Origin of the sequence: Lysinibacillus sp. IITD104, from assembly GCF_036698265.2 — a bacterium.
In the GTDB taxonomy this organism is placed as follows: Bacteria; Bacillota; Bacilli; order Bacillales_A; family Planococcaceae; genus Lysinibacillus; species Lysinibacillus boronitolerans.
Genome location: NZ_JBAHYH020000001.1, coordinates 2,310,296 through 2,367,966 on the forward strand (window position 1 = coordinate 2,310,296; position 57,671 = coordinate 2,367,966).

Here is a 57,671-nt window from a genome sequence, read left to right on the forward strand (position 1 = left end):
TCGATATGGAGGGGTGAAAATCATCTTTCACGAACAATATTAAATGGATTATTCTCTAAAACATGCTGTAGCTGCTCATCTTCAATATGTGTATAAATTTGCGTGGTTGCGACGCTAGAATGCCCTAAAATGTGCTGCAAACTACGGATATCTGCCCCTGCTTTATACATCATCGTTGCAGATGTATGGCGTAGCTTGTGTGGTGTAAGACGTTCTTTTTGAAGACCTGACTGCTGATTAATGCGTTTAACGATTTTGGCAACGGTTTGACGTGTAAAGCGTGTTCCCTTTTGTGACACAAAAAGGGGCTCCTCGCCTTCTCCTTTATAGGGTGTCTTCCCACTGTTTTCATAGTCAGCAAGTGCCTGCATACAGCTATCATTTAAATAGACTGTGCGCTCTTTGTTGCCCTTCCCAATTACGGTTAAATAACGTCCTTGAATGGATGTCTTGTTAAGCTGACATAGCTCGGTGACACGTATTCCTAAATTTAAGAAAAACATCATCATGCAATAATTTCTCGGGGATGCCTGATTGCTTTTTATCCCATCTATAAATTGTGTAGCTTCTTGTAGGTTCATATAAATAGGTCGTTTTCTGCCTATCTTTGGTGTTTCTAATTCATCTGCTGGATTTTCCTCGATAAGTCGACGTTTGCCTTTTAAATATTTAAAAAAGGATTTTAATGTTGCCACTTTTCGCGCTCTTGCAGCAGCTGAATTGCCTCGCTGTACTTCGCAATATTCCATGAATAAATAAAGATCCTCTAATTTCATTTCGCGTATTTCTTCTATTGTAATAGTGCCAATATCAATGGTGGATAAATTCTCTATATCCAAATCCTCCTGGACAGCTTTGTAGAAGCGAAAAAATAAGGTCAGGTCATATTCATATTCTTTTCTTGTGCGCTGAGACTTTCCTTTGATGGTTGTTAAATAGACAAGAAAATCCTTCATGAATTTTGGTTGTTTTGTTTTTTGCATGCTCATCACCTCTATTTGCTCTATTTTACCATGAAAAAACGTTCCCAAATATAAATTTGGGAACTTTATTGAAAAAAAATGCCCTTTTACGCACTACAGAACAAATGTTCTATTTGAGGGTAATAAAAAAACCCTTTTTAAAAAGAGGTTTTTTGTTACAACTATTTTGTGACAGTTATAGGATTTTAGGCATAAAGTTCACGATAAATGAATATTAAAATCTAGTAGACTTTATTTGCTGTGTGAGACGCGTTGAAAAAACAGTAGATGGGTAACTGTCCATGTCAATTCGTCTCACAACACACATGGAATTATTTTACAAAAACTGAATAAGTCCCATCTTCTTGTTTTGTTAGTGACCAGTTTGTCGATAACATTTGCTGAAGTCTTGTGACTGTCTCCTCATCACACGTTAAATGCTGGATACCTGTTTCTAATAGTTGGTAATCCTCCCCTTCTTCTAATTGAAAGCGTAGCTGCAATAAACGTTGGATGCCTGGTAATGTTACATACTTGATTCGATAATGGCCATTGTACGCATCTAAGAACTTTTGTTCCCCTTCCTGAAAAAGAGCCATTGTCTCACTAAATTCATAGTTTGGTACTTGTTCTTGCCAAGCTGATACATCCCCCGAACGCAAAGCTCGTAAAATCTCCTCGTCTGATAAATTTAATTTGGATAGTTTATCTAATTCATACGCTTGCATTAAATTAATGATGGTCATGGTTGTTAGCTCCTTTTATGTATTTATTCACAGTGTAACATGTTTTCACTACTACTTGAATTCGGAGGCGATCCATATGATGAATTTATATGATTCTAGTCTGTTTTTCGATGAAATGTTTGATGGCAATAAGCCAAAGCCTCATTATCGATCTTTTCATCATAAGCTATCCTTTTTTTCGCGGGAGCAACTTGAAGAAAAATACCGACAAGCGCAAGCGAGCTTTCTCAGACAAGGGATTACATTTACGGTATATGGTGCACAAGACGGAACAGAACGTACCATGCCTTTTGATTGTGTCCCAATTATTATTCCTCAAACCAAATGGTCCATGATTGAAGCAGGGGTCAAACAGCGCGTGGAAGCCCTCAATAAATTTTTACAGGATGTTTATGGACAGCAAAAGATCATTCAGGACGGTCTTATTCCGAGACAGCTTGTCGAAAATAACCCATATTTCAAACCAACCATGAGAGGACTTCAAGTACCAATTGCGAATCATATCTTTTTAGCAGGGATTGATTTAATTCGGGATGAAAAAGGTGATTATCATGTACTCGAAGATAATTTACGCAACCCTTCTGGCATTTCCTATGTCTTTGAAAATCGAGATGTGATGAAGGAAGTATACCCTGAATTTTTCTCCAAGCATACGATTCGTCCTCTTGATAAACAGATGGCTTATATGAAAAAAGCACTTCTTACACATCGCCCACCTTCCTTGCAAGCAGAAAGAGAGCCTAAAGCTGTCCTCCTAACAGCAGGCATGTACAATTCTGCGTATTATGACCATGTTTTTTTAGCCCAGCATTTAAACATCCAGCTCGTCGAGGGCCGTGATTTAGTTGTACAGGATTTGAAGGTCTATATGAAAACCATTTATGGCCTACAGCAAATCGATATTATTTATCGTCGAATTGATGATGACTTTTTAGATCCTACTGTCTTTCGTGAGGATTCTTTATTAGGTGTTCCACATTTAATGGCTGCTTATCAAGCAGGTCATGTATCCATCTTGAATGCCGTTGGGAATGGGGTGGCAGATGATAAGGCAATGTATGCCTATGTGCCTGAGATGATTCGCTATTATTTACAGGAAGAACCTATTCTACCAAATGTGAAAACCTATCATCTTGGAGATGACAGTCAGCGTGAATGGGTGCTAGAGCATATACACAAGCTCGTTATTAAAAATGTAGGAGCCTCTGGTGGCTATGACATGTTAATTGGTCCACATGCAAATAAAGAAGAGATTGCTTTGTTTAAGCAAAAAATTATTGATCAGCCCTATCAATATATTGCACAACCAACGATTAAATTGTCCAGAGCCCCTGCCTTCCAGAATGGGCGATTTTATCCTTGCCATGTTGATTTACGTGTTTATGTTATGAAGGGTGAGGATTGCTATGTGTTGCCTGGCGGTTTATCTAGAGTGGCACTACAAGAAGGGTCTCTTGTTGTGAATTCATCTCAAGGGGGCGGTGCAAAGGATACGTGGATTTTAAAGGAGGAATTGCAGCATGCTAAGTCGAGTAGCCGACGCGTTGTACTGGATGGCACGTTATAGTGAACGTACACAAACAAATGCACATATATTACAGGTACAGCTGTTGAATATGTTGGAGCAATCAGGGCAAGAACATGATTATATTGATCATTGGGAGGCTGTTTTAAATATTTGTGCCTCTAAGGAGGAGTATTTAGCACATTACACAACGATTCGTGTTAACCCATTGATTGATTATCTTCTGTTTTCTGAGAAAAACGGTAATGCCCTTCATGCCACATTACGTGCTATTCGGGAAAATGCACGAGTTACACGTGATAGTATGCCAACGGAACTTTGGGAAATTCAAAATTCCTTTTATTTAACAAAGCAACAGTCCATACTAAAAAGAGAGCGACCTATTCCACTCATTGCCCTTCAAGATTTTTTACAGGATGTTCGAAAGACTTTATGGATGGAGACAGGGCTAATTGAGGGTACAATGGATCGCGATCTTCCCTTCTATTTTATGCAGGTCGGCAAATGGCTTGAACGAGCAGAAAAAACCATTCGGATGATCGTTGTAATCGTAGAACAACAGAAGCTAACAGGCACATCACTGTTAGAGGATGATGGTACCTTTTTATTGGAGCTTTCCGCAGCTAGAGAATCCTACATGCGGAAGCATCGCCAGACCAATTTACTAACGGTCATTCGGTATTTAGTCCAAGATGTGCATTTCCCATGTTCTGTGATGTTCTGTGTAAAGAAAATAGAAGAAGCCATAACGGCTATTGAACACGATTCTTTATCCTCACGATTTTTAACGCTTCAGTCGGATATTAGTAGCCTCGTTCTTGCAATCGATCATATTGATTTTTGGCAAATGACTATTGAGGAAACCCTAAAACTGATGGAGGAAAGATTGTCTCAATGTATGGCTTTTAGTGAAGCCTTTTCGACAATCTATCATTTATATGAACCCAGCGTACAACCTTGAAAGGAATTCACCACAGCTCCCTTTCAACAGGCAAGTCAGTAAGCAGAAGGAAGCGGACACGATGAAATTTGAAATTCAGCATACAAATATTTTTCAATATGAGTCTGAAGTCGATCAAAGCTTGAATACGATTCGTTTAAAGCCGCGTAGCGATGAGCGTCAGCGATTATTATCTTATCGAATTGCCATCACGCCATCCTCTCTAACCCGTGAGCATACGGATATTTGGGGCAATACAGTTGGTTCTTTTTATATACCAGAGCAACATCAAATACTAGAAATTCATACATCTTCAATTGTTAGTATTCAGCGTGCACCATTTATTCATCGTATACAATATTCACCCGAAATGCAGACAATCTTTCATTCACAGCTATTCTATGAGCATTATTTACCGTATTTAAAAGCAACACATTTTACATTTATGACAGAGCAGCAATTAGAGGAAGTTTATCATGCGATCGGTCACGCTGAAAATCCTGTGCTCTTTTCGCTTAATTTAATGCAGTATTTATATGCTAGCTTTGAGTATGACCCGACCGCAACAGATGTCACGACAACAGCAAGTGAAGCTTTTGCACTAAAACGGGGCGTTTGTCAGGACTTCACCCATGTCATGCTTGCTGTTTTACGGGCGAAAGGAATACCGGCTCGCTATGTCAGTGGCTATCTATATGTCGATGAAAACTCTGCCCTCATCGGCGATATTGCAACACATGCCTGGGTAGAGGTCATGATTCCAGGCATTGGCTGGATCGGTCTTGATCCCACAAATAATGTGGAAGTATTAGAAAACCATATTATTTTATGTATTGGTCGCGATTATAGTGACATTAGCCCTGTGGAAGGTGTATATTCTGGAGGCAAGCATGATTTAACAGTGAAAGTGAATGTCAAAGCATTGAATCATTTATAAAAGGCGTGCAGTAATGGTGATAAATCGCGATTACTGCACGCTTTTATTCTAGGCGCTGCTGTCTTTCTGTTAGCACCCATTTTCGTACATAGCCCATTTCTTGTTGAATATGCTCCAGTGTTTTTTCCTGTTGAAACGCCCGTTGCATCACCGTATAACGCAAGTCAGTGGCTCTTATATTCTTCCCTATATCTTGGGATATCGTTTGAAAAATGCGTTCAACTGTTTTCGTAGTAATTGGCTTCGCTATACTTGCCTCGCTTACCCAAACCCATTCTCCCACCTCTTGCTCATGTAAATTGCTCGTCTCTTTTTTATACTGTGCGAGCATGTCCATGAGGATCGTTGAACACTTTATTTCTCGACGACCATTTCGGTTGGCTATAAAAAGAGTCGCTTTTTCTTCATTAAAGTGTGTCCATTTCATGCGAACGAGCTCGGCAGGCTTACAACCTGTTTCCATCAACACTTGAACGATACAGCCATTGCGTCTTGCCAGCCATGCATGCTCCTTTGTTTTAGCATATTGAAAATAGGTGGGCCATACGTTTGCAATTTGCATGATCTGCTTATTTGTCAGTGCTTGCAGTGTCTCTTTTTGTCTTTTTTTCGGCTGTAAAAGATGCTGATAATCAAAAGGCTCCACCCATTCTCGTAAAAAAATAAAGTCCACAAAGCCTCGCAATGTCGCTATTTTATGGTTAAACGTGTTGATATTACTATAGGTGTCCTTTAAATAGTCGCAGTAGAGCTGTAATAAATGTTTCAATTGATGATCTACATACAAGTAGTTTTGCTTATGGGCGAATGTTAAAAATTGCTGCCCATCCATATTGTATTGTTTTTTTGTGGCAGCACTTTTTTTCAATGATTGCAGCAGTAATACATAGCTATTCCATGCGTCCTTGAGTGTAACCATATCGCCCCTCCTTGTTTACTTTGCGTGAGTTATTTATATTTTACTATATTTTGGGTGCGTAGGTTTAATTTCATTTTATTATATTGTAATGTCGGATAATCTGTAGTTTCATAACATAAACCCGCTTCTACCATTTAAATGCCCCTTACATAATGAAGAAACATATGTTCCGAAAGTAGTTTCTCATAATTTTTGCTTTCTTACAATAGTAAATTCCGCTCCCCTGTTGTAGTACAATAAATGCTTACTATTCCCTACATTCTTGTATAACAACGCAATTTTATGTGAAAATTCGTATCATTTCGTGTTTATCGTTGATTGTGTTATATAATAAAGGTAGACACTAACATGTAGGAGGCTTTCCGATATGCAAGTAAAAACGACTCGACTGGAAGCAGAAGATGCGAAAATTATTTATCAAGAAACAGCTGGACTAGCGATAATTACGATTCATCGACCACAAGCAAAAAATGCATTAACCGCAAACATGTGGGATCAATTAGCCAAGATTGCCCTACAAGTATTAGATAATCCGAAAAATAAAGTACTAATTTTACGGGGCTCTGGCCAAAACTTTACAGCGGGTTCCGATATTAAAGAGTTCAATGCCATTTCTCTTGAACAAGCTGAAGAAGCCTTTGTACATATGGAAAAAACCATTTCTACCATTGAGCGTCTCCCAATTCCAACGATTGGCGTCATCAATGGGCCTGCGATGGGTGCTGGCTTGGAATTAGCCTTGGCCTGCGATATCCGCATTGGCTCGGACAAGGCCAAGCTCGGTATTCCTGTCGGTAAATTAGGAATCACCTTAAACAACAAATTTGCACAGCGTTTAGTCCAGCTCGTTGGCCCTGCCACAACCAAGGATTTAGTCTTTACAGGACGAATGTTTAAAGCAGAGGAAGCCTTCAAGCTTGGAATGCTTAACTACCTAGTAGCTGAAAAAGATTTAAATAAATACATGATTCGAATGGGTAAGCTTGTTGCAGGAATGTCGCCTGAATCCTTACTTGCCGTGAAGCAATCTGTTCAAGAATGTCTCGATAGTGCGCCGACCTTATGGCAAGGCTCTTCACCATTTGTAGGCAGTGATTTCGCGGAGGGTTGTCGTGCCTTTGTGGAAAAACGCCAGCCACGGTTCACCCGCCAACCAAAGTAAAAAACAGGTACTCTTAACGCCAACGTGCGAGCAGAGTACCTGTTTTTTTACGCTTTTTTCTTTTGCAAAGCCGTTTTCACATGTACATGAATAGCATCTAATTCATAGCCAAAATGTAGATAAAAGTCTTGCTGCACAGCTTGTTGTAATGCCAATAAACGTGCTGCTAGTGGATAATCGATCGGTAGCTTTACCTGAATAGTGAGGATAGCTTGAACCTGATCTCCTAGCACAAATTGTGCCTGCTCCACCTTTTGTACAATTGCTTGTTGGCTACAGCAGTATGTCAGTAGCTGTACATAAACATGCTTGCTGATTTCTATATATTCCCGCTGAAAATCAGGGCGTACAATTGTCGTTTCTCCGATTTTTTCACGTTTCGATGAAAAAATCTCCATGCCCTTTTGCACCAATCGTTTAAAGAAATTTTGCTCCACTTGTCTATATGGAATTGGCATAACATGCTTACCCTGTGTTTGACGGATAAAGCGTGCTTTTTGAATTTCTTTTAATGAACGGACATCTTCTACATTATAATAGTGTTCAATCGGACCTAGCTCTAGCTGCTTGGCAATACTATTCGTCATTTTAGTCGATGTACCTATCAGTAAAATAGACTGTACCTGATGATGAGCTAGCGCCTTTTGGACAGCCTCACGATGAACAGGATCTGTAAAAATGGCGCGTCGTACAGCGGTAATTGTATTTTTTTCAAATTTTGCAGAAACGCCTGCAACCCTGACACCATTCACAATGAGTAATCCATCATCAACAATGGCCTCCACCCCTAATTTATGGGCAAAGGCCAGCGCACTTGTACTTTTGCCTGTGCCACTTGGTCCACTTAATGAATAAACCTTCACTGCCCTCTTCCCCCTTACAATATCGTTTTGCATCTGGTGGTAATGTACGTACATGCTTCAAATAGGCTGACATATGAGCATCATCCTCGTGAGGGTACGCGAACTGAAAGTGATGGGCTACCTCCTTTGCGATACTTCGAAAGAGTGTGCATGCCTCAAACAGGGCATTCCACATGTTAGCATAATCAGCGTCGGCATAGGTTTTTACGTACAATGCCCAATAATTAGCTGGCACATAGTTTTTTAAATACTTCCCCATTTTGCCTGTAGATATCTGATAATGATAGTGCTGACCAATCCACCAATTAAGCATTTGATGCAAGGACTGCCTTGTCGTTTCCTCAAACATTTGCTTGGCATATGGGAGTTCGTCTCGCCAAATGCCCTTGGCTACATTTTGTAAACACCACCAAAAATCATTCGTACAGCTAGCAAATTGCCCCACAGTTGGTGGACTAATATGATAGTCACAATCTGAGGATGGAGAGATAGGTGGCAAAAGCTGATCTTTATCGAGTAAAGGGACGGTCAGCTTGTCTTGCCCATACTCATCTAGCATAGCTTGTATCGATAATAAGCGAAGGTCAATGCGATGCCCATCCTTCAGTAGCATTAAATATGTATAGCTATAAGTAAAGTCTTTGTCCAAGCCAAGCCCCTTATCCAATCGATCAGGCTCCTGCACCATCAGCCGCTCACCAAATACGTGAATCCATTTATCATCTTGTAAGAAAGAGGCTATGTCTGTTACGACATACACAACATCAAAATCTTGAAACATATCCCTTGGAACATTCGGATTTGCTCTTGAGCCATTTAGGTAAACAGCACGAATTCTAGTGTCCTGTTGTGCAGTGGCCAGAATTAAATCATACATTTCTTGCTCTGTTCTCATAAGGCTCCCCCCACCTGAAAAGCTTTATACTCAGTATAATACACTTTCCTCTTTGAAGGAATTTATAGTAGCTTCTCCCAATAGTAGAAAATCTTTTTTCGCTAGTCTATGCACACATCCTCTTCATTATATAAATATTTTCTTTTTTCAGAATATCTGTCCCTTTCTGCGCTTCAGTATGATAAAATGTGAACTACTATTCTGTTATACAACTACAAGGAGTGTACTAGTTTTGAAAATCGTACCATCTAAAAAAATGTCATTATTTACACCAGCAATTTTCGGAGATTTGAAAAATTTTGCTCGAGAACAGCAAGCAAAGGGCATGACCTTAATTGACTTAAGCTTAGGCAGCCCTGATCTTCCTCCACATGCCAAAATACGTGAGCATCTTTCCTATCGTGCAGGTTTAGCTGAATCTTACGGCTATACACTGACTGGCACACAGCGTTTTTATGACGCAGTAAGTCGCTACTATAAGCGTCGTAGTAATGTTGATTTAGATCCCGCAACAGAAATTATTCAAACCATTGGATCACAAGAAGGCTTAGTCCATTTGCCCATCGCCTTTTGTGATCCAGGAGACATCGTCTTATCCACAAACCCAGCTTATGTAGCATATGACGCAGGGATTCACTTAGCTGGCGCAACACCTTATTACATGCCTCAAACAGCCGACAACGATTATTTACCTGATTTAGACGCTGTACCAGAAGAAATTGCACAGAAAGCAAAGCTATTGATTTTAAACTTACCAGGAAATCCTGTACCAGCGATGCCGTCATTAGCATACTTTGAAAAAGTCATCGCCTTTGCTAAAAAGTATAATATCATCGTCCTCCATGATGCAGCCTATTCAGAGTTCTATTTTACAGGAGATGGCCCTATTAGCTTCCTAGCTGCACCAGGAGCAAAAGAGGTCGGTATGGAGATTAACTCCCTCTCTAAAAGCTTTAGTCTTGCTGGTACACGTATTGCCTATATCGCAGGAAATGCAGAAATGATCGCTGTTATTAAGCAATTAAAATCAAATTTAGATTTCGGTATTTTCGAGCCTATTCAGGATGCGGCTGTCGTCGCACTGGATAACGCTGAGGAAATTACGGAAAGCTTACGTGCCACTTTCTCTGAGCGCCATAAAACGCTAATGAATGGCTTACAAGCTTTAGGCTGGGAAGCAGCACCCTCTGATGGTGGAATGTTCGTATGGGCTAAATATCCCTATGCTATCGATTGCACAGAATTAGCCTTTCAATTGATTGAACAAGTAGGCGTTGTCACAGTTCCAGGAACCGTATTTGGTACAGCTGGACAAGGCTATTTACGTTTAGCATTAGTCCAACCAAAGGAACTTCTGCAAGAAGCCGTGGATCGCTTAGCAAAAGTACAGTTATTAGCAAAGCAATAATTAGTCAATGTAAAAACCCTTCTAACATTTAGTTGGAAGGGTTTTTCTATGATAGTTAAATCCACACATCATTTTCAGCGGTAAGTGCTGATTGCTCCTCACCTGTATTCACGACACCCATTGGCTCTACAAGCAGAATTTTACACTCCGAAGCAGCAAAGGGTTTATGTTCCACATTGCGAGGAACCACAAACATCTCTCCTGCGTGCAAGCTTACCTGGCCATCTCGGAATTCGATGATTAAATGCCCCTCAAGGACAATAAACACCTCATCCGTATCCTCATGCTTATGCCAAACAAAATCCCCCTGAACTTTAACGAGTTTGAATTGATAATCGTTCATTTCAGCAATGACCTTTGGAGACCAATGCTCTTGAAATTTAGCCAATTTCTCTTGAAAATTGATCGGTATGTATGCCATTTCCTTTCTCCCTTGTTTTAGCTCTACTAATAGAATAGCATAATGCGATTTTCCACAGCAAAAAACAGCTACTGCGTTGCTAGCAGTAGCTGTTTTGTTAGATATCATATTTTTGATGAACGTCATCTTCGTAGCGGTTATAGCGCTGCTTAAAGAGCTTGAATAAATGCGTGACAAGTACCTTAAAGATCGCATAGCCAGGAATCCCTAAAATAACACCTGGGACACCAAATAACGAGCCTGCCGTTAATAGCACAAAGATAATCGTAATTGGATGAATACTGAGTGATTTCCCCATAATTTGCGGAGAAATGAACTTTCCTTCGATTAACTGAACGATTGTCCATACAATCGCTAGCTTAATCAGCATCAATGGGGATGTAACAAGAGCGATAATGACTGCTGGTGTGATCGCAATAACGGGTCCTAAATAGGGCACCACACTTGTAATCATCGCAAGGAAGCCGAGCAATAAAGCATACTTCATGCCAATAATTAAGAAGCCAATCGTCACCATTGCTCCAATACACATGGATACTAAAATCTGTCCCTGTATGTACGAACTAATTTGCTTGTCCATGTCATGGAAAATCTCAGTTACCTCTTTACGCATACGTGGCGGGCACACTTTCAGCATAAATTTCGGTAATTTTTCGCCCTCTTTTAGTAAATAAAACAGGATGAATGGCACCGTTACAAGTGATAGCACAATACCTGTTAACGTTGATAGGAAGCCCGTAATACCAGATGCCACACCCTGCGCTACATTGGTAGCCATATCCTTCACTGTTTTTACCATATCTGTTGTGAAGTTATTCAAAACTTCATCAAAATTAAAACTAATTTTATCTAAGTACTCATTAAAACGTGAATGATTCAGGAATTCTACAATGTTTTGCGTAAATGCCATGAAGTACTCTGGGAATTCCTGTGCTAAATTAGTGAACTGATCGCGTAAAAATGGATAGACTAGCACCACAAGTAATGTAATGACACCAATGACCGCAATATAGAGGATTAAAATACCCCATATCCTTGGGATACGCCATCGTACTAGAATCGCCAGCAATGGGCGTAATAAATAGTAACCAATGACGGCTAGTACCCCAGGTAAAATGACTACTTCAAATAAAACTTGTAGCGGGGTAAAGATAAAGGAAACTTGATTAAACATAAAAATAACACATGCCACCAGTAATAAAATCACCAGTGTAAATAATAGGTTTCTACCACCTAAAAAACGAATAAACTTGGTTGCTAACAGGCTTGAACGCTCTTTTGGTCTCTCTTTTTCCATATATCCACCCCAATCCAAATGCTCTACCTTTATATTACAGGATAATGCTGGTTTTTGCGAAACATCACTCTAGTGAAATACCTAAAAAATCACTTAAAAAGGCTTTGTTTTGCTCTACATCGATGACAATGGAATCGCCCGCATGGCTAAAGTTTTGGAATCGATAGCTCCCCTCGATAGGGATGGTTGCTTTCTCAATGTTTACCTTGCCCTTTGATAGCAATTTTAGCACTTGCTGCATTTCCTCAGTAGATGAATAATCTGTTGTGATATAGCCCTGTGCCGCACCAACAAATTTTGGTAAATGCAGCATATTCGAAGGTGTTAATAACTCTGTTTTTAATGCTTCAATTACTTTTTGCTGACGTGCAACACGCCCAAAATCGCCTTCTGCATCATGACGGAAACGCGCATAGCCTAGTAGCTCCTGACCATTTAAACGATGAACACCTTGCTTTAACTCTACCCCAATATTTTCAGACATATCCTTTTCAACATCCATTTCCACACCATTTGGTGCTAAAATATCCACTAATGATTCAAAGTTTTTAAAATCAATCAGTGCATAATGATGGATCGGTAGGCCAAACATATTTGTCAATGTATCCTTTAATAGCTGAACACCGTCTAGGTAGTAGGCTGTATTAAGCTTATAGGATTGATAGCCTGGTATATCCGCGTAAATATCACGCATAAAGGATACGAGTTTAATATCGTTATTTGCTTTATTCCAGGATAATACCATCATTGTATCGGTACGTGATTTTTCCTCTCCACGTGTATCGACCCCTAAAATCAAATAGTTTTCGATATCCCCTTTGATGCTATCACCAGTAAAATCCTCCTGTGCTACTTTCGTGTCATTGGCTAGCTCTAGTCCACTGCGATATTGCATGACCGAATAGCCGACAATCACAATGATACACAATAGTAATAGTGTAAAAAATGCTCTCCCTTTACGTAATCGACGCTTTTTAGGACGTTGGGAGCGTCTTGTATAATCTTGCTCTTCCATAACAACTAACTCCTCTATTTTGATATAGTTAATGTAACGATTGATTAGCTAGAAAGTTTCATTTTAAAAAGGATCTATTCCATGTTTTTCTATCTAAACGTTATTTTACACCCATTTGCACAGTTTGGCGTAAAACAATGCTATAATATTTTCACAAAAGAAAGGATGATTCAAATGATAGAAAAAGCGACATTTGCTGGTGGCTGTTTTTGGTGTATGGTCAAGCCATTCGTCGAGTGGGACGGTATACATAAAGTCACTTCAGGCTATATGGGTGGCCACCTAGAAAACCCAACCTATGAAGATGTCAAAAAAGGAACGTCAGGTCATTTAGAAGTAGTGGAAATCGAATTCGACCCTGCTATTTTTAGTTATGAGCAGCTCCTTGATATTTATTGGATGCAAATTGACCCGACGGATGCGTATGGACAATTCCATGACCGTGGCGAATCCTATACAACCGCAATCTTTACCTATACAGATGAGCAAAAGCAAATCGCAGAGGCCTCGAAAGAAAAGCTTGCCAATAGCGGACGCTTTGATAAACCTATTGTAACCAAAATTCGCAATGCTGAACGCTTCTATCCAGCAGAGGACTATCATCAGGATTATTATAAAAAAGAGGCAGCACACTATCAGCAAGACCGTGCCGTTTCTGGGCGAGATACATTCATTGCGAAGCATTGGGAAAAATAATAAAGAAAGAGGGGTCTCACAAGTTGGAGACACCTCTTTTCTATGCGATGGCAACAAATTTATTAAACGGAGGCCTCTAAAAACGATTGTAGTGCGTCAAAGAAGCGTTGACCATACTTCTCAAATTTTACTTCGCCTATACCACTCACCTGTCGTAAATCCTCCAATACGGTTGGTCTTTTATCACATAGATCACGCAATGTTTTATCGGAAAATACAACAAATGGCGGTACTTTTTCCTCATCAGCAATCTCTTTGCGTAATACCCGTAAGTGTTCGAATAATGGATCATTATCCACCAGCTTCTTCACTGTGACAGCTTCCTTCCGCATGACCTGTCGATTGCCAAGTAGCACTTCCTTGCCTTCAGCTGATACATAAATTGTTGGGAATGTACCGTGCTTCACGGCCAGCAAGCCCTCTGCAATTAAAAATTCGATAAAGTTGGAGACATCCTTTGAGGCATATTGTCCTTTTAAAATGCCATAGGTCGATAAACGGGCAAAGCCAAATTCAGCTATTTTTTGATTTTTAGAGCCAATTAACACTTGTGCCACCATGGTCTTACCGAATTTTTGTCCCATACGCACAACACAGGCCAGCACCTTTTGCGCATCCTCTGTCACATCTGTCACTGCTCGCCCGTCAATACAGTTACTACAACGCCCACATGGCTCCTCCTCTACTTCTCCAAAATACGCTAAAATCGCATTCTGTAAGCAGCCCTCTGTATGGCAATAATCGACCATTGTTTGTAGTTTAGCTAGCTCCTGTGTAATACGTGCCTCATCCTGTGACTGTTCGATAAGAAAACGCTGTGTTTGAACGTCCCCTGAAGCATACAGTAAAATGCAGGCACTTGGCAGACCATCTCGGCCAGCACGTCCCGCTTCCTGGTAATAGCTCTCCATATTACGAGGCATTTGATAATGCAACACAAAGCGCACATTACTTTTATCAATCCCCATACCAAAAGCATTCGTTGCCACCATGATACGTGCCTCATCTTTTAAAAACCGCTCCTGCTCAGCCATCCGCAAGCTCTCTGATAGACCTGCATGATATTTCGCAACGGCTTCACCAGAGCGGCTCAGCACATCATAAATGGCGTCCACCGCTTTTCGTGTAGCTGCATAAATGATGCCCACTTCCTGTTTATTTTGTTGTACATAATTTTTTACATACCGTTCTTTATTTTCACCAATTAACACCGAAAGTGCCAAATTCTCACGTGAAAAGCCTGTCATGACCGTTGCCTGCTCATCAATCGCTAACAATTGACGAATATCATCACAAACCGTTGGCGTTGCCGTGGCTGTCAGCGCTAAAACAGTGGGCTTTTGTGGCCATAGCGTAAAAAGCTTGTGGATCGAACGATAGCTTGGTCTAAAATCATGCCCCCATTGCGATATACAATGGGCCTCATCCACCGCAAGTAATGGGACAGATAAATACGACAATGCTTGAAGAAACGTCGTACTTTCCAGTCGTTCAGGTGCAATATAGAGGAGCTTTAAATAACCTGCACGAGCAAGCTGCATGGTTTCATCCACTTCCTGTGCTGTCAGCGTACTATTGATATAGGCTGCTGGAATATTCGCTGTACGTAAAGCCTCCACCTGATCTTGCATCAGTGAAATCAGAGGCGAAATCACGATGGTTAACCCCTCAAGCATTAACGCTGGAATTTGATAGCAAATGGATTTCCCTCCACCTGTTGGCATGACACAAAGACTTGACTGCCCTCGTAATGTTTGTTCAATAATTTGGGCTTGTCCTTGGCGAAAGGTATCATAGCCAAAATGATGCTGTAGCATTTGTCTAGCTTGCTCCATGCAAAATTCACTCCTTGTTTGTGAGACCAAGTAGCTTGTACTCGCCCTGTTCATTTTTTTCTAACTCATACACCATATTGGAGTAGGCAAGTGCCTCCTGTCCAGCAGCATTCGTTAGGATATATTCCGTTTTAGCCTGTACGATAAGACGCTGTCCCTCTACACGAATTGCCTGAATATCCGTGTCGGAGAAATGAATTTTGGCTTGCTTGGAAGCATAATAGGCAACCATACTAGCCAAGGTTTCTTGTATAGCCTCTGTGCCGACAATCGATTTCATCACACTTGCATCCTGAGTTGTCACTGCCCCCTTTAAATACTTGTGAAACGTATCTAAAAATAGCTTAATTTCATCGGTATTATATGCAAATACATTTTCTCCATATTGTTCGATTGCTTGCTGTACAGCTTCTTTATCCCCTTGTTCAATATAGGGGTACAAGTTTTTCGATTGGGAAAGTCGTACATTGGCTGTCATGCCCTCTTCAATCCATTCATCAATGGATGCTTGGAATTCCTTTATAGGCAATATGTATGGCTGGGATTCTCCTTGCTGTTGTCGATTAAAATATAGACCGACAATGGCGCCATTTTCAGCCTCCATAACAGGGCTTCCTAGAGGTATCGATTGTTCTGCTTCTATATAATAAGCCGCAACTTTATCTTGGTATTTTTGAATCGTATAGGGTAAGCCATTCACATAAACAGCTAGCTGATTGAGCTCACCATCATATAGCTTGGGCACTTGCACATCCGCTTGATAGGTTACTCGTAACAGGGCCATATTATAGGCGGTTGACATAACATGAATAGTTGCTGCTACCAGCTTGTCCTGACCAAATTGAACAAGGGCAGTTGGTTTGGATGCCACTAGTGCGCCATTCGTTAAAATATACAGTTGATCATCCTGTTGTCTGATAATAATGCCTGCTCCAACACCATGCTCTCCAATCACTTTGACCTCTGGGACAATTTTTTCCTGTTGCTTCGTCACAGCTCCCTCTGTTTCCACCTCTGCCTTTTTATTTTGAAACCATCCTGTCCCTATTTGACTGTCGCAGCCTGCTACAAGAAAAGCTGTCGCTCCTAAAATGAGCACTTTTTTATACATACCTTCACCAAAACTTTCTTTTCTACATTCTCTCTTCTCTATCATAATCAAGGACTAGTAATGTTTCAAGTTTACATAATATTATTATAAGTTAATTAATATTAGAAAAATGTAGCAACTACCCTAAAGTCATTTCTTTCTACCCATTAATATTGGTGAAAGACGAAATTTGCTATGAGGATGGAAGGATATCATACCCACAAAATAATTTTCACATAAAAAGACATGTGCAACCTGACACATGTCTCTTACAATGATTTTTTCCTTAATAGTCCTGTCGTTACTAGAATGCCGAGCATTAATAGTACAAAGATCAGATACGTCCATATATGGTTGCTAGTTAGGTCATAGCAAACGCCTATTAGAATGGGGATAATGGCACTTACCATAAAGCCTCCTGCCAACACCATAGATGACCAACTAGTGGCCTCCTGATCATTTTTGGCTTCATCAAGAGGCAACAATAGGCCGATTGGAAACAGCCCACTTAACACAATACCAATTAATAAAACAGCCAGCCATAGGTAAATACCTGTTGTCAGCCACAGCAGCATAAATCCTATCACGCCAACAAAGCTTAACACTAGTAGCCATGCCATTCGACTGGGCCATTTTTCCATGAACATTGGTACCGCCATATTCCCTATCATTTGTACAATCGACATAATGGTCAGCATGGTACTTGCTGCCTCTAATGACAGGCCTTTATCCTGCAATAGCGGTGTAAGCCATGACATGATTGAGAAAAAAAGTGATGTTTGTAAACCAAAGTACAGTAAGATTACCCAGGCACGTCTAGATGTCCACGGATTACGGACATCTTCTGACGCAGTTACTTGGTGTAGCTGCTCGTTGTGTTCGGATGGAATTGCCGCTAGCCAGATAGCGAGAGCAACTATCGCAAGGATTGACCACATACCAAGGGCGATTGTCCAGCTATTACTGAAACTCTGATAAAAAGTCACGGTTAAGGCTGCACTTAAAGTAGCCCCTACGCCTATACCGAATGAATAGATACCGACTACTGTCGTAAAGCGTTCTGGAAACTTTTTCTTAATATAAGCATTTAGAATAGGACCAATCATTGCAATCGCTAAGCCTGCCGCAAAGCTTGTCACGATGAGCAAGAGATAGCTTGCTTGGAAAAAGCGTAGCCCATTCGCGACGACCAGGATAGCCACTAAAAGGGTGATAGCTGATTTCGTGCCCATTTTTCGCTGAAGCGGGACAGCCAATGGAGCAAATAATCCCATACAAAAAACGGGAATCGCTGTGAGAAAGCTCATGCTTGTATTCGAGACATGTAAGGATGTCATGAGGATGTTAAAAAGAGGTCCTATTCCCGTGACGGCTGGTCTCATATTAAGTGCAACAAAAAATATACTAATGACTACGAAGGTGAGTGAAATGGTCCATTGTTTTTTAGCCATTTGTTCGATCCTCTCTACTATTACGCAGCCTTCATTTATGAAAAGCTTGCATGGATTCCTCTATCCTTTTATCATGTTTTCGAAGGATGGTCAATCATTGGCCAGTTTGCCTTTAAATGGCTATTGTTTATTACATATTTTCTGGTGCTTCAATACCTAATAAGGCTAATGACTCTTTTAAAACAATGGCGACACTCTGACATAGTGCAAGACGGGATGCTTGCTGTTCATCATCTGCTACTATTTTGTGCTGTGCATAATATTTATTGAATAAGCGTGCCAATTGTAAGGCATATTTCGCTATTTGAGACGGATCAGCCTGCTCAAAAGCCATAGCTACCGTTTTGGGAAACTGTTCTAGTAATAAGATAATCGGCCAAGCCAGCTCTCCTAAAGAATTCAATATCTTACCTTGAGTCGGAGCTTTCGCTTTATCTAAAATAGAGCAAATACGCGCATACGTATACTGTACATATGGACCTGTTTCGCCTTCAAAATTCATCATCTGCTCGATTGAAAATTCAATATCGTTTAGACGATGGGATTTTAAATCATTAAAAATTACCGCTCCAACCCCCACTTGCTGTGCTACTTGCTCTTTATTTGAAAGATGAGGATTTTTCTGCTCAATATTACGCTTTGCCGTCGCAATGGCCTCAGCTAGCACATCTGCTAATAACACCACCTTGCCTTTACGAGTCGACATTTTTTTGCCATCCTTCAGCATCATGCCAAATGGGACATGCTGTAGATTCTTTGCCCAAGGATCGCCCATTTTTTCGATGACCTGAAAAAGTTGTTTAAAGTGGAGGGACTGCTCATTACCAACGACATAGAACATCTTTTCGGGCTGATAGTGCTGTTGACGATACAGGGCGGCTGCTAAATCACGCGTCGCATACAGCGTGGCACCATCCGTTTTCGTTATTAAACATGGAGGCATCTCCTCCATCTCCACAACATACGCACCGTCTGATTCTACGAGTAGCCCTTTGTCTTTTAGCGCTGTCACAACGGGCGTCATTTTGTCATTGTAAAAGGCTTCACCTGTAAAGGCATCAAAATCAATTCCTAACAGCTTATAGATTGTTTGAAACTCATCTAATGACACATCTCGGAACCATTGCCACAATGCTAGTGCCTCTGCATCACCATCCTCCAATGCTTTAAAGGCGGCACGAGCCTGTTCATTCAGTGTTGGATCTTGCTCTGCCTCTTCATGAAATTTCACATAAATCTTTAGCAACTCCTTAATCGGTGACGCTGAAATAGCCTGTTTGTCCCCCCAAAGCTGATAGGCAACAATAAGCTTACCAAACTGTGTACCCCAGTCCCCTAAATGATTGATACGAATCGCTTGATAGCCATTTTTCTCTGCTATATTTGCTAAGGCATTGCCGATAACCGTTGAACGTAAATGTCCCATTGAGAAGGGCTTGGCAATATTAGGAGATGAAAAATCCAAGACGACCGTTCCCATCTTTGTTGAGCTAGTACCATATTGTTGCTTATCGCGTAGAATCTTGCTCAACACCTGTTGCGTTACCTGTTGCTGAGCTAGAAAAATATTGACATAGCCACCAACGGCTTGCACACGCTCGATACTGTCATGGTTTAATTGACTTGCTATTTGTGCTGCGATACTTTGTGGAGACTGTTTCCACACTTTCGCTAGGGTAAAGCATGGAAAGGCCACGTCCCCTAGCTCCAAGCTTTTTGGTTTTTCTAATAGTGACAATATTTCCTCCCCTGTTATTTGCTGCTTTAATACGACTGCTATACTATCGGCGATTTGTTTATTCATCTTGCTCCTCCTCCTATCCAAATAAAAAAGCCCTCGCCTCTATAATTAGAGACGAGAGCATGATAATCCCGTGGTACCACTCTAGTTGCCATGTGACATGACCACTTTCCATTGTTAACGAGGTGACGCCCCGCTATTCTCTACTACTATTTCGAGAATCTTCTCCAAAGTGCGCTTCATTCATGGTTCCTGCATTAGGCTCCCACCATCCCTAACTCGCTTGCCAGTCTTCCCATCAATTACTCTCTTTTTCATCGAATTTTTCTATGATTTTGACATATATTACAGGACTTCCTTAGCAGCGTCAACCTTTTTTATGTTGCCCATTCGGCAAAAAACGCTCCTCACAATGAGGAACGTTTTTTTTCTACATAATGAATAACATCAGCCATAATGGCATACATCTCTTTTAATTTTAGTTTCTTATTATGAGAGATTTTTTTGGCTACTTGCTCAGTGACGATTCCTTTTTCAACTAACGTATCCCAGCTTGTCGCATTGGATTCACCGATGAGGACATCAGCCAAATATTGGGCTAGCTCATCTCGCTCAATGGGTTCATCACCTTGATTATAAACTTTATTGATAACAATTTCGAGCTGATCCTTCATTTCTGATGTACTTTCTCCACCAGCACGTAGCATACTCTCTTTTAACATTTTCGCAAACTTTATTTTCGTCGCCTTACTATCTACTTTTAGGTCATTATCATAGCCGCCCACTACAAGGCCGTAATTAATGAGCGTTTGAATGGCTTCATCATACCATTCTCCTTGATATGGGTACTCAATTGAAAATGAATCAACATAGGCACCTTGTTTAGTCAATTGCTCTTGTAATGTAGCAATTAATTGTTTATCCTTGCTCATTTCTCTAAAGGTTACATCATGCTTCTGTGCAAGAGCAGCTGCGGTCCCAGCCGCTTCACCTGTCACCATCCCTGTTGGAACAATACGTGCACTACCAGCTGCTAGTGATGAGTAACCAGCAGAGCGTCCGACAACCAGTAAGCCATCAATGTCCTTCGGTACTAATGAACGGAATGGAATGGCATATTGCTTTGGTGATGCGATCACATAGCCGTAATCATGAGGCGTTTGCGCTTGCACATCGACTGGATAAGAGGCAATGCCAATGCTATCCCACTGATCACTATTTTTCCAAAGGTCTGCCATTGGTAATTGATACTCTGCCCAAATATGTCTTGTTTCTCGGACGTAGAGTTCTTCTGGATAGCTAACAATTTCAGCCTTTTCAAATCCTGGGAAGTTTGTTTGTAAATATTTTAGAATGTGTAACGTTTCTTTCTTCCCAGTGGCAATAGCCGCTTGTTTGGAGGCTTCATTCAAGCCATCAATACCAAAAATCTGTAAGGCATTGATGAAATATTCATCATCTACACGAGCTAAGTTTAACCCTCGTAATCTTGTACCCTCTTGTAATGGCTTGTATTCATCATGCAGCTTTGTAAAGCCCCACATAACGGTATGATTTAAATTAGCACCGCCAAATACACCAGACTTAGCCGCTTTTTTTACTTCATCCCAATCAACATTTTTTAGATGCAGCATTAAAGTCACAGCCATACGCTTATCCTTTATGCCAATATCTTCTCCACCCACAAAGAATGGAACGCCTGACATGGCTGCAAAATCAGCATCCTGTGTAGCATCTATGAAAGATTTCCCCGTCACAACATATGTACCGTATTTATTTTTTAATTCCACGGACGTTAATTGTTGTTGTTTAACATTTGCTTTCACGATCTCGGTTTGCACGGATAAAGTTAAGTTGGGCTCTTCATCGATCAGCTTTTTAAAGGCTGCCTTAGCACCTACAATGCCAAAAGCGTCATTCCCTCTAACAAGCTCATGCCATTCCTTAAATATTCCCTCACTTATCGAGTTGTTATGGCCATCACGAGGAATGTCGAGGAAATTCAGCATACCATATGTAAATAATCCACCTAACTCTTGTCGTTTTTCGACCAACAATGTTTTCGCACCATTTCGAGCAGCAGCAACAGCAGCAGCAACACCCTCTGGTTCACCACCAATGACAATAACATCATATTCTGCCTCTATATGTTCAATTGGTTCTGGCTTTTTATACTCATCCACTAATTTATTGTATGCCATTGAGTTTGTTATTTCTTTAATAAAATAGTAGCTACCAAACCCAAGTAAAACTACTATTACACAAGTGGCTGTCCATAATAAGCCCTTACCCATAATATACCTCCAATTGTTAAATTTACCATCAATGTGTTTATTTAATCATCATTCCCGCCTCAAGGGCTGAATGTCCTAGTTGAACGCAGGCATATCATTACCACAAATGAATAATTTTTTAGCTTATAGCATTCTCTATAAAATTATCATCAAGATAAATGAATGAAATCATTTATGAGGATTGTGATGTTTTTAGTCTAACATTAGCAACATCAATCTAGGATAAATGAAAGAGCCACGAGTAGCTGGCATTCAAAACGGGGATGGGCTTGTGGGCACCAGTGATGATTTACTTGACATATAAACAGTCAGAATCATTTTAGACGAAACCATTGTAAATAAGCAACTAAAATCCCCATGGAAAATGATGTCATTTTTCTATTCTTTTTCAAAAATAGTTAATCACACTACAATAGACGCTCCACTCTCAAAGAAAGTTACACCAAATTTAATTTTTTTATTGTATCTTTATTCAGTTTATGTTTAACAAAAAATGTGGAAAGAACGCCAAACCTTGATTTAATAATGTTTATAGACTATGGAACATATTTCATGCTATACTAGAGCCATTGTGAAAAAAGGAGGAACTTGCATGATTCAAGTTAGTAATGTAGGTCTTCGCTATGGCGATCGTAAACTATTTGAAGACGTAAATATAAAATTCACACCAGGCAATTGCTACGGTTTAATTGGGGCAAATGGTGCTGGTAAATCAACATTTTTAAAAATCCTTTCTGGTGAAATTGAAGCGCAAGAAGGCAATGTATCGATGGGTAAGGACGAACGTTTATCTGTTCTGAAACAAAACCACTTCGAATACGATGAGCATACAGTGCTAGACACAGTTATTATGGGGAATAAACGCCTTTATGACGTGAAAACAGAAAAAGACGCTATCTATGCAAAGGAAGACTTCTCAGATGAGGATGGCATGCGTGCTGCAGAGTTAGAAGGTGAATTTGCAGAGCTAAACGGTTGGGAAGCTGATTCAGAAGCAGCTACACTATTGAACGGTTTAGGTATCTCAGATGATCTTCATTACATGCTAATGGGCGATCTTGAAGGTTCTGACAAAGTCAAAGTATTACTTGCACAGGCCCTTTTTGGTCAGCCTGATGTGCTATTACTCGATGAGCCTACCAACCACCTTGACTTAAAGGCAATTCAATGGCTGGAAGAGTTCCTGATTAACTTTGAGAATACAGTTATTGTTGTATCCCATGACCGTCACTTCTTAAACAAAGTATGTACACATATTGCGGATTTGGACTTCTCTAAAATCCAATTATATGTAGGGAACTATGATTTCTGGTATGAGTCTTCTCAATTAGCGCAAAAAATGGCACAAGACCAAAATGCGAAAAAAGAAGAGAAAATTAAAGAACTACAGGCGTTCATCGCACGTTTCTCTGCGAATGCTTCTAAATCAAAGCAAGCAACATCTCGTAAAAAAATGCTGGATAAAATTGAGCTGGATGATATTAAGCCATCAAGCCGTAAATATCCATTCATCAACTTCCAAATCGGCCGTGAAATTGGTAACGATGTCCTAACAGTAGACGGCCTAACGGCAAGTCATGAAGGCGAAACACTATTCAAGGACATTCGCTTCTCGATGAACAAAGAAGATAAAATTGTTTTACTTGGTAGCCCAATGGCGAAAACAGCACTTCTTGATATTTTAATGGAAGAAAAAGAAGCAGATGCTGGCACATTTAAATGGGGTGTAACGACATCTCAAAGCTACTTCGAAAACGATCATGACAAGTACTTCGAAGGTTCTGAAAAAACATTAGTAGAATGGCTACGCCAATATTCTCCAGACGATGAAACAGAAAGCTTCCTACGTGGTTTCCTAGGACGTATGCTGTTCTCTGGTGAAGAAGTGAAGAAATCCCCTGCTGTTCTATCAGGGGGCGAAAAAGTACGTTGTATGCTATCAAAAATGATGCTGGCAACAGCAAACGTTATTTTATTAGATGAGCCAACGAACCACCTTGACCTTGAATCTATTCAAGCATTGAACGAAGGCTTAATTCGTTTCAAAGGCGCAATGATTTTCACATCTCATGACCATCAATTCATCCAAACAATTGCTAACCGTGTCATCGAAATCCGTGAAGACGGTACTATTTTAGATAAGCAATTAACATATGATGAATTCTTAGAGTGGAAAGATAGCCAAGGCTTAAGCTAAGCTTTACAAAAATCCTCTACCAACAGCGGTAGAGGATTTTTTTGTCTTTTGCGTTTATATGGTTTATAAAGGTATTAAAGGATTTTTATAGAATGATAGAGTATAGCATTGATGAGGGGGAAACGTTGTGAAGAAAATTGCCATTATATCAGATATTCATGGAAATAAAACGGCATTAGAGGCCGTGTTAGCAGACATTCGTTTAAGAAAAATTGACAGAATTTTTTGTTTAGGTGATTTAATTGGCAAGGGTCCTCAAGGATCTGCATGTATAGAGCTCATCCAACAGAATTGTGAGCAAGTCGTTCGAGGCAATTGGGATGTATTTATTCAATCCCCTACTGACAATGATTTTCTACAATGGTTTAAAGATCGATTAACAACAAAAGACTATCAGTATCTCGGGTCATTACCCTTTCATATTGATCTTGAATTAAATGACCAGCTCATTAGATTTTTCCATGCATCCCCAAGAAGCGAGTTTGAACGTATCTTACAGAGTCATCCACTTGAAAAGCGTTTATCTATGTTTGAGAATAATGCAGTAACCAATTCAATCCATTACAAGAAACAACCTGATATTGTGTTCTATGGCGATATCCATACAACTTTTTTACATACATATAAACAAGGAATTCTTTGTAATGTTGGGAGTGTTGGTAATTCACTTGACCTAACTTCCGCTTCCTATGCCATCCTAGATGGAACACAGTCCAATAATGCCATCCAATTTATTAGAGTAGCATATGACCGTGAGGCTGAGCTGATGATCGCAAAAGAGCTGGGTATGCCTCAATTAGACCAGTATTATAAGGAAATTATGTTTGCCAACTATCGAAATGCTTAGTACCGTCACAATCAAAAAAGAATCCATTTTGATGTCAAAATGGATTCTTTTTTCCTATTCAACGTTGGAAATACCATTGTAGCGCATTCTCATAGAGGATTTTATCAGCAGCCTGTTGATCAAAAAGCTGTTGAATCAATTCTACATCCGCATTGTTAAAAGGTCGTTTGGCTCTTGTGGATGGCAAATCTGTTCCAAACATTAGCGCATCTGGATTAACATGATAAATCGCTTGTAACGCATGCTGCACATCTAGCTCTACACGACCAAAGCCAGTCGCCTTGACACGTATACCCTTATCAACAAGCTTTAATAGATGTGGTAGCCCTTCTTCCGACAGCCCTAAATGATCGATGGAGATGGCTGGTAATGCTTCAATTGTCGAGGCTATCTCGGGTAATTCCTTCGCATCGATATATAATTCACTATGCCAGCCCACCAAATCATAAACCCGTCGTGCAAAGGTATCTAGCTGTGATAAATCCTCTGAGCCACCTCGTCTACTATTAAAGCGTAATGCCCGTACCCCATTGTTATGTAAATGTACAATTTCATCATCCGTGACCGTATTAGGTAATTGCGTTACCCCACAAAACGTGGGACCCAGTTGTTTCAATGCTTTTAAAAGATAGGCTTGGTCAAATCCTTGAAAAGATCCTGATACAATGGCGCCTCCCGCTATCTGAAGATTCACTGTATCCTTTTGATAATCCGCTACTATATAGCTTGGTGGTGTATATCCTTGATTTTCGATAATCGGAAAATTAAAGTCAATGATATGAAAATGTGCATCAAAGATTCGCATTATCCATCCCCCTTTTTCCTTTGAATTTACCATAGTCTAAATATAAGTTATAATACGAATTTCTAGCCATTTGTCATAAGGAAAACTTATTGACTTGCCATAGCTTACGTTCCCTCTTCTCTTTTCAAGTTAATAGAACAAGCGTAAAAAAATGGTATGAACAATCAAATTCATACCACTTTTTTTATCTAATAGCGAATGCCTTATTCCTCAAATTTTTTAAATGCTAGCACAGCATTATGACCACCAAAGCCAAACCCATTGGATAGCGCAAAGTTAACGTCTTGATGAAGCGCCTCATTAGGAACATAGTTTAAATCACACTCGGGATCTGGTGTTTCATAATTGATTGTTGGTGGAATAATGCCATCCATTATACTTTTCAATGTAATAATGGCTTCAATTCCACCAGCCGCGCCAAATAGATGTCCTGTCATTGACTTTGTGGAGCTGACCTTTAGTTGATAGGCATGGTCACCAAAAACGTGTTTAATCGCCTTCGTTTCAGATTTATCCCCCTCTGGTGTGCTTGTACCATGTGCATTGATATAATCGATAGCTGCCCGATCGATAGCTGCCATTTTTAATGCCAGCTTCATGGCATTGGCGGCACCCGTAAAATCAGGTGCTGTAATATGATAAGCATCTGTTGTCACACCATAGCCAACAATCTCACCGAGAATTGTAGCGCCCCTTTGTTTGGCGTGTTCATACTCCTCTAGGAATACGATGCCAGCTCCTTCAGACATGACAAAGCCATCGCGCTCGCTATCGAATGGTCGACTGGCCTTTGTTGGCTCATCATTTCTAGTGGACATGGCTTTCATGCGTGAGAATCCTGCAAAGCTAAGTGGATTGATCGGTGCCTCCGCTCCGCCAGCTAAAATGCCATCCGCATAGCCATGTCGAATCGCTAAGAAAGCTTCTCCAATCGCTTGGTTTCCTGTCGCACAGGCTGAAACAGGTGAAAAGCTTGGTCCTTTAAAGCCCGTTTTAATTGCTAGTATTCCTGCAGCCATATTGCTTATCATCATGGGCACCATAAATGGTGACACCTTCCGAGGCCCATTATCAAGCATAGCCTGATGATTTTCTAAAATTGTGTCAATGCCCCCAATGCCAGAGCCAATGTAAACGCCTAAACGCTCCTTATCTACCTGCTCCATATTTAAATTGGCTTGTGTCAGAGCTTGTTGGGCAGCGGCAACAGCATATTGCACAAATAGATCATATTTACTGATTTCTTTTTTATCCATATACTGCGTTGCATCGAAATCCGTACTCGTCCCAGCAATTTGCGTATGAATGCCGCTGAATGCCTCCCCTTGAATTTTTTGAATCCCTGATTTTCCTGCTTTAATATTCTCCCATAAGGCTGATACCGAATTACCTAACGGGGAAACAACACCATAGCCAGTCACAACGACTCTTCGTACCATGCACATCGCTCCTTCTCGTTTCATGTCTTACTTTAACAGTTCCTTTAATTGCTCCAGCATCTTTAAAAAGAATGCTTCTCCTACAACACGTTTATATTGTAATGCCCCTTTCGTACTCGAAATAAGTAATATAGCGAGAGCCTCCAAATCATTAGTAGCTTGGAGTGCACCCTGTTGTTTTGCTTCTTTCAATAGCTCAACAAAGACATCGATTTCCATTTGACTAAGCTGCTGAAGCTTATCTTGCATTGGTTGCGGTAATTCTTGATAATCTGCCTGCAACGCTGAGATAGGACAAATGCCGTCTTGCTCAAGAAATTTTATGCGCTGCATAATAAAGGCAAACGGCTTTTCCTCAGCTGGCATAGTGGACTCCTTTATCAATGTAAAAGTTCTCTCTAACCCTTGTTGAATTCTTTCGCAAACAGCAATCCCTAAATCTCCCTTCTTCTCGAAATGATAGTGAATACTGGCCTTCGTGACACCAAGCTCCTTTGCTAAATGCTCATAACTAAATGATGTGAATCCTTTTTCCTGAATATTCTTCAATGTTAACTCTATAATTTGCATTTTTCTATTTGTCATGGCTTTATACTAACTTACTAGTAGGTAAGTGTCAATTTAAAAAAATGCAGCAGATAAACTATTTATCCGCCGCTCACGTGATTATTGCATTTCCTTTGTTGGTCCCATCACGCCAGGTACTGGTAAACCTGCTTGACGTAGCAGAACCGTCATTTGTCCACGATGATGTGTTTGATGGTCGATTAATACACGTAATATAGCCCCTTTCGGCATTGGCGCAGTAAAGCCATTTACAACCTCTAATAAATCTTCATTAGCAAGCTTAGCCACTTCCTCTTTAATACCTTTTGCTACGTTTTCATAGGCTGTCACGATCTCAGCCGCAGTCGTTGGCACTGGATCTTCTTGACGAATCGACGGCACCTTTAAACCTGCAAGATAGCTAAAATAACCTGCTGCTCCAACTAAATGCCAACCTAACCAGCCAAGTGTACTGTGACCCTCTACAATACTTTGATCTAGCTTATCATCTGTTAAAGCCTGTAATACCTGCAGTGTTCCGTTTGATGCATTGGACCATTCTTGTAAGAAATCATCTACTTGTCTATACATGTCTTTGTCCCCCATTTTTTCACTTCATTTCTATCATAGATAATTTTCCATGCTGTTACAAGTTTCTATTATTTAGTTTACATAATAATATTATTGCATTAATATCTCATTTCATTCGTATAACACTTCTCGTTCACGTATAATAAAAGAAAATAGCGAAGGAGTTTGCCTATGAGATACCCTGTTCTAGTACTTTCTGTAGCATTTTTACTTGCTGGCTGTCGTGAAGAAGTCCAGGAAGAGTCGGTGCCATCACCAACTCCGGCTGTGGAGGACAAGCAAACAGTAGAACAAGATCACACGTCACTTCTCTCCTATTTTCCACCTGATGGATCTGTTGCTTCTTTTCAAGGGGAAGGAAATGAATTTGCCAGCTTCACACTAAAAACTACCTATCTCGATACACAGCATATCGTACAAATAGAGGATAATGGTGGAGTGACACTATTAAAAATCTATCGCATAACGGATACAAGTATTGATCTTGTCTATCGAGAACCTGTTGACAGTAATCCAAGCATGCCAAGTACAGCTGAGGCAGCTTCTTATCCTGTACTGGAAACCATACTTCAAAAGCCATTGCAAGTCGGGACAAGCTTTCAAGGTTGGACCATTGAATCAACTTCTGCTACTGTTGATACTGGTACAACGGTCTATCGAGATGTCATCCAGCTAAGTCGCTCTGAAGAACAAATGACCACAACCAAATATTTTGCAAAGGACATTGGTCTAATTCGAAAAGAGGATAGGATGGAAACAGAGCAAGATGAGCCATTTGTTGTGACATCAACCTTGCAAAAAATAGAATAATTGAAAGAAAACAGGCGTCCTGCTTGGGCGTCTGTTTTTTAGCAAAGGGGGCCAATCAATGAGTGATATACATAATGCAACACCAAAGCAAGATGAATTAACGGAAGAAGAATTTATTGAACTTGTACTTGAGGAACAGCAAAAAGCATTGGCACAAGCGAGAGAAGAACGCATTCATGGAAAAAAGCCCAAAAAACAAAAGCCTCTTGTACGCTGGATTGTGTGGGGTATGGCACTGGTGCTGTTTTTCAATACCTTTGCCCTCATTTTTCAAATCTACTCCATACCTGCGCTTGAATTTATCAAGGTTTCAACGCGGCTCTCTGCACAAGAAGAGATACAAGCATATAAAAAGGCAGTCGTAGAAATTTCAACAGGCTCCAGTAAAGGCACTGGATTTGCCATCTCACCAGATGGTCTGATTGTCACCAACGCCCATGTAGTAGAACATGCCACAACATTATCAGTCGTCTTTCCTGATGAGGGATTGATGGAGGCAACATTAATCGAGAGCTATCCAGCTGTAGATTTAGCCTTCATCCAGGTGCAAGCCGAGCAACTGCCCTATCTACCTCTTGCAGAAGATCCACCTTACACGGTTAATGAACATGTCTATTTTATTGGAAATCCACTTGCATTCACCGGCATTGCTAATGAAGGAACATTGCTAGAATCCATTCAATTAGAAGATTGGCAGGAGCCAGTTAGAATGCTAAAAGCTCCTGTTTATCGTGGCAATAGTGGTAGCCCTGTAATCGATCAACATGGTGAGGTCATTGGGATTATCTTTGCCACGATGAAATATGAGCCCATTGGTCGCGTTGGCCTATTTGTACCTGTACAACAGCTCCGTAATTTATTAGAGGAGCAATAAAAAAAGAACCTGCTGATGACAGGTTCTTTTTTTAGGGTATCTTAAGTTTACATAATATTATTATTTGTCTTTACTTTCTTGCTTAACAAACTGAGCAATTGGCGATTTTACAGGAATTTTACTGACAACCTCATCACTCACTTCTGCGACCTTTTGTAGCACATGTAAAAGCTTGTCATCCCCTGTCCAATGCTTTTCCACTACATCTGGGCCCAACTTATTAATAATCGTATTTATTACAAAAGTTGCTAGTACAACATCATCTAAATAGCCACCAAAGCCTAGCAGTCCTTCTGGCATTAAATCCATTGGCAATACAAAATACGCAATGGATGCCCCAATTAATGCACGACTCTTCTTATCCACACCCGCATCGGTTACGGTTTTAATTAATAAATGAAATAAATCAGGCACAAACATTAAATATGGTGTAAACTTATTACTTTTTCCCTTTTTCGATCCAAGAAACGCTACTAATTTTGTACGTAGTTTCTGATAAAAATCTTGCTGCTCCTGTTCATCAGGTAATTTTTCTTCATTATTCACATTCATCTGCCTCCTTCATTACAAGTGATGCGGTATTTTGGCGGTACTAATCTTCATTTTATGGGGTTAGCTGCTACTTTTGTGTAGCTATCCATTACTTTCGCATGGCTATCCGCTACTTATATAGCGCTATCCGCTACTTTGGCAATGCTATCCTTCACTTTTGCAAGTCTATCCGCCACTACTATATATTTAACCTAAAATAGGATTTGTAATCCTTAAACTTACAAATGATACAAAAAAGACATCCTATTTGCATAGGATGTCTTGGGTTTAACGAAGTAATTTTAATTACTGAGAATTAAAGTTTAGTTACGTTAGCAGCTTGTGGTCCGCGGTTGCCATCTACAACTTCGAATTCCACTTTTTGACCTTCGTCAAGAGTTTTGAAACCTTCGCCTTGGATAGCTGAGAAGTGTACGAATACGTCGTTTTCACCTTCAACTTCGATAAATCCAAAACCTTTTTCTGAGTTAAACCATTTTACTGTACCTTGTTTCATTTAAGAAAACCTCCAAAAAATAAAAGTGAACAATATGTAATTTCTTCAGCGATTGAAAAAAATTCACATATTACAAAGAGTACCGAACTAACGCGATCACTTTTTGTAATATGTGAATTCATGTTTCCGGTGAAGCAATTAAATTGTTAACTCAAGTATAACTGCCATTCATAATTTTGTCAAATAAAGAAAAAATCTTTTTTACTTTTTTTCAAAATTATTTTACTTCTCTTCTATTTTACACGCAATTATTCCATGATATACTTGTGCATCATCATCGCAAGCCTCACAATAAAAGCTTTCATCCTCAGACCAAAAAGCCCAATATTGCTCCTCTTTCGTTGCCTCATTATCGTAAGAGGAACGAAAATGCGCTAATTTTTGCTGTAATGCACGTTCAAAGAGCTCCTTCGTGTCAAATGTATCCTCTGTTTGAATATAAGCTTCCCAGCCTTCAAATTTCCACCAAGGCTCATAGTCCGCTTTCATGTAAATAATTGTATACATATTTGCCCATTCCTTGCTGTCATAAGATAGTTTCATTTTAGCAAACACAACTGAAATGTCTATTAAAACCACCTGAATTATGCTATTATTACCTTATTATACATACTTTTTGGAGGTTTTTTTATGTTTTCAAGTATTCGACCTAAAGCAGAGCTAGAAGAACTACTAAAACGTGGTACAGATTTACATGCAACAGGCCGATTTTACCAAACACTGGCATTCAATCATTTCAATTCACAAGATGAGGAGCACTTAAAGGCACTCTATCAAAAGCTCAAAGATATTACCCCTTCCATGAATGCCATTTTTCATCATTATTTAAGCGAGATATCCCCTACCTCTCAATTAATCATTAGTGAAGAAAATATTAATCAATACTTAACGCAGTTTTTCTTAGCAACTCGTGATGATCATTATGTAGACGAAACTGTCAAATTTTTCAATCTATTTCGCAAGCATCAATATGAGCCAGGTAAATTAATTGTTGTCTTCAACCAATTTGCCTTCTATATTACTACATATATTTTATACAATTTTGGAATCAAGCCGAATAAAGCATTTCAATATATGAAATCATTCCAATCCGCTGTCAATGTTGATCAAGAATTATTAGTGGAAGTGTTGACAGAGCGCATTATTGAAAATGTGGTGGGAGAAGTATCCTCTTTAATGGATGTCAATGCCAAAATTATGTACATGAAGGATTTAGTTTTTAGCCTAGATAAGCAAAATGAGGAGATTCAATCCTCTACTGCTGCAACAGAACAGATCGCTGCCTCTATCAATGAGGTTGCACGCATGTCTTCCCATATATCCGAGAAAACAACTGAATCTGTTGACCATGCTACGAAAGGTAAAAACGCAATTGAGCATGCTTTGTCGGAGATTTTTAAAACAGAAGAAACCTTTACTTCCATTGTAGACTCATTTTCAGAACTGCAAAAACGGGTAAATGATATTGAGCAAGTTGTCACATTGATCAACCAAATCGCCGATCAAACCAACCTACTCGCACTTAATGCCTCCATTGAAGCAGCGCGTGCAGGTGAGCATGGAAAAGGCTTTGCGGTCGTTGCACAGGAAGTACGAAAGCTTGCTGAAAACACAGTATCTGCGCTAAGTGAAGTTTCTGCCAATGTTCATCATTTAAAGAGTTATTCCAACGATGTATCTAACTCGATTACAGATACAACAGCTATTATTAAAGAAGCAACCGTAGAAGCAAAAGATTCGTTACCATTATTAAATGCCATTGTTCAAGCGATTGAGGGTATTAATTTAGATGTGACAAATACAGCTGCCATTTCCCAAGAACAAGCAGCTGCGATTGATGAAGTCTCAGCAAGAATGATCCAAATTTCAAGCTTGCAGGAAGATATTCGTGATTATAGTCATAATACTTCCAGCGATATTCATTTATTAGGGAAAGAAATTAACCGCTTCCGTAATGATCTTATTGCAAACAATAATGTACAGCTTTCATCTATTGCCCTTTTACAATTATCGAAGGCGGATCATATCTTATGGAAATGGCGCATTTATAACATGTTCCTTGGTCTAGAAAACGTTGATCCAAGCGATGTTTCTTCTCATCGAGACTGTCGACTTGGCAAATGGTACACAGCACCTCGGACAGTCGAACGTTTCGGTCATTTACAGGACTATCATGAATTAGATGGCTATCATTTACGCGTCCATGAATCAGCGAAGCTTGCGGCTGAAGCCCATAAAGCGGGTCATATCGAGCAAGCTGATGTTCATCTAAAAGAGGTCGATGAGGCATCCAAGCATGTACTCTATCACATTAATAACTTAATTGCCTATTTAGAAAAAGAACGTGTCATGCAATAATGGGGAGGTTCGCCCCTCTCCCTCATGAAGTAGGAGGTATTCCCTTGAACAAACGAGCAAGTATAAAATTTTTTGGTGATGTCTACGGCACAGGCTACCGTTTCTTCATCAAGCAAAAAGCTATTGAATTAGGGTTAAAAGGATACTGTCGATTGAATGACGCTGAACAAATTGAAGTGGAAGTGGAGGGCTCAGAAAAGGCACTCAATGAATTTCTTCTTTTTGTCCAAAAAGGCGTTAGCCCCCAAGCCGATTCCAATTCATTTTCTTTAGAATTATACGATGATTTAAAAGGCTATATACGTATGGAGTCAGACATTGTTTAATGTCTGGCTTTTTTAAATAGCTTTTAAAATCATTAAAAAAGTCATGCTCTTAAGAACATGACCTCATCATTATTTTTTGATTTTTATTTTTTGAATTGCAGCAACTAATATCGATTCATCAGTGATTTTCACATATTGATTTTTAGATTCCTTCATATACCCTTCTTTGTTTAAATAGGCTTTTACTTTTGATTTTTTCTCAAAGACTTTTTCTTTCACTTTCTGCTCACTTACTTGTTCATCGATATTTTTAGTAATAGACACCAGAAAAATCTTCGTCATCCTATATCCCCCTTTGTATCAGTTACGAATTCATTTGGAAAAAGTTTCATATAAGGCCTTTAAAATTCCATTTATTAGCTCATGGATTTCATTTAACCGCTCGCTCTGAGGCAGAAGCGATCTTGAATCAAATTGCGCTCCTCTATGCAAAGACCGAATTGCAAAAAATCGCTCATTCAGATGCCAAAATGGCTCCTTAGGATTACAAAACCGACTTATTCATCGAAACAACTCACTTATTCTATGTATTATCATTGAGAAAGTTCACAAATAGCAGTAAAATTTATGTAAGGGATTAATTTTCAATGAAACTTTATGTCGATTATTTCGTATAAGAAGATAGACATATTGAAAAGCAAGGAGGATGAAACAATGCTTAGTGTCGGACAGTTTTTCTCTAGACATAGTGCCAGCTTTCTTATTTCGCTCACGACTGTTTCTATCGCAGCAATTGCGGCAAATCCTGGATTCTTCCTTGGTGGTTTACTGTTTGCGGGTTCCTATGCGACGAGTACAGCGTTGCTGAAACATAGACAAAAAAAGAAAGTCATGCAAATAGCAGGCATCACAAAAGAAGAATTCAAACACATTGAAACACAAGTATTAACAGCTAATAAGCATATTCAAACATTGAGTCAAAACTATTTACGTGTACGTTCTGTTTCTGCTTTTAAACAACTACTTGAAATGACACGTATCTCCAAAAATATCGTCAAAATCGTCAAGACAGACCCACGTAAATTTTATAATGTGGAACCATTTTTCTATGCACACTTACCTTCTGCTGTGGAATTAACGGATAAATATACGATGCTTTCAAAGCAGCCTGTGAAGGATAAGGAAATTCAATTGACCTTATCAAAAACACGTGAAACCCTAACTGATTTGAATGATACAATTCAAATTGATTTAAAGGATGCGCTTGCTAATGATATCGATCATCTGCAAATGGAGATTGAATTCGCAAATCGTTCCAATCTTAGACGTAGAGAACAATTGGACTGGCGAGGCGATGATAAATGACAGCGAACGAACACGCATTTCAACTAAATACCATACCAGGGCTTTCTCCACTAGTCCAATCCTATTTAGAAACAACTCCACAAAACGAGGCGATGGCGACTTATGAAACGCTATCGCCTCTTGCACAAAGTCGTGCATTACTATATGCCAGTCAAATCGATTTGACTGATTTTGAATCATTGCTGTCCCTTGGGCAAGATTCACAGCGAGCTCTGTCTCAATTTGCCGACCGCATGCTTGCTCAAGTAAAGCAAAAGGACGTTACAAAAATTGGCCAAATGCTTGATTCTTTAATGCAGACGTTAGATCGAGTAGATCCGACCGCCTTGGAACCAAAGAAGCAAACCTTTTTCAAAAAAATCTTTGGCAAAACCGAGCCTACTGTAAAGCAAACACTAACAGAATTTGAACGTATTAGTATACAGGTGGAGCGTATTGGTGTACAGCTGGAACGTGCACAGCTCCAGCTGATAAAGGATGTTGAAAACTTAGAAGCGCTTTATGCCCATAATCGAGGATTTTTTGAGGAATTGGCAACTGCCATTGCCGCAGGACAAATGAAGAAGCAGCAAGCCATTGAGGTAGAGCTACCTGCACAAATAACGAGTGTCCAAGCAAGCAAACAGCCACTTGCGATCCAGCAATTAAATGACTTTGCTGCTCAAATTGAAAGACTGGATCAACGTATTTATGATTTACAAGTATCACAGCAAGTCGCGCTGCAAACAGCTCCTCAAATCCGTATGATTCAGCAGGCCAATCAAACGTTAGCTGAAAAAATTGAATTTTCTATCGTTACCTTAATTCCGCTCTGGAAAAATCAACTGGCGATGATGCTGTCCATGCATATGGATCATCATTATGCACGTTTAGAAGAACGATTATCAAAGGCCCATGATCGCTTCTCAAGTCCTACGTTTGAACAGCAAGTTTCGAAATTTAAAGAAACACAGCGAGAATTACAAACAGCGATTAAGGATGTCTTTGCACTGCATACAGCAACCGAACAAGAGAAACAACAGCTGCAAGATGTAGCGGGTGCTCAAGGCTATCAGCGAGATTAAAAAAAATGGGTGGCTCAGCAAATACTCTGAACCACCCTGTTTTTATTTATTCAAAATAATCTTTATAATAGCCGCCGACATTTCCTGTGTTGTCGATAATAAAAATGAATTCTTCTGTTTCATTTTTCACTTCATATTCTTTGCCTACTGTTAACACGTTTGATACTAAGTATTTCGATGCGTTTGTATGTTTGCAGGTAACCGTTCGTAATGTTGGCGCATCTTTCCATTTTAAATGTAACATATTCTCTCTACCTCTCTTTACTAGCAAAAGCTAATGTCTATTGCTTATTTTATAATATTTTTGGTCTTTTGTGGAGAAAAAAGAAATACTATACCCTATTCTATCCAAAAAAAATGAAAATTTGAGGTGTTATGATGAGTTTTGGTGGTGTACCGCAATGGTTTTTTATCATTGCTGTAGCATTCGCAATCTGCTTTGTGCTTTATGCAGAATGGAATGCTAGAAAATAAGTGAGTCCAACAGGTTGGACTCACTTTTTTGTGCTTATTTTAATGTACGCTTTAAAAATTCCTTCGTACGTTCATGTTGCGGATTGACTAATACTTGTGCTGGAGGGCCTTCTTCCACAATTACGCCTTTGTCCATAAAGACAACACGATCTGCTACTTCTTTGGCAAATTCCATCTCATGTGTCACGATGAGCATCGTATTGCCCTCGTCTGCGAGCTGGCGCATTACCTTTAACACCTCACCCACCATTTCTGGGTCTAATGCGGATGTTGGCTCATCGAATAGCATTACATCTGGATTCATTGATAAGGCACGAGCGATGGCCACACGCTGTTTTTGTCCGCCTGAGAGCTGACGTGGCTTGGCGTTGACATATTGGTCCATACCAACGATTTTCAAATATTTAAGCGCCGTTTCTTCCGCTTCTTTTTTCGAACGTTTTATCACTTTGATTTGGCCCACTGTGCAATTACTTATGACATTGTGGTTGTTAAATAAATTGAACTGCTGGAACACCATGCCTAGATGTGTACGATATTCTTGTATATTGTGCTTTTCATCTAGGATGTCTTCCCCCTTATAAATTATTTGACCGCCACTTGGCGTTTCTAATAAATTTATGCAACGAAGCAATGTGGATTTACCAGAGCCAGAGGAGCCAATTAAACAAACTACCTCCCCTTTCTCCACTTGGAAATTCACATCTTTTAACACTTGGTTACGTCCAAATGATTTACTTAAATGTTCGATTTTAATGACTGCCATTTGTGCGTCCCCCTATACGGCTTCTTTTTGTTCTTTTTGATAGGCATCAGGACCATCTAGACGTTTTTCAACATAGAGAAGGATGCGAGATGCGGTAAATGTCATGATGAAGTAAAGAACACATGCAACGAAGAATGATTCGAAGTAACGGAAGTTGTTACCCGAAATTGATTTTGTTTGGAAGAATAATTCCGTTACCCCAATGACATTTAATACGGCTGTATCTTTAATATTCATGATTAATTGGTTACCTGTCGCTGGTAAAACATTACGCGCTACTTGTGGTAAGACAACATGAAGCATAATTTGGAAGTGATTCATGCCAATTGCTGATGCTGCCTCGTATTGACCATTATCAATGGAGACAATACCGCCACGAACAATTTCTGCCATATAAGCCCCTGTATTGAGGGAAACGACTAAAATACCTGCTGTAATAAAGTGCATATCGATACCGAATGCGATATCTAATCCGTAGTAGACAACCATAGCCTGTACAATCATTGGTGTACCACGGAAAAATTCAACATAGCATGTCAGTATAAAATTAATGAGCTTTAAGCTATAAAATTTCACACCTTTTTTACGAACTGGAATCGTATGCATAATTCCGATGAAAAATCCGATAAATGCACCAATAATTGTACTAATACTCGAAATCAGTAACGTATAATACGCACCTCGTAAAAACATTTGCCAGTTGTTTTCAATAATTGAAAGTATCCATTCAAGACTCATGATGTTCCTCCTAACAATGTCATCTTGCTTGCTTATTTCTTTTGTGCCCTAGCTCTTTCTACCATTCTATGATTTGTCACGCTAGGACATTATCATTATGTAGAGAGGTTCTCATTTTGATAATGATGAAATGATCATGCACGGACTAGTTGCTAGTCCGTGCCATGTCATTATTGTGCTGCGGGTTGTTGAGAAATAGCTTCTTCCATAATCGCTTGACGATCATCTTCTGAAATGCCTTTTAGGATTTCATTGATTTTTTCGCGATTTGCGTCATCTTTACGTAAGCCTACAGCAATTGAAGTATTTGATAGGTCTGTATCAAAGCCTTCTTCAAATGCTACATATGTGAATTTATCGTTGGCAGCAGAAGCGGAAATGCCCTCTGGACGTTCAGCTACATAGCCATCAATTTTACCTGCTTCTAAAGCCACACGCATTGCTGGGAAGCTCTCCATTGCCGTTTGTTTTTCTACACCTTTAATTTGGTCAATCACTGTGTAGTTAGATGTATTTAATTGTGATGTAATTTTAGCACCTGAGAAGTCTTGAATCGATTTTGCGTCTTCATATTTGCTACCTTTTTTAATAACCATAACAAAATCAGAAGTATAATAGTTTTCTGTAAAATCAATTGTTTTCTTACGTTCTTCTGTTGGTGACATACCTGCGATAATTGCATCAATTTTGTTCGATTGTAGCGCTGGAACTAATCCGTCCCACTCCATTTTAACAATGACTAACTCTTTGCCTAAACCTTCAGCAATTTTCTTTGCCATTTGTACATCATAGCCACCTGCATACTCTGCATTATCCGCAATTTTCACTGCGCCATTTGCATCGTCTTGCTGTGTCCAGTTGAACGGTGGGTAGCCAGCCTCCATTCCGATTCGGAATTCACCGCCGCCTTCTTCTTTGTCAGTTCCAGCATCACTTGAACCGCCCTCTTTTTTGTCACTTGTGCCACATGCAGCTAGCACAATTGCTGTCATGATAGAGATCATTACTAACAACCATTTTCTTTTCATGAAAAACTCCCCTTTTCTGTAAAAAAATAAGACAACTGTACTAAAAAAGACCTAAGTATATTGAACTTAGGTCTTACCTTTTATGACAGTTGCCCAAATCCTCACTATAATTTCCATGTTTCCGAGATAGCACAACCTAGTAAATCTGGAAATCCATTTACTAGGACAGTCCTGCACTTATTCACTGCAGACCCAGTATAAAAGTACGAGCTCCTTTTATACTTCGGCGATATTTCCTTCTTCATTGCGTCTTCGCTTGCTTGTACTCAACAATGAACTAATAAATACCGCGCCTCTACCTCACTGGTAACAATTCGTGAGGTTTGTTTATTTAATTGATATTTAGATACTACTATAAAACTAATATGTTCGTCAAGACGATTTTAACATTTTTCTGACTAATGACAATATTAGGATATTGTGCGTTCTGCTTCCACTTTAAATCGTTGAACTTTTGTTGATATTTCTGAAAATTACAACAAATATTTATTATAGAGTATGTTCTATATGTGAGAAAAGTTGCGTTTTTTTCTTTCTTTGCTCCTCTAAACGATGTAACATTCGTACTCTTTCAAGCTTAGAATCGGTCAGTACCTTTCGTCATACAAAAAACCCTGCTGAACATTGTTCGCAGGGTTTAATGGGATTATGAATTTAATAATAAATCTTCAGGATTTTCGATTAATTCTTTAACCGTTTTTAAGAATCCTACAGAATCTTTACCATCGATGATACGGTGATCGTATGAAAGTGCTACATACATCATTGGACGGATTTGAACTTCACCATTTACTGCAACTGGACGGTTAACAATTGAGTGCATGCCTAAAATACCAGCTTGTGTACCGTTCATAATTGGTGTTGACATTAATGAACCGAATACACCACCATTTGTGATTGTGAATGATCCACCAGCCATGTCATTTAAGCCTAATTTTTTATCACGAGCTTTTGTCGCTAAGTTAGCGATATCTTTTTCGATTTCTGCAAAGTTTTTGCTATTTGCATCGCGTACAACTGGTACGACTAAACCTTCTTCAGTTGATACAGCAATACCGATATCAAAGAAGTTATTTAAATGAATTTCATCGCCAGAGATTTGAGCGTTTACGTATGGATATTTTTTCAGTGCTGCAACAACAGCTTTCGTGAAGAATGACATGAAACCAAGTTTGATGTCGTTTGCTTTTACAAACTCTTCTTGTTTACGTTTACGAAGTGCCATGATGTTTGTCATGTCAATTTCGTTGAATGTTGTTAACATTGCTGTTGATTGTTTCACTTCTAATAAACGTTTTGCAATTGTTTGGCGACGACGGCTCATTTTTTCAATTGTTACACGGTCAGAATTAGCTGCTGGTGTGAACACTACTGGGCCACCTGAAGTTGCTACTGATGTAGGTGCTGCTGGTGCTACAGCTGGTGCTGTACCATGAGCTGCTACATCTTGTACACGTACACGTCCTTGTGGATCTACTGGAGATACCGCGGCAAGGTCAATACCTTTTTCACGTGCAAGACGACGTGCTGCTGGAGATGCAACTACACGCTCACCAGAAGTTTCTTCTACTACTGGAGCTGCTGCAACTGGTGCTGCTGCGGCTTGTGGCGCTGCTGGTGCAGGTGCTGCCTCAGTTGGTGCTGCCGCTGCTGGAGCTGCTGCTGCGCCTTCGCCTGCTTCTACTACTGCGATAACTTGACCAACTAGTACAGTATCGCCTTCTTCAGCTAAAATTTGTGTTAATACACCTGCTTCTTCAGAAATGATCTCAGCGTTTACTTTATCTGTTTCAAGTTCAACGATGAATTCACCTTTTTCAACGCGATCGCCCACTTTTTTTACCCACTGTGCGATACTACCTTCTGTAATCGATTCTGCTAATTCAGGGACTTTAATTTCAGCCACTTTCATTTCCTCCTTTGGTTAACGTGCATGACGCACATAGAAGGGCTACTGCTTAAGGGCAAGTAGCCCGGTTTCAAAAATTAATATGTGATTATTTAACCTTTACTGGCTCAGCAACCGCTTCTTCAATAAGAGCTGCTTGTGCTGCTTTATGAGAATCTGCATCCCCTTCAGAAGTTGAGCTCATTGCAGGACGGCCTACATAGCGAAGCTTTTTACCTTCTGAAAGTTCATATAATGTTTCTAATGCATAATTCCATGAGCCTTGGTTTTTCGGTTCTTCTTGTACCCAAACGATCTCTTTTGCATTAGGATACTTAGCAATGATACCAGCAACTTGCTCTTTTGGGAATGGGTAAAGTTGTTCTACACGAATAATGTGTAGGTGATCGAAGCCTTCGCCGTCTTTCACGCGCTCTGCTAAGTCGATCATCACTTTACCTGTACCTAAAACGATACGCTCTACAGCTTCTGCTTTAGCCCCTAAGCCTGGTTGCTCAATCACTTCTTGGAATGAACCATTTGCTAATTGCTCAGCATTCGCCGCAGCTAATGGGTGACGTAATAATGATTTTGGTGATACGACTACAAGTGGACGTACCCCTTCTGTACCTAATAATGCTGCTTGACGGCGTAATAAGTGGTAGTAGTTTCCTGCATTTGAACAGTTCGCTACAAACCAGTTATTTTCTGCTGACATTTGTAAATAGCGTTCCATACGGCTTGAAGAGTGCTCTGGACCTTGACCTTCATAACCATGAGGTAAAAGGATAACTAGACCAGATTTTTGACCCCATTTAGAGCGTGCCCCTGAAATAAAGTTATCAAACATCACTTGTGCCATATTCGCAAAGTCACCGAATTGTGCTTCCCATACTGTTAGTACATGGCTGTTTTCTAGGTTGTAACCATACTCAAAGCCTACTACCCCAGCTTCAGTCAGTGGAGAGTTGTGTACTGTAAAGGATGCGTTCGCACCAGAAATATGGTGTAGTGGTGTGAAGACATTGCCGTTATTTTTATCATGCAGTACTAAATGGCGTTGAGAGAATGTACCACGTTGTGCATCTTGACCTGTAAAGCGTACTGGTGTGCCATCTTGAATAATTGTTGCATATGCTAAAGTTTCAGCATGACCCCAGTCAATTTTTGCAGATGCATAAGCATCACGGCGTTTTTCTAAGATTTTACCAAGCTTTTTCTGTGGCTCGAAGTTTTCTTCAAACACTAACAGCTCTTCATTGATTTTTTCTAAACGTTCCGCACCAACTGCTGTATCGATTTGTGGGAACTCTACTTTTAATTCTTCTGGCATTTCTAAATGATGATGATCATCCTTATCTGCCATTTCTTTTACATGGTCATAGGCTGCTTGCATTTCTGCATAGATAGCTGTATCTAGCGCCGCTACATCATCAGCAGTTAAAAGACCTTCTGCCACTAATTGTGCACCATACAATGCACGCACTGTTTCATGTTTAGACACTAATTTGTATGTTTCTGGGTTTGTCACGGTTGGATCATCTGTTTCGTTATGACCGTGGCGACGGTAACCAACTAAGTCCACAATAATGTCTTTGCCAAATGTTTGACGGTAGTTTGCTGCAAAACGACCAACTTGTGCTACTGCCTCTGGGCTATCTGCATTGACATGGATTACTGGTACTTCATAGCCTTTTGCTGGGTCAGAAGAATACACAGAAGAACGAGAATCATAATGTTCCGTTGTGAAACCGATCATATTGTTTGCGATAATGTGGATTGTTCCACCTGTTGTAAAGCCTTCTGTTTTAGCGAAGTTTAACACTTCAGTTACAATCCCTTGACCTGGGAAGGCAGCATCACCATGCACAAGAATGCCTAAGCCTTTTGTACGGTCGAAAACAGGTTGCCCTGGTTTAGACGTATCATCTTGTGTTGCACGAGTAGCACCAAGTACGACTGGATTGCCTACTTCTAAGTGAGATGGGTTGTAAGCCAATTTCACGTTCATACCAGATTCACGGTTGTAAGAAGCACCCATGTGGTATTTCACATCACCTGTCCATCCTTTTGTAATTTCAAGGCGGCCATGCTCTGGCATAAATAAATCATTGGAAACATGTGCAAAATCAGAGAACATCATGTCATAAGGTTTATTTAAAATGTGTGTTAAAACGTTTAAGCGACCACGGTGTGCCATACCAATACGTACGTTTTCCACATTTTTCGCTTCTGCCGTTTTAATGATTTCATCAAATAGAACGATTTGCGTGTCTAAGCCCTCACCAGAGAAACGCTTTTGTCCTACAAATGTTTTATGAATAAATTTCTCGAAATTTTCAACGCGAGTTAAACGATCTAATAAGGCTTTCTTCTCATCCGCAGATAATGCTTGTTTGAATGAGCCTGATTCGATTTGCGCTTGAATCCAATCACGTTCTTCAGTAGCTACTACGTGACCATATTCAAATGCTACTTTATCTGTATAAATAGCTTTTAAATAGTCGATTGCATCCTTACCATTTTTCACGTTTGCTGGCACATCTTTGAAGAAGATTGCTGCAGGAATTTCAGCTAAATCTGCAGCGCTTAAGTTGAACGCGCTTTCTTCAATTTGAGCTGTTTGTAGTTCACGGTTTTTCAGAGGATAAATATCTGCCGCTAAATGACCGCGTGAACGAATTGCATCTGCTAGTTTTACAGCGGCTAACACTTTTTTGTAATCGCCAGCAGGAGCCGCTGCTGTATGACTAGCTACAGCTACTTCACCTTCTACTACTACTGGTGCACCAAATTGTTGGAATAAAGAAACTAACTCCGGTTCTACTTCTTCAGGAGACTGTAAGAATAAGTCGTATTGCTCCATCACATATCCTAGGTTAGGACCAGAGAAAGCTGACCATGGAGAACTTACAGTTGTAACGTTGTTCGACATGAAAAATGACCTCCAAATTTTGCCTTTCGGCAGTTCCATTAATTAAATTGCAATTAATTATATAATATTTAGCCGTTCTTTAAAAGAATGTTTCACACTACTTTACCATATTTTAAAGAACGTTTTTTCCATCTCAATCTTACTACTCTTCACAAAAAATACAACTCTTTTTAGCAAATTAAGCAATTTTTTTCGCAAAGGATAGAATAATGAAATAAAGCGTGTATTTTTCTTAATATTTTAGTGGGATTTTCAGCGAGAAAACGGTTCCAATATGAACCTCACTCTTGACTTCTACTGTTGCATTGTATTTTTCAAGTAACATCTTCGAAATACTAAGCCCTAAGCCTGTTCCACCAATTTGGCGATTTCTTGCTTCATCCACTCGATAAAAACGATCAAAGATAAACGGAATATTGTCTGGTGCTATTCCTATACCATTATCAGCAATTTCTAAACATGCATAATTTCCAGCAACAGAAATAGAAATTTGTATCTCAGGAATTTTTTCACAATAACGAATAGCATTTTCTATTATATTACGGACGATTTGACTTAGTGCATTTTCGGTGATAAATAATGGACCGATTTCACCATGTTTCGACAGCGACATTCGCGCTTGTGGATGAACAAGCCTAAGCTCATCCATTACTGCTTCAATGACCACTAGTGCATTGGCCTCACTTGTTTCATCTTTTTCCTCACGGCGTGCAAGCTCTAATAATTCCTCAATCATTTTGCGCATACGTGCAATTTCTGTTAAGGAGGTATCAATGGATTCCTCTAATATGGCAGGATCATGTTTGCCCCACCTTTTTAAAAGAGAAAGATGCCCTTCAATTGCTTGAATAGGCGTACGCAGCTCATGTGAAGCATCCGCGACAAATTGCTGCTGCTGGGTAAATGAGATTTGGAGCTCATTCATCATGGCATTGTACATTTTCAGTAAATCTCCAATTTCGTCATGTGATGTATAGGTTAGCTGTATTGGCTCATTAAATCCTTGATCCATTACTGTTTTCATGGATGCACGCAATTCATGTAGTGGCTTCATTAAATAGTTCGCTAGATAATAGCCAATAGAGCCAGATAACACTAAGGCTCCTAACCCTGCAATCAGCATGGCTGTCAAGAGATAATGCATGAGAGATTGAAAACTAGTTAACGGATGAATCACTTGAATATAGCCTTGGAAAAAGCCCATCCGAATCGGTTCATTGATGACTAGCACATCCTGCTTATCAATGGTCATTTCAAAAATTTCTTGCAACGAATTAAGTGGTGCAGCAGCAGAGGTATCATTAATCCGTAAAATATCCACACCATCTGCATTAAATATTCGGACCGTCTCATCACGATCCGCAATCGATTTGAGCAAGCCTGTATTTTGCTGAATTTGCTGAATGGTAATTGTAGGACCCTGTGACTCAAAAAAAGAGATGATATCCTTACTTGTCCGATTGACCTTACTCTCCTCATCGTTTAATAACCATGTATGCAAAGAAAGATAGACGACTACACAAATAATCGTAAAGCTAATAAAGATGACACTGCTTGAGGTCAGCATCCATTTTTTCTGCAACGACTGCTGACGCAAATAATTTCTTAATCTATTCATTCTCGCATCACATACCCGACACCGCGAACGGTTTCAATATAATCGTTCATTGCCCCTGGGAGCTTTGTTCGTAAATGTCTGATATAAACATCTACCACATTGGTCTCAATATCCGTATCATAACCCCAAACCGATGTTAAAATATGCTCTCGTGTACAGACTCTATTTTTGTGCTCGATTAATAGTTTCAGTAAGTCATATTCTGTCTTTGTTAGGTCAAGTTTATTCCCCTGAACGAAAACTTCATAGGCTGCTACATCTATTTCAATATCCCTTAGGCATAAAGATTCACTGCTTGTCTGCTCTGGTGTGACACGACGTAAAATCGTCCGTATTCTAGCCAGCAGCTCTTCAATCGCAAAAGGCTTGACGATATAGTCATCTGCCCCTGCATCGAGTCCTGCTACACGATCCATCACAGCATCTCGTGCCGTTAATAAAATAATCGGCACTTGTGATTGTGTACGGATACGACGACAAATCTCAATTCCATTAATGCTCGGTAACATCACATCCAGTAAAAGTACATCAAAATTTTCCGATGTTGCCAAAGTCAATCCTTCTCGACCATCATAGGCAGTTTTCACTTCATAGCCTTCGTGCTGTAATTCAAGTTCAACAAAACGAGCAATATGCTTCTCATCTTCTACCAACAATATCTTCTTAGGCATCGTATCACCTTCTATTCCAAAATAACGATGTAGGATTTTTATCCCTATACTGTTATAGCATAACATCAAATAAAAAGTCTGTCTCACAAGGAAAACCTTGTGGACAGACTTTTTTAGTGTATGTCGGAAATAGAGAGGTTGTTTTTCCCCAATTCCTTTGATTTATATAATGCTTGGTCAGCTAAATCCATTAGCTCATCCAGTGTTTGTGCATGGTCTGGGTAATAGGCAATGCCAATAGAAGCAGTGGGTGTAAAAAGATGGTCCTCTATCATCCAGCCTTCTGCTAATTCATCGCGTATCCGACGAATAATATGCATAATTTGATGATGTCTTTTTTCTTGATCTCTCGTTAAGCCAGTTAAGATGACAATAAATTCATCGCCACCTATTCGAATAACTAGATCATGGCTTCGAACTGTTTTGTTCAAGGAAATGCCGAATCGCTGAATAAACGCATCGCCCGTCTCATGGCCAAAGCGATCATTCACTTCTTTAAAATCGTCACCATCTAAATAGAGCATCGCCACACAAGTTTGATTTTCATTTGCTTCTGCTAGGATTTTAGGAAACTCCTTTTGTAAAAAGCGCCGATTTGGTAGCTGTGTTAAGGCGTCATGATAGGCTAGATACAGCAAATCATTTTCTCTTTCTTTGCGATGCGTAATTTCACGAGACACCATCATAATTTGCGAAACCTTTTCACGTTCAGGATCATGCACAACTGTGACATTTCCTTCTGTCCATATCGGTGTTCCATCCTTCGCCTTCAGTAAAAGCTCAAACTGTGAATCTGTTTGCCCTGTATAATTATTCAAGAATGTTTGCCATTCGCCTTTACTTTCTCGATCAATAATGTCACTGTAAAACTGTCCTTGTAGCTCTACATTTTCATAACCTAAATAAATACCATAGGACGGGGAAGCATAAATAATGATGCCATCCTCATTTGTAATCACAATTAAGTCATTTGTATTTTCCGTGATGAGCCGGAAAGTACGTTCAATATTTTTTAATTCTGTGAACATTCTTTTCTTATCTGTAATATCATAGTTAATGGTTAAAATTTGTTCGATTTGACCAAACTCATCTTTTAATGGAACGATGGTAGCTTCTACCCAGTAATCGGCATGATATTTCGTTCGATAGCAAAGCTCTCCACGCCACATCCCCATCGTATCCAGCTTATCTTCAATTATTTGTAAAAGATTTTGCCCACGGAATCGAGGTTCGATTAATGCGTAGGGCTGACCGATTAACTCCTCTGCCGTGTAGCCAGAAGCCTGTAAAAACATCTCACTCACTTCGGTAATGTTACAATTATGATCTAATACGGCAATGGCCGTAGCTGAGTTTAATGCCGATTTAAATACCTCTAGCCCGTGAGACTTCGAACGTAATTCTGCTTTTTGTATAGTAAATTGTGTAAAATCCTGCATGATTAGAAATATGGCAAAGGAATTATCATCCTGCATCACTGGTGATAGTGACAGCAAATACATGCGTTCCTGCTGGTCCAATGTATGCAATTTAATGAACTTCTCGCCAACGTTTTCCCCTCTTGCAGCCTTTTGCAAACAAATTTTAAGTTGTTCAACTTCTTCTTTTGGAATAATTGGTAAATCCACAAACATTTTTTGTTTGACGGTTTCATTATCTAATTGAAAATCATCCATAAAGCTTGAATTCACTTCGTATATTATGCCCTCAGCCGATAAAATGACCGTAGAAAAAAAGGCATGGTCAAACATGGACCGCATAAATAAAAATTTATCTTCAATACTGCGGTCATAGAGTATTTCCTTCGTAATGGCTAATATATAGTCTTCATTCTTATATTTCAACGGTCTGACGGATGTTTCATATTTACGAACCTCCGACTGAACATATGCATAATCTACATAGTCAACCTGTTTATGTTCTCTAATTGCCTCATCATAATTTTTCTGAATGATCGAAAAATTACGCTTTGAGGTAACGGTCGAAATCATTTTGCCAATCGCCTCATTCGATAACAGATCTTGAGCTGCTTGATTTAAGCGAATATATTGATAATCGTCCCCTACTTTTTTCACGAGAAAAACAAAATCCTTGCCAATAAATAATGAATTAAAGAAATCTTCGCTTAAAATATACTCCATGCTGTCACCTCCAGAAAAGCCCTTGCCATCATGATAGAAATGTTCATATGTATGTTTCGTGAGATTAAAAATAATACTACTATTATAACATAAAAATAAAAAATTACCTTTCTAGAATCATAAAATTTATATCCTTTTAAGGATAATATTTGATATATTACCTATTATAACAAGTAACCAATACTACTAAAGATGTAGATAAATGATTAATATTAGATAAAATTGATAGGATAGGCTTAATGTTATAAAACAACAATATTATCGATCATCTCATTTCATTTATCAGAATTTACTGACTATTAAACTCAAATTTTGTTTTTTTACGAGCAAAATGATTGCATCAAGCAGTTTATATGTTATATTATATTTAAAAAACTAGCCTTTTTTCGGTATGGTCGAAATCAGTAAGACAGCGGGAGATTATGGAATATCATAGTTATAACGTCTAGTTCTTTGGGTTTTAATTCCAGTACGAATTTTAGTTTTCTTCTTTATGCTTCAACGGAATTGTTTTAACTACCCTAGTAAAGGAGGCGTTTCGTATGCTTAAACATCGAGACCTGCATGAATGTACAGAGCTTTATGAGCTATTATCACACCCTTCTGTATTCCCTTTTGTCCGTCAAAAAGCCACATCCGCTGATGAATATTGGTTTATGACAAAACAACTGATTGAAGAGGAAGCGAGAGGACTCGCTATCTCGAGGACCATAACTGATGATTGGGGTCAACCAATCGGCACCATTAGTATTCACGATGTGGAGGACGGTGCAGGCTTTCTAGGAACGTGGATTGGACTCCCTTACCAAGGTAAAGGTTATAATCAAAAAGCAAAAATGTTATTTTTGAACGAGTTATTTTTTGACTATAATTTTCATACGGTCTTTCTCCGTATACGTGTTGAAAATTTAAAATCACAACGTGCTGCTTTAAAGCTTCCTTATGTGGTGAGCGCCAATGAAAGTCATCCAACATTATTAACGCAGGTTAATAGCGGTGAGGCACAATTTAATTTATTTAAAATTCCAAAAGATTTATTCTACCTAACAACGGCACATCAATTGCAAGAGGGCGAAGAGCAAGCAATGTAGTGTGCAATATATATATAAAAGAGAAGCTATAAGGTTTTGTCATTTCGACCTACCTCACAGCTTCTTTTCTTTTTTCAAATAATACTTATTTCTTGTAACGTAAAATTAATGATGCCATTTCATCTGGTGTTTTTGGCTTTTGCGTTTTTGCCATTGTCTCCACCATTTCCACTTTACGCTCTGTTAGTGTATAAACAGACTTCATAAAAGATTCCTTCGTCAACTCGTCTTCCTGTAACACTTCTGCGTAACCTTGTTTTTTAAACAGGTTGGCATTTAAAATTTGATCCCCACGGCTTTTTTGCGCTGAGAGAGGTACTAATAGCATCGGCTTGTGAAGCGCTAAAAATTCAAAAATGGAGTTAGAGCCTGCTCGTGACACAATAAAATCTGCAGCATGCAATAAATCAGGTAACTCTGTTGTCACATACTCAAATTGCTTGTAGCCTGGCATTGCCTCCAGTGATTGGTCAAAATTCCCCTTCCCACATAAATGAATGATGTGAAATTGCTTTAGGAGCTCTGGTAAGTTTTTACGTAGTGCCTCATTTAAGACAACAGAGCCTAAACTCCCTCCCATAACAAGTAACACAGGCTTTAAAGTAGAAAAGCCGCAGAAAGCTAGCCCCCTTGCTCTTTCTCCCTCAAATAACTCAGGACGAATAATGGAGCCTGTGCAAGTAGCCTTCTCTTGAGGTAAATGCTTCAGTGTTTCTTCAAAAATTGTAAAAACATGTGAAGCAAAAGGTAAGGCTATTTTATTGGCAAGACCAGGTGTTACATCAGATTCATGGATGACAACTGGCACACCCGCTAATTTCGCCGCCATCACAACGGGTACAGAGACAAACCCACCCTTTGAAAAGACTACCTGTGGCTTCACTTTTTTTATAATACGAAAAGCCTGCATCATTCCAGCAAGCACTTTAAATGGATCTGTAAAATTTTTCATTGAGAAATAACGACGCAATTTACCACTCGCAATGCCATAAAACGGAACATCGGGGAACGCCTCGCCAATTAATTCTTTTTCAATACCTTGCTCTGAGCCAATATAGTGGACATCATAACCAAGTTCAAGTAAAGACGGGAGTATCGCCTGATTTAACGATACATGGCCAGCTGTCCCACCACCGGTTAAAATGATTGTTTGTTGTTTCACACAAATTCTCCTATTCCTTAAAAACCATTGTAGTTAGCACTACTTTTTGTTTACAGTGTTCTATTTTACTATATGCTGACGAAAAGATATAGATGAAGCATGAAAATTTCAGCTTTTCTCTCTTTACATATGCTATACTTGTTCATTATGTTCATGAAGGAAGTAGAAAATATGTATCAAACATCCACAATTAAGGAAAAATACGTGCTACTCTTAAAAATGATTGTCCCTATTTTAGTGACACAGGTAGCGATTTATCTTATTTCATTTTTTGATATTTTAATGTCTAGTCGTTACGGGACGGTTGATTTAGCAGGTGTTTCGATTGGTTCCTCCATATGGATGCCGATCTATACTGGACTTTCAGGTATACTCCTAGCTATTACCCCAATTGTCTCACAGCTTGTGGGAGCGAAAAAAGAGATGGATGCAAAAAAGGCAGTCCAGCAAGGCATTTATGTCGCGATATTGCTGGCGGTCCTTATTTTTACAGGACTCTTCTTTGGCATTGATTGGATACTTAGTAAGATGAACTTAGAGTCTGCTGTACATAGCATTGCAAAAGGCTACATCTATGCGATGTGTGCGGGTCTTTTGCCACTTTTCTTATTTTTTGTGATGCGTTGCTTTATTGACGCCCTTGGTCAGACACGGGTCACGATGATCATTACCTTAATGACAACACCCATTAATATCGTGCTGAACTATATCTTTATTTTCGGCAAATTTGGTGCTCCTGAGCTTGGCGGCATCGGAGCTGGTGTAGCGACAGCAATAACGTACTGGCTAATATTCATGATTACAGTATGGATCATCGCTAAACGAGTACCGTTCGAACGATTCCGTCTGTTTTATGATTGGCCTAAGCTTGAATGGCTTCGATGGAAGGAAATTTTATTGATTGGGGTACCGATCGGTATTTCCCTATTTGCAGAAACAAGTATTTTTTCTGCTGTGACCATGATGATGAGTAATTTCAGCACAGAAATTATCGCAGCCCATCAGATCGCCATCAATTTCACTTCCCTGTTATACATGGTTCCACTCAGTATTTCTATGGGTGTCACAATATTAGTAGGTTTTGAGATTGGCGCAGGACGCATGCGAGATGCTCGTATGTATAGTTATCTATGTGTCGGTACAGCCATTTTATTTAGCTTTATATCAGCTTGCATCTTATTTATTTTACGTGAACCTGTAGCGCATATGTATACGACAGATCAGATGGTTCTTGAGTATGCCGTACAATTTTTAGTCTATGCAGCCATTTTCCAGCTATCTGATGCGATACAAGCACCAGTGCAAGGCGCATTGAGAGGCTACAAAGATGTCATGATCACATTTATCATGGCCATTATTTCTTATTGGGTGATTGGCTTGCCAGTTGGGTACACCCTTGCCACACATACGGATTTCGGCCCATTTGGCTATTGGATTGGCCTTGTGGCAGGTTTAACAATGGGCGCCGTTACTCTATTAATCCGTCTGCTGATTGTTCAAAAAAGAGTAACTGTTTAATAAAAAATCGCCTTTTCTCCAAACTTGAGAAAGGCGATTTTTAACGTAAAACACCTGTACGAATGATTTTCACTTGAACAGACGGCACTAGCTGTAAGGATGCATAGATAGTATGCCAATCCTTCTGAAACATCTTGGGGTGATAGGCACGAATATATCGACCAATCCCCAACGTATCCGATTGCTGACCTTGAAGAATCCGCAAAACCTCCTCAAACTCTGCCTGCATTTGATTTTGAATCAGCTGCTGAACCTCCTTGAAAATGGGGTCCTTATATAAATGGTCATGTGCAAATTCCTCAATTTCTACCTCGATGAGATAATCCATGTCTATTCTTTTTAATTCCTCATTCACCGTCCATTGACGCTTGATATGAATGACCTCTGCTGTGATTGGCATCGCTTTTCCATCATGCTTCCACATATAGCTCATCCGTGCTTGTTTGCTAGGTTGATTCATTAAGAGAAGCATCGTGAGAGATTGTTTTGGTGTTAATACTGTACCCGTAAACCTTTGACCTGAAAACAAAGTGACGCCTGCCGCAACAGCATGCTTTTTATCCTCACTTAACTGAATATACGGTAGTGCTATATCAATTGTCTGTTCAAATAGCATGGAGCCAACCGTCTGTAAATCTAATTTCGGAAAAATTGTATTTTCCTCTGTACTTTCCATAAAACGTTCATAATAGTCTCCTGAACCCCCTGCCAAATCCTTTGTGAGCTCTATAAACGGCTTGACATCCCCTTCTGTTACAGCAATTTTTATCGATATCGGGTTTTGGGGATTACGAAAATAAATATCCAAAATATCATAAAGAGGCTCTCTTACCGTTTGATCCGATACAAGGATAGTCGATAGCTCAGATAAATCAATTGTTTGTTCTACTTTTAAATTGGCTTGATTCCGTACATCTCTTGGTGAAATGCCGTCCGCTTCAATCACTTCATTTTGCTGAGCTGCTGAATTCGGATAGGCATAATATCCCTTGTATGCCCCCACATATCCGTCCACCCCAACAAGCGTCACAACGGAAGCGTTTTTATAAAGTCGTTCATCCCAACAACCAGCTAAAAGTAACATAGACAAGAGGAGCATAATCCCTTTACGATACACGTTTTCCCCTCCATTTATTCCAACAAATGATCATCATTGGTAGTAGAATCGTAAACACGATGAGTCGTAGTGTATAGAATTTTTGACAAACTCAATGCGCTGAAATTGCATGACAAATAGCGGCAGGATAGCTAAGAGAAGATGATAAATAACAATACTGCGTTTCGGATGCTTCCGCTTTTTTGACAAATAAAGCACACGAAAGGACAAACCATAGATCATGACCGTAACAATGGACCAAGAAAGCCAAATATAGATGAAAAAAATATCCAGCCGTTTTACAAAATTCACTTCCTGTGATTTTAAAATATACATAATTGGCTCTGGTATCAGTTGAATCTCCTCCAAAGCAAAGAACATTTGTGTAAAGACAACCGAAAGAAAATAAAAGATAAAAAGGACGAGTTGGTAAATCAATAAGGGCTTTCCCTTCACCTGTAAATCCTGTTTGAGAAATGGACGATAAATGAGGTACATTTCAATCCCAAAAAAGGCATACATGCTATGGATCATGCCCGCCATGATTTGCCTAGTATTGTTCCACTCAACAGGGAAAAGATTACTCCACGTTAGATCCGGAACTGCCAGCATTAAAAAAATGACAAAGAGGAAAATGATCGGGATTAGCATGACACCAATGTTGATGACCGTTTCTGGTCTGACGAGGTTGGCATACAAGGATAATCCTACAATTAGCATGACAACAAGCCATTCAGGTGTTTGGGGCAAGACCCATGAGGCCAGAACATACCCCATATAGGCAATTAATACAGCTGTTATTAATAACCAATAGATAAGATAGACCCAGCGAAAGAAGCCATTTAAAAAGAAAGATTGATAATAGCGTTCAAAAAATAACAGCAAGCCGTAATGGAAGAGGCTAGCAAGGATGAAGACAAACCATGCACTATGCTGGCTGTATATGATTAACGGTGTTTGAAACGCAATGTAGACAACACCTGTCTGAATGATAAAGAGTAGTAAAAAAAATTGTGCCTTTGATAGAGAAAAATTCATGGTGTATCCTCATTTTTTCCCTTTTCATCCTTTGGTGGTTGAAAGGAAGTAACTTGGACTGTCGGTCTAATAAATGGCCAGCGTAAAAAAATTTTATAAACAGCTTTCGGTTGAAAAGGTACAATAGGTGAAAAATACGGCTGTTTCAATGACGTTAAACTAATTAAATGAATTAATAGGATGACAACCCCTACCACAATGCCTAAAAATCCAAATAATGAGGCAAGTAGCATAAACGGAAAACGGAGCATGCGAATCGTGCTATTCAATTCAACGGACGGGACGACATAGCTTGAAATGGCCGTTAGGGCGACAACAATGACCATTAAGTTTGACACGAGTCCAGCACTTACAATGGCATCACCGATCACTAATCCTCCTACGATCCCAATCGTTTGCCCTACTGATTGTGGTAAACGAATACTTGATTCTCGTATGAGCTCCATAATAATCTCAAGTATCAGTGCTTCAATTAGCGGTCGATAAGGGATATCATTAACATCATTTTTCACTTGATTACTTAATTCTAGCGGTAATACCTCAAAGTGAAAGCTAATCACCGCAATATAAAATGCTGGTAAAAAAACCGCCGTTACAAACGACAGTAAACGAACTATTTTATAAAAAGAGCCAACCACTACCCGACTATTATAGTCATCAGGTGTTTGATAGAAAGAGAAAAATGTCACAGGGCCAATCAAGGCAGACGGCGAAATATTGGTCATGACCACAACTTTACCCTCCACTAAATGAGCTACGACACGATCTGGATGCTCTGTATTTAACAATTGTGGAAATGGCGATAACACAGAATCCTCAAGGGCATCACTTAACTGGCCAATACTATAAAAATAGTCGATTTTAATGTCCGCAATCCGCTTTTCCATCTCTTGTAAGGTCTCAGGCTTTATGACCCCATCCATATAGAGATAATAAGCCTTTGTGTTCGTTTGTTGTCCAATTGTAAAAGATTTGACCACAAGAGCGGGATTATTCACTCGCTTTCGGATCAACGTTAAATTAGTATCCGCCCGCTCCACAAGCCCTTCATGGGAGCCTCGCAGAATATGTTCATTGTTTGGTTCCTCAAGGTTACGTCGAACTTCATTGGGAATCGCTAAAGTCAGCATTTTTCCCATGTCAGGCAAAATCACGAGCGTTTCACCTTGGCAAACCCGTTCAATTGCTTGCGGTAGCGCAAAATTATCGAGTGTTGTAAGGAGGGTTTCACTCCAAAAAGGTTTTTCTGTATCTAAACGTGCATAAATCGTATCCAGTATTTTTTGTACTTCCTTCGCATCAACAAGAGAAGCGTAAAAGCATAAAATAGCCGTGTCCCCTTCATGCCAATCTATTTGTCTGACGGTCAAATCCGAGGAATGGTAGAATGCTTTTTGTAGGCTTTTCATCATATACTCCACTTTATCCATAAAACGCCTCCTCTACTGGAGAGTATAAGCATCTTTCGTGTATTTCAAACGCTTAGATCGTGTGATTCCACACCATGAAAAAAGATGCCCACTAGAACATTTGGGCATCTTCATGATTCGCTATTTTTTAAAATAAGCTTCAATATCCTCATACATAAAGGGCGTTCCCTCTATTTTTTCATGGTGATTATGCAGGGCGGTCATTCGATTGATAATCGGTGCTAATTTCCCTTCATCCTCCTGCGTTAGATTGAAGGCGACACCATAAGAGTAAATTTGGTATTTTTCTTCTAAGGTCCATCTAAATGTGCCCTCTAGGTTAAATGATCGATTCATCAAAATAAAGCTAAATTTAAATTTCATCGTTTGATTAACTGGTAGCTTCAAAGAAGAGCGAACCTTCATGCCGCCTAAGCTAATATTTTCGATGATGATAGGGGTATGTCCAATATTTAGCTTTTGTTCATTCATTTCAATGATCGTCATGAAGCCCTTCACATAGGCAGGGAATTGAAAGCGGTAATATTTGCGTCGTTCCACCACAGGCTTTTTATGAACACTAGCTTTTTGTGGTGTTAAAATGCCTTGTGCCAGCATTTTTTCAAAGGCTTTCGCGGGAACTGCCTTCGTATAAATGCTACCTTGCAGATAATCACATGCTTGCTGCTTTAAAAAGATAAATTGCTCGTAACTTTCAACTCCTTTTGCCACTACCTGAATACCAAGCATTTTGGCTAAATAAATCGTTGTTGAAATGAGTCCATTTTCAATCGGACGATCATGACGAATTTCACGAATAAACGCTTCATAGATATGGAGTGTCGTTGGTTGGAATGTTCGCAAGGATTCTAAGGATGAATAGCCTGTTCCAAAATCACCAATAGCAATTTTGACACCAACTTCTTGTAATTCTTTGAGAACAGTCATCACACTTGTACTATTTTTTAAGATGGTACTTTCACTTATCTCGAACTGTAAATAATGCGCGTCAATCGAATTTACCTGTAATTGCTCTTGGACAAACTGAATAAAGCCCTTTTTCATCAGACGGATTGGCGATATCTTAATACTAATTGTTCGCAGCACATGCCCTTGCTGCTTCCAGTGCTGTAACAACGCACATGCTTTTTTAATCACCCAATCTGTAATGATATGAATCATATGGTTTTCTTCCGCTAATGGAATAAATTCACCAGGTGACACAAGGCCCCATTCTTTATGATGCCAACGAATTAATGCTTCTGCGCCGTTGATAATCCCCTTTTGCGGCTCCACCAATGGTTGGAAATATAATTCGAATTCCTCATTTAACATGGCTTGTCGCATATCTCGGTCTAACACATACTGCTTATAGGAAGTAATATCCTCCGTAAAGGCATAAATATGAAAACGATTCCTTCCCTGCTGTTGCGCGTAGCATAAAGCTGAATAGGCATTTTCTAATAAAATGTTTCTCGTTAGGCCCTCCTCTGGATAAAAAGCAATACCAATGCTAGCAGATAGGTGCAATCGATAGTCTTTTATAGAAAAAGGTGTATCAAAGGTTTTCAGTATACGGCTAGCCAGTGCGTAAATATGCTGCTTGCTCCCATATTTTTTAATGACAATGATAAAATGCTGATTGTCTAGGCGTGCCATGTAACTGTGATCATCTGTTAGTGTGGAAAAGT

The 57,671-nt window shown here is 39.5% G+C and carries 51 protein-coding genes, 1 riboswitch and 1 other annotated feature (1 of these 53 cut by a window edge); of the genes, 16 read left to right on the top strand and 35 right to left on the bottom strand.

Translation table 11 applies throughout. The features are described from left to right. Positions 1–20 precede the first annotated feature (20 nt). The gene (locus tag V1L66_RS11750) at positions 21–983 is read right to left on the bottom strand and encodes a tyrosine recombinase XerC (RefSeq protein ID WP_333004065.1); all 963 of its coding nucleotides are present in this window, start codon (positions 981–983) and stop codon (positions 21–23) included. 311 nt (positions 984–1,294) lie between these two features. Further along, positions 1,295–1,708: a hypothetical protein gene (locus V1L66_RS11755; RefSeq protein ID WP_333004067.1), complete on the bottom strand. Its 414-nt coding sequence runs from the start codon at positions 1,706–1,708 to the stop codon at positions 1,295–1,297. Positions 1,709–1,784: 76 nt separating this feature from the next. On the opposite strand from V1L66_RS11755, the gene V1L66_RS11760 reads away from it, so the two are divergent. The 3 genes from V1L66_RS11760 to V1L66_RS11770 all read left to right on the top strand — a co-directional run bounded on the left by V1L66_RS11760 (position 1,785) and on the right by V1L66_RS11770 (position 5,110). Next, on the top strand, positions 1,785–3,275 hold the full coding sequence (locus tag V1L66_RS11760; RefSeq protein ID WP_333004068.1) for a circularly permuted type 2 ATP-grasp protein: 1,491 nt from the start codon (positions 1,785–1,787) through the stop codon (positions 3,273–3,275). Next, entirely contained in the window at positions 3,229–4,194 is a 966-nt protein-coding gene (locus V1L66_RS11765; RefSeq protein WP_333004069.1) for an alpha-E domain-containing protein, read from the top strand. Before V1L66_RS11760 ends, V1L66_RS11765 begins: the two co-directional genes overlap by 47 nt. A gap of 61 nt (positions 4,195–4,255) precedes the next feature. Beyond that, the gene (locus V1L66_RS11770; RefSeq protein ID WP_036079044.1) at positions 4,256–5,110 is read left to right on the top strand and encodes a transglutaminase family protein; all 855 of its coding nucleotides are present in this window, start codon (positions 4,256–4,258) and stop codon (positions 5,108–5,110) included. A 43-nt stretch (positions 5,111–5,153) separates the two neighbouring features. On the opposite strand, the gene V1L66_RS11775 is transcribed toward V1L66_RS11770, so the two are convergent. Next, positions 5,154–6,029, bottom strand: coding sequence for a site-specific integrase (locus V1L66_RS11775; protein WP_333004070.1), 876 nt, complete (start codon positions 6,027–6,029; stop codon positions 5,154–5,156). A 367-nt stretch (positions 6,030–6,396) separates the two neighbouring features. Here V1L66_RS11775 and V1L66_RS11780 point away from each other — a divergent pair, with 367 nt between their 5' ends. Continuing rightward, complete coding sequence (locus V1L66_RS11780) at positions 6,397–7,191, top strand: enoyl-CoA hydratase/isomerase family protein (RefSeq protein WP_312124398.1); 795 nt, start codon at positions 6,397–6,399, stop codon at positions 7,189–7,191. 47 nt (positions 7,192–7,238) lie between these two features. Here V1L66_RS11780 and V1L66_RS11785 read toward each other — a convergent pair whose 3' ends face one another. Both V1L66_RS11785 and V1L66_RS11790 read right to left on the bottom strand, forming a co-directional pair. Continuing rightward, entirely contained in the window at positions 7,239–8,054 is an 816-nt protein-coding gene (locus V1L66_RS11785) for an ATP-binding protein (protein ID WP_312124397.1), read from the bottom strand. Beyond that, positions 7,984–8,949, bottom strand: coding sequence for an aminoglycoside 6-adenylyltransferase (locus V1L66_RS11790; protein ID WP_333004073.1), 966 nt, complete (start codon positions 8,947–8,949; stop codon positions 7,984–7,986). The genes V1L66_RS11785 and V1L66_RS11790 overlap by 71 nt, the downstream gene beginning before the upstream one ends. A 232-nt stretch (positions 8,950–9,181) precedes the next feature. On the opposite strand from V1L66_RS11790, the gene V1L66_RS11795 reads away from it, so the two are divergent. Continuing rightward, positions 9,182–10,357, top strand: a complete 1,176-nt coding sequence (locus tag V1L66_RS11795; RefSeq protein ID WP_016992684.1) for an aminotransferase class I/II-fold pyridoxal phosphate-dependent enzyme — start codon at positions 9,182–9,184, stop codon at positions 10,355–10,357. A 55-nt stretch (positions 10,358–10,412) separates the two neighbouring features. Here the strand turns inward: V1L66_RS11795 and V1L66_RS11800 are convergent, their stop codons facing one another. The 3 genes from V1L66_RS11800 to V1L66_RS11810 form a co-directional block, all read right to left on the bottom strand. Further along, positions 10,413–10,778 carry a cupin domain-containing protein gene (locus V1L66_RS11800; RefSeq protein ID WP_016992685.1) on the bottom strand — a complete coding sequence of 122 codons (366 nt, stop codon included), beginning with the start codon at positions 10,776–10,778 and terminating at the stop codon, positions 10,413–10,415. 97 nt (positions 10,779–10,875) lie between these two features. Then, a complete protein-coding gene (locus tag V1L66_RS11805; protein ID WP_016992686.1) occupies positions 10,876–12,075 on the bottom strand; it encodes an AI-2E family transporter in 1,200 nt (399 codons plus the stop codon). Between the two features lie 64 nt (positions 12,076–12,139). Then, a complete protein-coding gene (locus V1L66_RS11810; protein WP_016992687.1) occupies positions 12,140–13,090 on the bottom strand; it encodes an LCP family protein in 951 nt (316 codons plus the stop codon). A gap of 174 nt (positions 13,091–13,264) precedes the next feature. Here V1L66_RS11810 and msrA point away from each other — a divergent pair, with 174 nt between their 5' ends. Further along, positions 13,265–13,786: a peptide-methionine (S)-S-oxide reductase MsrA gene (msrA, locus tag V1L66_RS11815; protein ID WP_081977511.1), complete on the top strand. Its 522-nt coding sequence runs from the start codon at positions 13,265–13,267 to the stop codon at positions 13,784–13,786. A 62-nt stretch (positions 13,787–13,848) separates the two neighbouring features. On the opposite strand, the gene recQ is transcribed toward msrA, so the two are convergent. From recQ to V1L66_RS11840, 5 genes are all read right to left on the bottom strand, one after another. Continuing rightward, positions 13,849–15,621, bottom strand: coding sequence for a DNA helicase RecQ (gene recQ / locus V1L66_RS11820; RefSeq protein ID WP_333004077.1), 1,773 nt, complete (start codon positions 15,619–15,621; stop codon positions 13,849–13,851). A gap of 7 nt (positions 15,622–15,628) precedes the next feature. Continuing rightward, positions 15,629–16,732 carry a hypothetical protein gene (locus V1L66_RS11825; RefSeq protein ID WP_333004078.1) on the bottom strand — a complete coding sequence of 368 codons (1,104 nt, stop codon included), beginning with the start codon at positions 16,730–16,732 and terminating at the stop codon, positions 15,629–15,631. 248 nt (positions 16,733–16,980) lie between these two features. Then, complete coding sequence (locus tag V1L66_RS11830; protein ID WP_333004079.1) at positions 16,981–18,162, bottom strand: MFS transporter; 1,182 nt, start codon at positions 18,160–18,162, stop codon at positions 16,981–16,983. Positions 18,163–18,292: 130 nt separating this feature from the next. Continuing rightward, a complete protein-coding gene (gene argS / locus V1L66_RS11835) occupies positions 18,293–19,966 on the bottom strand; it encodes an arginine--tRNA ligase (RefSeq protein WP_333004080.1) in 1,674 nt (557 codons plus the stop codon). Positions 19,967–20,010: 44 nt separating this feature from the next. Continuing rightward, positions 20,011–20,230, bottom strand: a binding site (T-box leader). Positions 20,231–20,310: 80 nt separating this feature from the next. Beyond that, the gene (locus tag V1L66_RS11840) at positions 20,311–22,197 is read right to left on the bottom strand and encodes an FAD-dependent oxidoreductase (RefSeq protein WP_333004081.1); all 1,887 of its coding nucleotides are present in this window, start codon (positions 22,195–22,197) and stop codon (positions 20,311–20,313) included. 592 nt (positions 22,198–22,789) lie between these two features. Between V1L66_RS11840 and V1L66_RS11845 the strand changes: the two genes are divergently transcribed. Both V1L66_RS11845 and V1L66_RS11850 read left to right on the top strand, forming a co-directional pair. After that, a complete protein-coding gene (locus V1L66_RS11845; protein ID WP_036079018.1) occupies positions 22,790–24,394 on the top strand; it encodes an ABC-F family ATP-binding cassette domain-containing protein in 1,605 nt (534 codons plus the stop codon). A gap of 127 nt (positions 24,395–24,521) precedes the next feature. Beyond that, positions 24,522–25,241 (top strand): metallophosphoesterase family protein, encoded by a 720-nt coding sequence (locus V1L66_RS11850; protein ID WP_333004082.1) that lies wholly within the window; start codon positions 24,522–24,524, stop codon positions 25,239–25,241. Between the two features lie 58 nt (positions 25,242–25,299). On the opposite strand, the gene V1L66_RS11855 is transcribed toward V1L66_RS11850, so the two are convergent. The 4 genes from V1L66_RS11855 to V1L66_RS11870 form a co-directional block, all read right to left on the bottom strand. Next, complete coding sequence (locus V1L66_RS11855) at positions 25,300–26,046, bottom strand: amidohydrolase family protein (RefSeq protein ID WP_333004083.1); 747 nt, start codon at positions 26,044–26,046, stop codon at positions 25,300–25,302. Between the two features lie 203 nt (positions 26,047–26,249). Then, positions 26,250–27,485, bottom strand: a complete 1,236-nt coding sequence (fabF, locus tag V1L66_RS11860) for a beta-ketoacyl-ACP synthase II (RefSeq protein WP_333004084.1) — start codon at positions 27,483–27,485, stop codon at positions 26,250–26,252. A 27-nt stretch (positions 27,486–27,512) separates the two neighbouring features. Next, the gene (locus tag V1L66_RS11865) at positions 27,513–28,070 is read right to left on the bottom strand and encodes a TetR/AcrR family transcriptional regulator (RefSeq protein WP_333004086.1); all 558 of its coding nucleotides are present in this window, start codon (positions 28,068–28,070) and stop codon (positions 27,513–27,515) included. A gap of 81 nt (positions 28,071–28,151) precedes the next feature. After that, complete coding sequence (locus V1L66_RS11870; protein WP_333004087.1) at positions 28,152–28,622, bottom strand: DinB family protein; 471 nt, start codon at positions 28,620–28,622, stop codon at positions 28,152–28,154. 171 nt (positions 28,623–28,793) lie between these two features. Here V1L66_RS11870 and V1L66_RS11875 point away from each other — a divergent pair, with 171 nt between their 5' ends. Next, the gene (locus V1L66_RS11875) at positions 28,794–29,432 is read left to right on the top strand and encodes a hypothetical protein (RefSeq protein WP_036079009.1); all 639 of its coding nucleotides are present in this window, start codon (positions 28,794–28,796) and stop codon (positions 29,430–29,432) included. Between the two features lie 58 nt (positions 29,433–29,490). Further along, positions 29,491–30,306 carry a serine protease gene (locus V1L66_RS11880; protein ID WP_333004089.1) on the top strand — a complete coding sequence of 272 codons (816 nt, stop codon included), beginning with the start codon at positions 29,491–29,493 and terminating at the stop codon, positions 30,304–30,306. A 60-nt stretch (positions 30,307–30,366) separates the two neighbouring features. Here the strand turns inward: V1L66_RS11880 and V1L66_RS11885 are convergent, their stop codons facing one another. From V1L66_RS11885 to V1L66_RS11895, 3 genes are all read right to left on the bottom strand, one after another. Further along, on the bottom strand, positions 30,367–30,858 hold the full coding sequence (locus tag V1L66_RS11885; RefSeq protein WP_036079005.1) for a YkvA family protein: 492 nt from the start codon (positions 30,856–30,858) through the stop codon (positions 30,367–30,369). A gap of 295 nt (positions 30,859–31,153) precedes the next feature. Further along, positions 31,154–31,354 carry a cold-shock protein gene (locus tag V1L66_RS11890; RefSeq protein WP_004230088.1) on the bottom strand — a complete coding sequence of 67 codons (201 nt, stop codon included), beginning with the start codon at positions 31,352–31,354 and terminating at the stop codon, positions 31,154–31,156. 222 nt (positions 31,355–31,576) lie between these two features. Continuing rightward, positions 31,577–31,861 (bottom strand): DUF1033 family protein, encoded by a 285-nt coding sequence (locus V1L66_RS11895; RefSeq protein WP_208644731.1) that lies wholly within the window; start codon positions 31,859–31,861, stop codon positions 31,577–31,579. A 123-nt stretch (positions 31,862–31,984) separates the two neighbouring features. Between V1L66_RS11895 and V1L66_RS11900 the strand changes: the two genes are divergently transcribed. Continuing rightward, complete coding sequence (locus tag V1L66_RS11900) at positions 31,985–33,712, top strand: globin-coupled sensor protein (protein WP_333004100.1); 1,728 nt, start codon at positions 31,985–31,987, stop codon at positions 33,710–33,712. A gap of 44 nt (positions 33,713–33,756) precedes the next feature. After that, entirely contained in the window at positions 33,757–34,038 is a 282-nt protein-coding gene (locus tag V1L66_RS11905; protein WP_016994023.1) for an acylphosphatase, read from the top strand. Positions 34,039–34,107: 69 nt separating this feature from the next. Here V1L66_RS11905 and V1L66_RS11910 read toward each other — a convergent pair whose 3' ends face one another. Next, positions 34,108–34,320: a hypothetical protein gene (locus V1L66_RS11910; RefSeq protein WP_036078997.1), complete on the bottom strand. Its 213-nt coding sequence runs from the start codon at positions 34,318–34,320 to the stop codon at positions 34,108–34,110. 372 nt (positions 34,321–34,692) lie between these two features. Between V1L66_RS11910 and V1L66_RS11915 the strand changes: the two genes are divergently transcribed. Then, entirely contained in the window at positions 34,693–35,343 is a 651-nt protein-coding gene (locus V1L66_RS11915; RefSeq protein ID WP_004230101.1) for a 5-bromo-4-chloroindolyl phosphate hydrolysis family protein, read from the top strand. Further along, positions 35,340–36,407, top strand: coding sequence for a toxic anion resistance protein (locus V1L66_RS11920; protein WP_333004102.1), 1,068 nt, complete (start codon positions 35,340–35,342; stop codon positions 36,405–36,407). Before V1L66_RS11915 ends, V1L66_RS11920 begins: the two co-directional genes overlap by 4 nt. A 46-nt stretch (positions 36,408–36,453) precedes the next feature. Here V1L66_RS11920 and V1L66_RS11925 read toward each other — a convergent pair whose 3' ends face one another. The 9 genes from V1L66_RS11925 to V1L66_RS11965 all read right to left on the bottom strand — a co-directional run bounded on the left by V1L66_RS11925 (position 36,454) and on the right by V1L66_RS11965 (position 48,666). Then, positions 36,454–36,651 (bottom strand): DUF6501 family protein, encoded by a 198-nt coding sequence (locus V1L66_RS11925; RefSeq protein ID WP_016994029.1) that lies wholly within the window; start codon positions 36,649–36,651, stop codon positions 36,454–36,456. Positions 36,652–36,915: 264 nt separating this feature from the next. Continuing rightward, positions 36,916–37,647 carry an amino acid ABC transporter ATP-binding protein gene (locus tag V1L66_RS11930; RefSeq protein ID WP_333004104.1) on the bottom strand — a complete coding sequence of 244 codons (732 nt, stop codon included), beginning with the start codon at positions 37,645–37,647 and terminating at the stop codon, positions 36,916–36,918. A 12-nt stretch (positions 37,648–37,659) separates the two neighbouring features. Further along, complete coding sequence (locus tag V1L66_RS11935; protein ID WP_004230111.1) at positions 37,660–38,385, bottom strand: amino acid ABC transporter permease; 726 nt, start codon at positions 38,383–38,385, stop codon at positions 37,660–37,662. A gap of 170 nt (positions 38,386–38,555) precedes the next feature. Beyond that, a complete protein-coding gene (locus V1L66_RS11940) occupies positions 38,556–39,413 on the bottom strand; it encodes a transporter substrate-binding domain-containing protein (protein ID WP_333004106.1) in 858 nt (285 codons plus the stop codon). A 119-nt stretch (positions 39,414–39,532) separates the two neighbouring features. Further along, positions 39,533–39,719, bottom strand: a riboswitch (Lysine riboswitch). A 340-nt stretch (positions 39,720–40,059) separates the two neighbouring features. After that, positions 40,060–41,319 (bottom strand): 2-oxoglutarate dehydrogenase complex dihydrolipoyllysine-residue succinyltransferase, encoded by a 1,260-nt coding sequence (odhB, locus tag V1L66_RS11945; RefSeq protein WP_036078993.1) that lies wholly within the window; start codon positions 41,317–41,319, stop codon positions 40,060–40,062. Positions 41,320–41,410: 91 nt separating this feature from the next. Continuing rightward, the gene (locus tag V1L66_RS11950; protein ID WP_333004108.1) at positions 41,411–44,236 is read right to left on the bottom strand and encodes a 2-oxoglutarate dehydrogenase E1 component; all 2,826 of its coding nucleotides are present in this window, start codon (positions 44,234–44,236) and stop codon (positions 41,411–41,413) included. A gap of 232 nt (positions 44,237–44,468) precedes the next feature. Continuing rightward, complete coding sequence (locus tag V1L66_RS11955; protein WP_016994033.1) at positions 44,469–45,854, bottom strand: HAMP domain-containing histidine kinase; 1,386 nt, start codon at positions 45,852–45,854, stop codon at positions 44,469–44,471. Then, entirely contained in the window at positions 45,851–46,525 is a 675-nt protein-coding gene (locus V1L66_RS11960) for a response regulator transcription factor (RefSeq protein ID WP_312124384.1), read from the bottom strand. Before V1L66_RS11960 ends, V1L66_RS11955 begins: the two co-directional genes overlap by 4 nt. Before the next feature lie 113 nt (positions 46,526–46,638). Continuing rightward, positions 46,639–48,666: a diguanylate cyclase domain-containing protein gene (locus tag V1L66_RS11965; RefSeq protein WP_333004110.1), complete on the bottom strand. Its 2,028-nt coding sequence runs from the start codon at positions 48,664–48,666 to the stop codon at positions 46,639–46,641. 542 nt (positions 48,667–49,208) lie between these two features. Between V1L66_RS11965 and V1L66_RS11970 the strand changes: the two genes are divergently transcribed. Further along, positions 49,209–49,757 carry a GNAT family N-acetyltransferase gene (locus tag V1L66_RS11970; protein WP_036078985.1) on the top strand — a complete coding sequence of 183 codons (549 nt, stop codon included), beginning with the start codon at positions 49,209–49,211 and terminating at the stop codon, positions 49,755–49,757. A gap of 85 nt (positions 49,758–49,842) precedes the next feature. Here V1L66_RS11970 and V1L66_RS11975 read toward each other — a convergent pair whose 3' ends face one another. Beyond that, the gene (locus tag V1L66_RS11975) at positions 49,843–50,919 is read right to left on the bottom strand and encodes an undecaprenyldiphospho-muramoylpentapeptide beta-N-acetylglucosaminyltransferase (protein ID WP_333004112.1); all 1,077 of its coding nucleotides are present in this window, start codon (positions 50,917–50,919) and stop codon (positions 49,843–49,845) included. 171 nt (positions 50,920–51,090) lie between these two features. On the opposite strand from V1L66_RS11975, the gene V1L66_RS11980 reads away from it, so the two are divergent. Further along, entirely contained in the window at positions 51,091–52,437 is a 1,347-nt protein-coding gene (locus V1L66_RS11980) for an MATE family efflux transporter (protein ID WP_016994036.1), read from the top strand. Between the two features lie 40 nt (positions 52,438–52,477). On the opposite strand, the gene V1L66_RS11985 is transcribed toward V1L66_RS11980, so the two are convergent. The 4 genes from V1L66_RS11985 to V1L66_RS12000 form a co-directional block, all read right to left on the bottom strand. Further along, entirely contained in the window at positions 52,478–53,554 is a 1,077-nt protein-coding gene (locus tag V1L66_RS11985; protein ID WP_333004113.1) for a Ger(x)C family spore germination protein, read from the bottom strand. 33 nt (positions 53,555–53,587) lie between these two features. Beyond that, complete coding sequence (locus tag V1L66_RS11990) at positions 53,588–54,571, bottom strand: GerAB/ArcD/ProY family transporter (RefSeq protein WP_333004115.1); 984 nt, start codon at positions 54,569–54,571, stop codon at positions 53,588–53,590. Beyond that, positions 54,568–56,001, bottom strand: a complete 1,434-nt coding sequence (locus V1L66_RS11995) for a spore germination protein (protein ID WP_333004116.1) — start codon at positions 55,999–56,001, stop codon at positions 54,568–54,570. Before V1L66_RS11995 ends, V1L66_RS11990 begins: the two co-directional genes overlap by 4 nt. Positions 56,002–56,121: 120 nt before the next feature. Next, on the bottom strand, positions 56,122–57,671 hold the 3' portion of the coding sequence (locus V1L66_RS12000; protein ID WP_333004117.1) for an EAL domain-containing protein. It continues 1,405 nt past the right edge of the window; only the last 1,550 of its 2,955 coding nucleotides appear in the window; its start codon lies beyond the right edge, outside the window; it ends in the stop codon at positions 56,122–56,124.

Coding starts and splice junctions, on each gene's coding strand:
- V1L66_RS11750 (WP_333004065.1), bottom strand. CDS start 983: ATGCAAAAAACAAAACAACCAAAATTCATGAAGGATTTTCTTGTCTAT.
- V1L66_RS11755 (WP_333004067.1), bottom strand. CDS start 1,708: ATGACCATCATTAATTTAATGCAAGCGTATGAATTAGATAAACTATCC.
- V1L66_RS11760 (WP_333004068.1), top strand. CDS start 1,785: ATGATGAATTTATATGATTCTAGTCTGTTTTTCGATGAAATGTTTGAT.
- V1L66_RS11765 (WP_333004069.1), top strand. CDS start 3,229: ATGCTAAGTCGAGTAGCCGACGCGTTGTACTGGATGGCACGTTATAGT.
- V1L66_RS11770 (WP_036079044.1), top strand. CDS start 4,256: ATGAAATTTGAAATTCAGCATACAAATATTTTTCAATATGAGTCTGAA.
- V1L66_RS11775 (WP_333004070.1), bottom strand. CDS start 6,029: ATGGTTACACTCAAGGACGCATGGAATAGCTATGTATTACTGCTGCAA.
- V1L66_RS11780 (WP_312124398.1), top strand. CDS start 6,397: ATGCAAGTAAAAACGACTCGACTGGAAGCAGAAGATGCGAAAATTATT.
- V1L66_RS11790 (WP_333004073.1), bottom strand. CDS start 8,949: ATGAGAACAGAGCAAGAAATGTATGATTTAATTCTGGCCACTGCACAA.
- V1L66_RS11800 (WP_016992685.1), bottom strand. CDS start 10,778: ATGGCATACATACCGATCAATTTTCAAGAGAAATTGGCTAAATTTCAA.
- V1L66_RS11805 (WP_016992686.1), bottom strand. CDS start 12,075: ATGGAAAAAGAGAGACCAAAAGAGCGTTCAAGCCTGTTAGCAACCAAG.
- V1L66_RS11810 (WP_016992687.1), bottom strand. CDS start 13,090: ATGGAAGAGCAAGATTATACAAGACGCTCCCAACGTCCTAAAAAGCGT.
- msrA (WP_081977511.1), top strand. CDS start 13,265: ATGATAGAAAAAGCGACATTTGCTGGTGGCTGTTTTTGGTGTATGGTC.
- recQ (WP_333004077.1), bottom strand. CDS start 15,621: ATGGAGCAAGCTAGACAAATGCTACAGCATCATTTTGGCTATGATACC.
- V1L66_RS11825 (WP_333004078.1), bottom strand. CDS start 16,732: ATGTATAAAAAAGTGCTCATTTTAGGAGCGACAGCTTTTCTTGTAGCA.
- V1L66_RS11830 (WP_333004079.1), bottom strand. CDS start 18,162: ATGGCTAAAAAACAATGGACCATTTCACTCACCTTCGTAGTCATTAGT.
- argS (WP_333004080.1), bottom strand. CDS start 19,966: ATGAATAAACAAATCGCCGATAGTATAGCAGTCGTATTAAAGCAGCAA.
- V1L66_RS11840 (WP_333004081.1), bottom strand. CDS start 22,197: ATGGGTAAGGGCTTATTATGGACAGCCACTTGTGTAATAGTAGTTTTA.
- V1L66_RS11845 (WP_036079018.1), top strand. CDS start 22,790: ATGATTCAAGTTAGTAATGTAGGTCTTCGCTATGGCGATCGTAAACTA.
- V1L66_RS11855 (WP_333004083.1), bottom strand. CDS start 26,046: ATGCGAATCTTTGATGCACATTTTCATATCATTGACTTTAATTTTCCG.
- fabF (WP_333004084.1), bottom strand. CDS start 27,485: ATGGTACGAAGAGTCGTTGTGACTGGCTATGGTGTTGTTTCCCCGTTA.
- V1L66_RS11865 (WP_333004086.1), bottom strand. CDS start 28,070: ATGACAAATAGAAAAATGCAAATTATAGAGTTAACATTGAAGAATATT.
- V1L66_RS11870 (WP_333004087.1), bottom strand. CDS start 28,622: ATGTATAGACAAGTAGATGATTTCTTACAAGAATGGTCCAATGCATCA.
- V1L66_RS11875 (WP_036079009.1), top strand. CDS start 28,794: ATGAGATACCCTGTTCTAGTACTTTCTGTAGCATTTTTACTTGCTGGC.
- V1L66_RS11880 (WP_333004089.1), top strand. CDS start 29,491: ATGAGTGATATACATAATGCAACACCAAAGCAAGATGAATTAACGGAA.
- V1L66_RS11885 (WP_036079005.1), bottom strand. CDS start 30,858: ATGAATGTGAATAATGAAGAAAAATTACCTGATGAACAGGAGCAGCAA.
- V1L66_RS11890 (WP_004230088.1), bottom strand. CDS start 31,354: ATGAAACAAGGTACAGTAAAATGGTTTAACTCAGAAAAAGGTTTTGGA.
- V1L66_RS11895 (WP_208644731.1), bottom strand. CDS start 31,861: ATGTATACAATTATTTACATGAAAGCGGACTATGAGCCTTGGTGGAAA.
- V1L66_RS11900 (WP_333004100.1), top strand. CDS start 31,985: ATGTTTTCAAGTATTCGACCTAAAGCAGAGCTAGAAGAACTACTAAAA.
- V1L66_RS11910 (WP_036078997.1), bottom strand. CDS start 34,320: ATGACGAAGATTTTTCTGGTGTCTATTACTAAAAATATCGATGAACAA.
- V1L66_RS11915 (WP_004230101.1), top strand. CDS start 34,693: ATGCTTAGTGTCGGACAGTTTTTCTCTAGACATAGTGCCAGCTTTCTT.
- V1L66_RS11920 (WP_333004102.1), top strand. CDS start 35,340: ATGACAGCGAACGAACACGCATTTCAACTAAATACCATACCAGGGCTT.
- V1L66_RS11925 (WP_016994029.1), bottom strand. CDS start 36,651: ATGTTACATTTAAAATGGAAAGATGCGCCAACATTACGAACGGTTACC.
- V1L66_RS11930 (WP_333004104.1), bottom strand. CDS start 37,647: ATGGCAGTCATTAAAATCGAACATTTAAGTAAATCATTTGGACGTAAC.
- V1L66_RS11935 (WP_004230111.1), bottom strand. CDS start 38,385: ATGAGTCTTGAATGGATACTTTCAATTATTGAAAACAACTGGCAAATG.
- V1L66_RS11940 (WP_333004106.1), bottom strand. CDS start 39,413: ATGAAAAGAAAATGGTTGTTAGTAATGATCTCTATCATGACAGCAATT.
- V1L66_RS11950 (WP_333004108.1), bottom strand. CDS start 44,236: ATGTCGAACAACGTTACAACTGTAAGTTCTCCATGGTCAGCTTTCTCT.
- V1L66_RS11955 (WP_016994033.1), bottom strand. CDS start 45,854: ATGAATAGATTAAGAAATTATTTGCGTCAGCAGTCGTTGCAGAAAAAA.
- V1L66_RS11960 (WP_312124384.1), bottom strand. CDS start 46,525: ATGCCTAAGAAGATATTGTTGGTAGAAGATGAGAAGCATATTGCTCGT.
- V1L66_RS11965 (WP_333004110.1), bottom strand. CDS start 48,666: ATGGAGTATATTTTAAGCGAAGATTTCTTTAATTCATTATTTATTGGC.
- V1L66_RS11970 (WP_036078985.1), top strand. CDS start 49,209: ATGCTTAAACATCGAGACCTGCATGAATGTACAGAGCTTTATGAGCTA.
- V1L66_RS11980 (WP_016994036.1), top strand. CDS start 51,091: ATGTATCAAACATCCACAATTAAGGAAAAATACGTGCTACTCTTAAAA.
- V1L66_RS11990 (WP_333004115.1), bottom strand. CDS start 54,571: ATGAATTTTTCTCTATCAAAGGCACAATTTTTTTTACTACTCTTTATC.
- V1L66_RS11995 (WP_333004116.1), bottom strand. CDS start 56,001: ATGGATAAAGTGGAGTATATGATGAAAAGCCTACAAAAAGCATTCTAC.